General features: G+C 40.8%; 53 protein-coding genes and 1 tRNA gene (2 of these 54 running past the window's edge). 15 read left to right on the top strand and 39 right to left on the bottom strand.

What is annotated here, in order from left to right; all coding sequences use genetic code 11:
• The 4 genes from FTU02_RS08840 to FTU02_RS08825 form a co-directional block, all read left to right on the top strand.
• Positions 1–642, top strand: the 3' portion of a protein-coding gene (locus FTU02_RS08840; RefSeq protein ID WP_373684225.1) for a lipase family alpha/beta hydrolase. The gene continues 339 nt to the left of window position 1, outside the view; only the last 642 of its 981 coding nucleotides appear in the window; its start codon lies beyond the left edge, outside the window; its stop codon occupies positions 640–642.
• 368 nt (positions 643–1,010) lie between these two features.
• The gene (locus tag FTU02_RS08835) at positions 1,011–2,021 is read left to right on the top strand and encodes a triacylglycerol lipase (protein ID WP_180156776.1); all 1,011 of its coding nucleotides are present in this window, start codon (positions 1,011–1,013) and stop codon (positions 2,019–2,021) included.
• A gap of 203 nt (positions 2,022–2,224) precedes the next feature.
• Positions 2,225–3,190 (top strand): triacylglycerol lipase, encoded by a 966-nt coding sequence (locus tag FTU02_RS08830; protein WP_180156774.1) that lies wholly within the window; start codon positions 2,225–2,227, stop codon positions 3,188–3,190.
• 225 nt (positions 3,191–3,415) lie between these two features.
• Positions 3,416–4,375, top strand: coding sequence for a triacylglycerol lipase (locus tag FTU02_RS08825; protein ID WP_078192508.1), 960 nt, complete (start codon positions 3,416–3,418; stop codon positions 4,373–4,375).
• Positions 4,376–4,438: 63 nt separating this feature from the next.
• Here the strand turns inward: FTU02_RS08825 and rplS are convergent, their stop codons facing one another.
• The 12 genes from rplS to ispH all read right to left on the bottom strand — a co-directional run bounded on the left by rplS (position 4,439) and on the right by ispH (position 15,663).
• Positions 4,439–4,810 carry a 50S ribosomal protein L19 gene (rplS, locus tag FTU02_RS08820; RefSeq protein WP_078189351.1) on the bottom strand — a complete coding sequence of 124 codons (372 nt, stop codon included), beginning with the start codon at positions 4,808–4,810 and terminating at the stop codon, positions 4,439–4,441.
• A 139-nt stretch (positions 4,811–4,949) separates the two neighbouring features.
• Positions 4,950–5,690 (bottom strand): tRNA (guanosine(37)-N1)-methyltransferase TrmD, encoded by a 741-nt coding sequence (gene trmD, locus FTU02_RS08815; protein WP_180024307.1) that lies wholly within the window; start codon positions 5,688–5,690, stop codon positions 4,950–4,952.
• Positions 5,691–5,732: 42 nt separating this feature from the next.
• Entirely contained in the window at positions 5,733–6,281 is a 549-nt protein-coding gene (gene rimM / locus FTU02_RS08810) for a ribosome maturation factor RimM (RefSeq protein ID WP_180156771.1), read from the bottom strand.
• 17 nt (positions 6,282–6,298) lie between these two features.
• Complete coding sequence (gene rpsP / locus FTU02_RS08805; RefSeq protein ID WP_078189354.1) at positions 6,299–6,556, bottom strand: 30S ribosomal protein S16; 258 nt, start codon at positions 6,554–6,556, stop codon at positions 6,299–6,301.
• Between the two features lie 144 nt (positions 6,557–6,700).
• Positions 6,701–7,111 carry a type IV pilin protein gene (locus FTU02_RS08800; protein WP_180156769.1) on the bottom strand — a complete coding sequence of 137 codons (411 nt, stop codon included), beginning with the start codon at positions 7,109–7,111 and terminating at the stop codon, positions 6,701–6,703.
• Positions 7,111–7,671, bottom strand: a complete 561-nt coding sequence (locus tag FTU02_RS16465) for a pili assembly chaperone (protein WP_373684231.1) — start codon at positions 7,669–7,671, stop codon at positions 7,111–7,113. The genes FTU02_RS08800 and FTU02_RS16465 overlap by 1 nt, the downstream gene beginning before the upstream one ends.
• A 133-nt stretch (positions 7,672–7,804) precedes the next feature.
• Entirely contained in the window at positions 7,805–11,932 is a 4,128-nt protein-coding gene (locus tag FTU02_RS08790; protein ID WP_180156767.1) for a pilus assembly protein PilC, read from the bottom strand.
• A gap of 17 nt (positions 11,933–11,949) precedes the next feature.
• On the bottom strand, positions 11,950–12,636 hold the full coding sequence (locus FTU02_RS08785; protein WP_111884164.1) for a pilus assembly protein PilX: 687 nt from the start codon (positions 12,634–12,636) through the stop codon (positions 11,950–11,952).
• Positions 12,636–13,595, bottom strand: a complete 960-nt coding sequence (locus tag FTU02_RS08780) for a PilW family protein (protein ID WP_373684230.1) — start codon at positions 13,593–13,595, stop codon at positions 12,636–12,638. The genes FTU02_RS08785 and FTU02_RS08780 overlap by 1 nt, the downstream gene beginning before the upstream one ends.
• A gap of 25 nt (positions 13,596–13,620) precedes the next feature.
• Positions 13,621–14,109: a type IV pilus modification protein PilV gene (gene pilV / locus FTU02_RS08775; RefSeq protein WP_111884162.1), complete on the bottom strand. Its 489-nt coding sequence runs from the start codon at positions 14,107–14,109 to the stop codon at positions 13,621–13,623.
• A 16-nt stretch (positions 14,110–14,125) separates the two neighbouring features.
• A complete protein-coding gene (locus tag FTU02_RS08770; protein WP_180156763.1) occupies positions 14,126–14,548 on the bottom strand; it encodes a Tfp pilus assembly protein FimT/FimU in 423 nt (140 codons plus the stop codon).
• Between the two features lie 164 nt (positions 14,549–14,712).
• Entirely contained in the window at positions 14,713–15,663 is a 951-nt protein-coding gene (gene ispH, locus FTU02_RS08765) for a 4-hydroxy-3-methylbut-2-enyl diphosphate reductase (RefSeq protein WP_180156761.1), read from the bottom strand.
• A gap of 133 nt (positions 15,664–15,796) precedes the next feature.
• Here ispH and gmk point away from each other — a divergent pair, with 133 nt between their 5' ends.
• From gmk to bfr, 6 genes are all read left to right on the top strand, one after another.
• Positions 15,797–16,420 (top strand): guanylate kinase, encoded by a 624-nt coding sequence (gene gmk / locus FTU02_RS08760; RefSeq protein ID WP_078189363.1) that lies wholly within the window; start codon positions 15,797–15,799, stop codon positions 16,418–16,420.
• Between the two features lie 76 nt (positions 16,421–16,496).
• Positions 16,497–16,778 carry a DNA-directed RNA polymerase subunit omega gene (gene rpoZ / locus FTU02_RS08755; protein WP_067762989.1) on the top strand — a complete coding sequence of 94 codons (282 nt, stop codon included), beginning with the start codon at positions 16,497–16,499 and terminating at the stop codon, positions 16,776–16,778.
• A 218-nt stretch (positions 16,779–16,996) separates the two neighbouring features.
• Positions 16,997–19,102, top strand: coding sequence for a bifunctional (p)ppGpp synthetase/guanosine-3',5'-bis(diphosphate) 3'-pyrophosphohydrolase (locus FTU02_RS08750; RefSeq protein ID WP_180156759.1), 2,106 nt, complete (start codon positions 16,997–16,999; stop codon positions 19,100–19,102).
• A 54-nt stretch (positions 19,103–19,156) separates the two neighbouring features.
• Entirely contained in the window at positions 19,157–19,540 is a 384-nt protein-coding gene (locus FTU02_RS08745; RefSeq protein ID WP_078189365.1) for a RidA family protein, read from the top strand.
• A 218-nt stretch (positions 19,541–19,758) separates the two neighbouring features.
• Positions 19,759–19,953 carry a bacterioferritin-associated ferredoxin gene (locus tag FTU02_RS08740; protein WP_078192519.1) on the top strand — a complete coding sequence of 65 codons (195 nt, stop codon included), beginning with the start codon at positions 19,759–19,761 and terminating at the stop codon, positions 19,951–19,953.
• 257 nt (positions 19,954–20,210) lie between these two features.
• Positions 20,211–20,675, top strand: coding sequence for a bacterioferritin (bfr, locus tag FTU02_RS08735; protein ID WP_111884158.1), 465 nt, complete (start codon positions 20,211–20,213; stop codon positions 20,673–20,675).
• Between the two features lie 48 nt (positions 20,676–20,723).
• On the opposite strand, the gene tfpZ is transcribed toward bfr, so the two are convergent.
• The 18 genes from tfpZ to FTU02_RS08645 all read right to left on the bottom strand — a co-directional run bounded on the left by tfpZ (position 20,724) and on the right by FTU02_RS08645 (position 41,666).
• Complete coding sequence (gene tfpZ / locus FTU02_RS08730; RefSeq protein WP_180156757.1) at positions 20,724–21,458, bottom strand: TfpX/TfpZ family type IV pilin accessory protein; 735 nt, start codon at positions 21,456–21,458, stop codon at positions 20,724–20,726.
• A 42-nt stretch (positions 21,459–21,500) separates the two neighbouring features.
• Positions 21,501–21,929 (bottom strand): pilin, encoded by a 429-nt coding sequence (locus FTU02_RS08725; protein WP_180156755.1) that lies wholly within the window; start codon positions 21,927–21,929, stop codon positions 21,501–21,503.
• Positions 21,930–22,054: 125 nt separating this feature from the next.
• On the bottom strand, positions 22,055–23,242 hold the full coding sequence (locus tag FTU02_RS08720) for a serine hydrolase (protein ID WP_180156753.1): 1,188 nt from the start codon (positions 23,240–23,242) through the stop codon (positions 22,055–22,057).
• A gap of 58 nt (positions 23,243–23,300) precedes the next feature.
• Positions 23,301–23,789, bottom strand: a complete 489-nt coding sequence (locus FTU02_RS08715; protein WP_180156751.1) for a pilin — start codon at positions 23,787–23,789, stop codon at positions 23,301–23,303.
• A gap of 204 nt (positions 23,790–23,993) precedes the next feature.
• On the bottom strand, positions 23,994–24,554 hold the full coding sequence (locus FTU02_RS08710; protein WP_180156750.1) for a TPM domain-containing protein: 561 nt from the start codon (positions 24,552–24,554) through the stop codon (positions 23,994–23,996).
• On the bottom strand, positions 24,548–25,603 hold the full coding sequence (locus tag FTU02_RS08705) for a YgcG family protein (protein WP_180156748.1): 1,056 nt from the start codon (positions 25,601–25,603) through the stop codon (positions 24,548–24,550). Before FTU02_RS08705 ends, FTU02_RS08710 begins: the two co-directional genes overlap by 7 nt.
• A 29-nt stretch (positions 25,604–25,632) precedes the next feature.
• Entirely contained in the window at positions 25,633–26,223 is a 591-nt protein-coding gene (locus FTU02_RS08700; RefSeq protein ID WP_078189372.1) for a LemA family protein, read from the bottom strand.
• Between the two features lie 161 nt (positions 26,224–26,384).
• Positions 26,385–27,269, bottom strand: coding sequence for a metal-dependent hydrolase (locus tag FTU02_RS08695; protein WP_180156746.1), 885 nt, complete (start codon positions 27,267–27,269; stop codon positions 26,385–26,387).
• A gap of 241 nt (positions 27,270–27,510) precedes the next feature.
• Complete coding sequence (locus FTU02_RS08690; RefSeq protein WP_078189374.1) at positions 27,511–28,932, bottom strand: FAD-dependent oxidoreductase; 1,422 nt, start codon at positions 28,930–28,932, stop codon at positions 27,511–27,513.
• Between the two features lie 69 nt (positions 28,933–29,001).
• Positions 29,002–33,477 (bottom strand): glutamate synthase large subunit, encoded by a 4,476-nt coding sequence (gene gltB, locus FTU02_RS08685; RefSeq protein WP_180156866.1) that lies wholly within the window; start codon positions 33,475–33,477, stop codon positions 29,002–29,004.
• A 445-nt stretch (positions 33,478–33,922) separates the two neighbouring features.
• Positions 33,923–34,762 (bottom strand): hypothetical protein, encoded by an 840-nt coding sequence (locus tag FTU02_RS08680; protein WP_180156743.1) that lies wholly within the window; start codon positions 34,760–34,762, stop codon positions 33,923–33,925.
• Positions 34,763–34,769: 7 nt separating this feature from the next.
• Positions 34,770–35,852, bottom strand: coding sequence for a 3-dehydroquinate synthase (aroB, locus tag FTU02_RS08675; RefSeq protein ID WP_078192528.1), 1,083 nt, complete (start codon positions 35,850–35,852; stop codon positions 34,770–34,772).
• A gap of 14 nt (positions 35,853–35,866) precedes the next feature.
• Positions 35,867–36,412: a shikimate kinase AroK gene (gene aroK / locus FTU02_RS08670; protein WP_078189378.1), complete on the bottom strand. Its 546-nt coding sequence runs from the start codon at positions 36,410–36,412 to the stop codon at positions 35,867–35,869.
• Between the two features lie 36 nt (positions 36,413–36,448).
• The gene (gene pilQ, locus FTU02_RS08665; protein ID WP_180024373.1) at positions 36,449–38,563 is read right to left on the bottom strand and encodes a type IV pilus secretin PilQ; all 2,115 of its coding nucleotides are present in this window, start codon (positions 38,561–38,563) and stop codon (positions 36,449–36,451) included.
• A gap of 61 nt (positions 38,564–38,624) precedes the next feature.
• Positions 38,625–39,152 (bottom strand): pilus assembly protein PilP, encoded by a 528-nt coding sequence (locus FTU02_RS08660; RefSeq protein WP_111884140.1) that lies wholly within the window; start codon positions 39,150–39,152, stop codon positions 38,625–38,627.
• A complete protein-coding gene (locus FTU02_RS08655) occupies positions 39,152–39,925 on the bottom strand; it encodes a type 4a pilus biogenesis protein PilO (RefSeq protein ID WP_180156741.1) in 774 nt (257 codons plus the stop codon). Before FTU02_RS08655 ends, FTU02_RS08660 begins: the two co-directional genes overlap by 1 nt.
• Entirely contained in the window at positions 39,922–40,608 is a 687-nt protein-coding gene (locus FTU02_RS08650) for a PilN domain-containing protein (protein WP_078189382.1), read from the bottom strand. Before FTU02_RS08650 ends, FTU02_RS08655 begins: the two co-directional genes overlap by 4 nt.
• Positions 40,608–41,666, bottom strand: coding sequence for a pilus assembly protein PilM (locus FTU02_RS08645; RefSeq protein WP_078192532.1), 1,059 nt, complete (start codon positions 41,664–41,666; stop codon positions 40,608–40,610). The genes FTU02_RS08650 and FTU02_RS08645 overlap by 1 nt, the downstream gene beginning before the upstream one ends.
• Positions 41,667–41,831: 165 nt before the next feature.
• Between FTU02_RS08645 and ponA the strand changes: the two genes are divergently transcribed.
• On the top strand, positions 41,832–44,372 hold the full coding sequence (gene ponA, locus FTU02_RS08640) for a penicillin-binding protein PBP1a (protein ID WP_180156739.1): 2,541 nt from the start codon (positions 41,832–41,834) through the stop codon (positions 44,370–44,372).
• Between the two features lie 56 nt (positions 44,373–44,428).
• Here the strand turns inward: ponA and FTU02_RS08635 are convergent, their stop codons facing one another.
• The 9 genes from FTU02_RS08635 to FTU02_RS08595 all read right to left on the bottom strand — a co-directional run bounded on the left by FTU02_RS08635 (position 44,429) and on the right by FTU02_RS08595 (position 54,904).
• The gene (locus FTU02_RS08635; protein ID WP_180156737.1) at positions 44,429–45,232 is read right to left on the bottom strand and encodes a putative RNA methyltransferase; all 804 of its coding nucleotides are present in this window, start codon (positions 45,230–45,232) and stop codon (positions 44,429–44,431) included.
• A 76-nt stretch (positions 45,233–45,308) separates the two neighbouring features.
• Entirely contained in the window at positions 45,309–46,427 is a 1,119-nt protein-coding gene (gene mraY / locus FTU02_RS08630; protein WP_078189386.1) for a phospho-N-acetylmuramoyl-pentapeptide-transferase, read from the bottom strand.
• Positions 46,427–47,836 (bottom strand): UDP-N-acetylmuramoyl-tripeptide--D-alanyl-D-alanine ligase, encoded by a 1,410-nt coding sequence (gene murF / locus FTU02_RS08625; RefSeq protein ID WP_180156735.1) that lies wholly within the window; start codon positions 47,834–47,836, stop codon positions 46,427–46,429. The genes mraY and murF overlap by 1 nt, the downstream gene beginning before the upstream one ends.
• Before the next feature lie 9 nt (positions 47,837–47,845).
• Complete coding sequence (locus FTU02_RS08620) at positions 47,846–49,342, bottom strand: UDP-N-acetylmuramoyl-L-alanyl-D-glutamate--2,6-diaminopimelate ligase (RefSeq protein WP_180156733.1); 1,497 nt, start codon at positions 49,340–49,342, stop codon at positions 47,846–47,848.
• Between the two features lie 10 nt (positions 49,343–49,352).
• A complete protein-coding gene (ftsI, locus tag FTU02_RS08615) occupies positions 49,353–51,179 on the bottom strand; it encodes a penicillin-binding protein PBP3 (protein WP_180156731.1) in 1,827 nt (608 codons plus the stop codon).
• Positions 51,180–51,191: 12 nt separating this feature from the next.
• The gene (gene ftsL / locus FTU02_RS08610; protein WP_078189390.1) at positions 51,192–51,524 is read right to left on the bottom strand and encodes a cell division protein FtsL; all 333 of its coding nucleotides are present in this window, start codon (positions 51,522–51,524) and stop codon (positions 51,192–51,194) included.
• A 10-nt stretch (positions 51,525–51,534) separates the two neighbouring features.
• Entirely contained in the window at positions 51,535–52,446 is a 912-nt protein-coding gene (rsmH, locus tag FTU02_RS08605) for a 16S rRNA (cytosine(1402)-N(4))-methyltransferase RsmH (RefSeq protein ID WP_180011304.1), read from the bottom strand.
• A gap of 185 nt (positions 52,447–52,631) precedes the next feature.
• Positions 52,632–53,648: a sulfate ABC transporter substrate-binding protein gene (locus FTU02_RS08600; protein ID WP_180156729.1), complete on the bottom strand. Its 1,017-nt coding sequence runs from the start codon at positions 53,646–53,648 to the stop codon at positions 52,632–52,634.
• A gap of 248 nt (positions 53,649–53,896) precedes the next feature.
• Complete coding sequence (locus tag FTU02_RS08595; protein ID WP_180156727.1) at positions 53,897–54,904, bottom strand: sulfate ABC transporter substrate-binding protein; 1,008 nt, start codon at positions 54,902–54,904, stop codon at positions 53,897–53,899.
• Positions 54,905–55,285: 381 nt separating this feature from the next.
• On the opposite strand from FTU02_RS08595, the gene FTU02_RS08590 reads away from it, so the two are divergent.
• From FTU02_RS08590 to FTU02_RS08575, 4 genes are all read left to right on the top strand, one after another.
• Positions 55,286–55,579: a hypothetical protein gene (locus FTU02_RS08590; RefSeq protein ID WP_111884133.1), complete on the top strand. Its 294-nt coding sequence runs from the start codon at positions 55,286–55,288 to the stop codon at positions 55,577–55,579.
• A gap of 169 nt (positions 55,580–55,748) precedes the next feature.
• Positions 55,749–57,257, top strand: a complete 1,509-nt coding sequence (gltX, locus tag FTU02_RS08585; protein ID WP_168378189.1) for a glutamate--tRNA ligase — start codon at positions 55,749–55,751, stop codon at positions 57,255–57,257.
• Positions 57,258–57,348: 91 nt separating this feature from the next.
• Positions 57,349–57,424 (top strand) — tRNA-Glu (locus FTU02_RS08580).
• 154 nt (positions 57,425–57,578) lie between these two features.
• Positions 57,579–57,671 carry the beginning of a hypothetical protein gene (locus tag FTU02_RS08575; RefSeq protein ID WP_078189395.1) on the top strand. It continues 249 nt past the right edge of the window, so the window shows 93 of its 342 coding nt (coding positions 1–93); its start codon is at positions 57,579–57,581; the stop codon falls past the right edge of the window.

Genomic DNA, 57,671 nt, shown 5'->3' with positions numbered 1-57,671 from the left:
GGCCAACCCAAAGTGAACCTCATTGGTCATTCACATGGTGGACCGACAACTCGCTATATTGCAGCGATCAAACCTGAATATGTAGCTTCGGTGACTGGGGTTGCAGGCACTTATCGTGGCTCTCTAGTCGCAGATAAAATCCAAGCAAATAAAACCATTAACTCAGTCTTTGGGGTCCTTGGCGATCAACTCTTAGCACCGATTATTACTTGGGCTGAAGGCAACTCGAGTCTACCCAACAGTGTTGATGCATCACTTACCGCGATCAGTGAAAAAGGTTCTGCTGAATTTAATGCAAAATTTCCAACTGCAGCACTGGCAGCGAACTGCAACGAGTCGGGTGCCAAAGTCGACAATGGCGTGTATTACTACTCATGGACGGGTACAGCGCAAGCCACGAATGTATTAGATGTATTAGATACAGTGATTAGTCAACTTGCCCCTTTGGCCTATGGAAATCGTGACAATGACGGTTTGGTTGGCCGCTGTAGCACCCACATCGGACAAGTGATCCGTGATGACTACAATCACAACCACTTAGATGAAGTGAATATGGTCTTTGGTCTACGCAGCCTATTTTCACCTGACCCAGTTGCGCTCTACCGCCAACATGCCAATCGTTTAAAATTACAGGGACTGTAACTTCAAAAGTTGGTTCCCTTTCAGCACTGAACAGGACGTCTTTGGACGTCCTTTTTTTGTTTACAATGTTTTTATTTGTAAGTATTAAACAAACTAATTCAATAAGTTATTAAATCATAACAACTAAAATAAACGATCAAAATAAAAGACAGATGTATATAAATATACATGTCATCTGAATGCACCCCATGTCCTAAAATGACATGGAATTTCAAACCGAGCATGAAAAAATGACAAGGCATCTTTGTCTATTCAAACTCTCTAAAATCAAAGATATGGCCTGGCCAATCACAAAGATGTTGCTTAAAAACAGAGAGTATTTTCATTATTAAAAAGTAATAAAAACAACATCAGATCAAGGAACATTTATGCGATCTTTAGTAAACACGGCCAAGATGGCCTCTGTAGCTGCAGTTGCAGGCTTAGCGATGAGTATATCGGCAAGCACTCAAGCTGCGCCTAGTGTCCTCCAGGTAAAGGAAACGGCAAAATCTGACTACGCAAAAACCAAATATCCAATTTTAATGGTACATGGTTGGCTCGGTTGGTCACGTATCGGCACCGACACCATTGGACTGGATTATTGGTACCAAATCTTGCCAGATATGGCACGAAATGGCTCAACCGTATTTGCAGCGCAATTATCTCCTGCAAATACCACAGCACATCGTGGCGAGCAGTTAATTGCACAAGTTGAAGATGTTTTGGCTATTACAGGGAAGCCAAAACTTAACTTAATCGGTCACTCTCATGGCGGCCCAACTGTATTGTATGTTGCTCAAACGAAACCACAGTACATTGCGTCTATTACAGGTGTTGCAGGCACCTATCACGGCTCTAAAGTCGCAGATGATATTCAAGGCAACTCACTTTCTCGTACTGCCTTCAATATTTTAGGTGATTATATTGTCGGTCCATTGATTGCTTTGGGTCAGGCAAAACCTGAGCTTGAAATTGATTTCGATGCCTCTATGAAATCATTATCACAAACAGGTTCTGCTGCATTTAACAGTACGGTTGCAAAATCTGCTGTAGCTGACGGTGTTTTGGCATATTCAGAAAATTGCAGCAAAAACTTAAAGCAAGTCGACAGCAAAGGCATTCAGTACTATTCATGGACTGGTGTTGCGCAAACCACAAATCTACTTGATATCGATACGATCCTGATGCAACTCGGACCATTGTCTTACGGCAATAAAGACAATGACGGTATGGTTGCACGTTGTAGTGCTTATATCGGTAAAGTCATTAACGATAGCTACAAACTTAACCATACCGATTTAGCCAATATGATGTTTGGCTTAACAGGGCTATTTGCACAAGATCCTGTGGCGCTGTACCGTCAACATGCAAACCGTTTAAAACTGCAAGGACTTTAATTCTTATCGTTGAAATTTAAATGCAATAAGGGGGCTTCGGCCCTCTTATTTACTTTTATAGATCTGAAAAATTCATGATCGTTTATTTTGTTACATTTAGCGTCACAGTTAATCTCTTTCAATTTGCAACAGGTGGTCTTTATTGCTTTATTAGAAATGACAATAAATATTGTCATAAAACAATAATACATTGAGGATCGCTCATGAAATACGGATCATTTTTAGCAGGTTTAATTGCAGCTACATTCATCGGTAATGTATCTGCATCGCAAGCAACCCAAGTCACTGCCAAAGCTAGTTCCAGCTATGCAAAGACCAAATATCCAATCGTATTCAACCACGGTATGGGTGGTTTCATTACCGTTGGTACGGACTCATTTGGACTCGACTATTGGTATCAAATCCTTCCTGATCTTGCCCGAAATGGTGCAAATGTTTGGGCAACTCGCGTATCGCCTTTTAACTCTACCGAAGTGCGTGGCGAACAGCTTCTACAACAAGTTCTTGAAATCCAAGCACTCACAGGTGCGGATAAAGTGAATTTAATTGGACATAGTCATGGTGGACCAACGATTCGTTATGTTGCCGGTGTTCGCCCAGATGTCGTGGCTTCATTAACCAGTGTTGCAGGACCTCATCAAGGCTCCCCTGTTGCAGACTTAATTTTAAAAGCTGAAGGCACCGCTGTCGAAGCACCCTTGGTTGGAGCTGTGAATTTTGTCTCTAAAGCCATCGTTTGGGCGCAAGGTCTAGATCCAACGACTTATCCTCATGACGCATTGGCAGGTGGTTCAAGTTTAACGCTAGCGGGTTCTGCAAAGTATAATGCCGCATTCCCTCTGGGCTTGCCTAAATCCAATTGTGCTGATGGCAATAGCGTGGAAAAAGGCATTTACAACTATTCATTTACAGGCATTGGCCAAATCACCAATATTTTAGATTTAGACTCAGCACTAAAAGTGACCGCATTACTGATCGATGGCGGAAAAGACAATGATGGCCTCGTATCACGCTGTAGTGCCAAATTTGGTAAAACCATTCGTAATAACTACAACTGGAACCATTTAGATGAAGTCAACCAAGTGCTTGGTCTCAAAGCGTTGTTCGCACCAGATCCTGTCGACGTTTATCGTCAACATGCCAATCGTTTAAAACTTCAAGGTTTATAATTTAGTAAAGCTATATATTAAACCCTGTAAATTCAGGGTTTAATGATATTTTCATTAATCAATGTACAAAATATCTTTCATTCTGTCGATTAGTTCTCACATTTTACTTTCCTTTTCTTATAATCCTTAATGACAATAAAAATTGTCAAATAGACGCGTTTGTCTATTTCCAAACTGAACTGAATCGCAGTTTAAAAACCAAAACAAAAAGAAAGGAATGAAAAAATGAAAGGAAAATTGCTCTGCGCCACGCTCCTTGCAAGTATGGCAGTGACCCAAACGCATGCTGCATTGGGTATACAGCAAGCGACCACTAAAAAAGTCATCGACAATTATGCTGAAACACAATACCCCCTAGTGTTTGTACACGGGATGTTTGGTTTTAATCGCTTAGGCGGTGCCGTTTTTGGTCTAGATTATTGGTATCAAGTTCTCCCCGATTTGGCAAGCCACAAGGCTACGGCCTTTGCGACACAAATCTCCCCGTTGGAGTCCATTGAAGTTCGCGGTGAACAACTGTTAGACCAAGTTGAACAAGTAGTTGCCATTACTGGCAAACCCAAAGTGAATTTAATTGGTCACTCACATGGTGGCCCTACGGCTCGATATATTGCTGGCGTACGACCTGATTTGGTTGCCTCTGTCAGTACAGTCGCAGGCACTAATGACGGTTCACCTGTGGCGGATTTAGTACAGAGCGTACCGATTTTAAATGGCGTATTAGCGACTGTTATGGATGCATTAATGACCCCAGTGATTAACTTCGCCCAGCAGTCCAATCTGCCTTCAAATTTTAAAGCTTCGATCTACAGTATGTCTCAACCGGGTGTGAAAGCCTTTAATGCAAAATTTCCACTCGGTATGCCTGCAACTAAATGTGCTGATGGCCCAAGTGTTGCCAATGGCATTAGCTTCTATTCATGGACAGGTATTTCTAACACCACCAACTTACTTGATCCAGATACGATCTTTACCGCAATGGGGCCAATTGCATTTAGCGGACAACCGAACGACGGCTTAGTGAGCCAATGCAGCAGTAAATTAGGTAAAACCGTCCGTGATAATTACAAGTGGAACCATTTCGATGAAGTCAATCAAGTATTGGGCTTGAAGGGACTATTTGCACCAGACCCTGTTTCAGTCTACCGTCAACATGCCAATCGTTTGAAACTTCAAGGTTTATAACTTTCTTTCATGCATAAAAAAATGCGCCTAAAGGCGCATTTTTTTACAGCGTTGTAAAACAAATTATTTTGCTTTACGAGCTGGTAATTTTTCACGAATACGTGCAGCTTTACCAGACAATTCACGTAGGTAGTAAAGTTTAGCACGACGAACGTCACCACGACGTTTCACTTCGATACCAGCAACGATTGGTGAGTGAGTTTGGAATACACGCTCAACACCGAAACCGCTAGAAATTTTACGTACTGTGAACGCAGAGTTCAAACCACGGTTTTTCTTAGCAATTACAACACCTTCAAATGCCTGAAGACGTTCACGCTCACCTTCTTTTACTTTTACTTGAACAACTACTGTGTCACCAGGAGCAAAAGCAGGGATGTCTTGTTTCAACTGTGCATTTTCAACAGCTTGTACTAAAGGATGTTTACCGCTCATGGGGTATCTCCAATTATGCGAGTTAGAAGAGGTCTAATCATCGCTGGGGCTAGAGGCTAAAGCGCATAGACCCGATTGACTTTCCCTTTATGCTTGACCGCTTCAATGCATAAAGAGCCTAATATAAGATTTAAAAAATTTAAACCTGGGAATCTTTTAGCCATTTCTTTTGCTGCTTGGTCAATTCAACTTTTTCAACCAACTCAGGTCGGCGTTCTAAAGTGCGTTGATATCGCTGCAAAAACCGCCACTTCTCAATATTGGCATGATGTCCCGATTTTAATACTTCAGGAACATCTAAACCTTCAAAATGGTCTGGCTTGGTATATTGTGGGCAATCTAAAAGACCATCCACAAATGAGTCTTGCACATGTGATTGCTCATCAGACATTGCACCCGGAAGTCTCCGAATCACACTATCCAATAAAACCATCGCAGGAAGTTCACCACCAGATAAAACGTAATCGCCTATTGACCATTCCTGATCAACATATTGTTGGATCAAACGCTCATCTACACCTTCATAACGACCACACAATACAATCAATCCATCATATTTGACGAAATCTTGTACCGCAGGTTCATTTAAGGTTTTTCCTTGCGGCGACATATACACCACAGGGACATGAACAGCACCCGCTTGCTTGGCAAGCTCTTTGGCACGATGAATTGCTTTCGCTAATGGCTCAGCCATCATCACCATACCTGGACCACCACCAAATGGACGTTCATCCACTCTTTTGTAGTTGCCCTCAGCAAATTCGCGTGGATTGATACAATGAACTTGCACAATGTCACGTTTTGCTGCGCGCCCGCTAATACCGTAGGCTGTAATCGCTTCAAACATTTCAGGAAAAAGCGTAATGACTGCAAAAAACATCGCAGACTCCTCTATTTTCCTGCTGCGTCAATCCTTAAAGGATTAATAATCTACGCCCCAATTTACGTAGATACGACCAGCTTCGAGATCAACACGCTGTACTACATCTTTATGCCATGGAATCATTCGCTCTTCGCTATCGACACTGTCAGCAGTAGCGCGAACTACCATCACGTCGTTAGCACCTGTTTCAAACAATTCGTGGATTTGACCGAGGTTGACTTCTTGTTCATCTTCTCCAAGACCTAACACTGTTAAGCCCTTCAAATCTGACCAGTAATACTCGTCCACGCCTGCTTGAGGCAGTTGCGATTTAGAAATCCAGATATTTGCGCCAACCAAGTTATCTGCTGCGGTACGATCACTCACACCTTTTAGCGAAACAACCAAGCCTTTGCCATGTGGTTTCCAACGTTTTACATCTACTGTTTGCCAACCTGCTTTGGTATCAATGTACCAAGGGAGGTAGTCAAAAATATTGCTCATAGGTTCTGTATTGGAATAGACCCAGAGCCACCCATTTAATCCATATGCTGAACGTAGCTGTCCAATCTGAATACGATCTTCGGGAACATTCTGTGTTGGTGTCATGGGCAACCTACTACTAATTAAGCAGTAGCTGCAGCTTTCTTAGCTTCAGCAGCTAAAGAAGCAACACGTTCTGAAGGTTGAGCACCTTGTGAAACCCAGTGAGCAAAACGGTCAGCATCTAAACGAAGTTTTTCTGCTTTACCTTGAGCTGTAGGGTTGAAGAAACCGATACGTTCGATGAAACGACCGTCACGTGCATTACGGCTATCAGTCACAATGATTTGATAGAACGGACGTTTTTTAGCACCACCGCGTGCAAGACGAATAACAACCATGATAGAACCTTATAGTTTTTACGGATTATCCCTGTACCGACCATCGATACATTTCAAACCCCTTTCATAGAGGGCAATATTTTACGTGAAATTTGCCCTGAATGAAAGATCAAAAAGTGTTTATCCACAATTTTGAATTTGAGGTTATTTACCGTCCCATGGTTCACAAGCACCAGAAGTTTTTTCCCAACATTGTTTGCCTGTGCTATCTAACGTTAAGTTACCTGTACTTTTCATAGCGCTAGTACTTTTAGGGGCCGCTGTGAGTGTCCAAGTTTGATCCCCAGCATCTAAATCTATAGAGTACAGTGCATCATGGCTTGGGAAATCTACTGTAGTATTTGAACCATCTATCGTTGCGGACGAATAATTATGGTTGATGACATAATAGCTCTGCATTTTTTGTGCAATTTGCATCATTTCTGCTTGTGCATCAGCACGTTTAGTTCTCTGTACATAGTTTTGATATGAGGGATAAGCAATTGCTGCAAGAATTGCAATAATAACCACAACAATCATTAGCTCAATTAATGTAAATCCTTTCACACTCTTCATTACCATGACTCACTATTATCTTCATCACCACAGTCTACGAATGTTGTCACAACATTTTTTACTTTGGTCATACAGCGAAGGCCTGCATTAGTTAAAAGCAAATCATAATTACGTGGCTGTTTAGGCTCAGTGCCGTCTTTAGCACGTTCCACAGAAATAGCCCAACTCAATCCATTAACGCTTTCAGAATCAGTTGTTTCTGCACCTTCACTATTTTTTTCAATTGTCAAAGGTTTATGGTCAGTACCACCATCAACTAAGGTAATGATATATTTAACATCTGAGCCACTCGCCCCTAATGGCAATGATAATTTCCCTGTAGCTTTATCATAATAGCTTTCACTGGTAGAGTTTCCATCGGAATCAGTACCTTGATAACCATATAAGTATGTTGCATCAAAACCTTTATAACTAAAATTTTTAGATTTAAAGCGCTCAAGCTCTCCTGCCAGACGCAATGCTTCCTGGCGAGCGACAGCAAGATCTTTACGTTCTATATATTGACTGTAACTTGGGATCGCAATTGCTGCCACAATTGCAACAACAACAACCACGACCATCAGTTCAATTAATGTAAAACCTTTTACCTTTTTAAATTTTGCTACCGAATTTAACTGTGCATCTGAAGAAGAAACAGCCAGCTCAGTAACATACGTTCGTATTAAACTAGAAAAAAAGTTCATCTCTTTACTCCTAGCGTGTTTCATACCAACGCAATTGTCTTAAATTTGCTGTCGTACTAAACAATTGACATTCAGGTAAGTTTTTATTTGCAGTAGCATCACAATCCACACTATCCGGACGAGTTACTACTAAGCCAGTATTATTTTTATTGTTGTTATGACCCAATCCAAGGCCAGAACCTAAAATACCAGCACCTATTTTAGCTTTATTCGGCTCACCAGAGGTTGTTGTTGCAAACGGACATTTACCTGTTGGTAAGCAGAACTGATACACATAGGAATCACCTTTAACACCAGCACCACAATTACCACCAATACCCGTACCATCGCGATGGAATACGTTTACATATAGCATGCTATCCAGTGCATAAAGTTCATTCATGCCTTTATACACACCTGCCTTGTCAGAATAAGTATACTTCCAACCATCGTTATCGGAGACAGGAACACCGTCATCCATTACATCATTTAACGATTCTAAGGCTATATTATTCGTTACAAGTGTCAATTCACCATATAGTGCTGGTTTAGCAACATCTTTGTCGTAAACAACAAATACACCATCATCTGCACTAACCGTTGAACCATTCTGATTTGTACCTGCAGCACCTACTAAAGGCTTACTTCTATTCCCAGAGCTAAAAGCAACAGCGGCAATATAACCATCATTACTTTCATGAATAGAAACACTTGGCATTTCGTAGAAACGTGGGCTTGCTCCTCCAGTTTTATACTCACTAAATAAGCGAACAACACGTTTAGCAAAGTTAGCTTTTTTAGCATTTTCATCTGTACCCGTTGCAAGATTATTTAAATCAACACGGAAGCCTTGCCCTGCTAAATCCCCAAAATAAAGATTATCCACTAAACCATCATTATCACGATCGACTGCATTAATCTGACTCACAACACTGTATTTCATATTGATATTTGCGTCGCTCGCATCGGTGAATGCTTGAGCTCCTAAGGCTTTTGTAGCATTTGCACTTGTCCACCACAGTAAATCACCAGTATCTGCATCAAACATGTAAACACCAGCACCACCACCTTTGGTTGTAGTTTGATTGTAATCAGCGGCTTCATAACCTCCGTCATAACCACCACCTACAAACATCACTGGACGTTTTTCCCCCCCAAAGTTTACATAAGCCAGCGTCGGTTTAGACCAACTTTGCCCCATGTAATCTAGCGCTTCTATAGACACTGTTGAGCCAGATTTATAAATTTTTGAGTCAGTTAATTTTGGATCAATATGGAATTTCAAGCTCGGCGTATCTAAGTTAGTAAGATCCAATGCATAGTAACTGTTACCGCCCATGCGCAGACCACCATATACCCATTGTAAGCCTTTGAGTGCTAAATCTTTGTCTGTCCCACCATCACTTATTTTATCCGATGCTTGTACTGTTAATGAACCATCCTCTTTTGAAACATATTGAGTATACGCAGTCCATGGTGCATCAATCCCATAAAACAAATTAGCAGATCCGCCAGTGGTCGAATTCTCAGCTAAAAATGCATCTCGCTGTCTTTCCATCATCTCATGAGGAGCAAATGCAAATTTTTCTTTACCTGTTTTCACATCTACAATATGTAAAAGCCCTTGTGAGCTGCCAAAAAGTAAATAATCATCACGATCTGTTGTATCTAACGCGCCTGTTGCAACATCAACTTTAATTGCACCACGTTGGGTAAGCAATATTGGTGTTGAGTGCATTACTGTACCAAACTGACGAAGTTCAGCAGCAGAAGATAAACTATCTAAGGTAATCCCCGTTGCATCAGCAGCAACGTTGTAACCCAATAAATTCAACCAATAATTTTTTTGCGGATCATTAACAAAAGAAGCATTCGCACCTGTTCCAAACAATGCATTTACATTTAATTCTTTTAAAGAATTTGTTTCAGTTGCAGTATATGGCGTCGTCGAACTAATTGTCCTATTTGTAAAAATAGTGCGTCGAACATAAGTTTTATTATCAGAATTAAGTGCAGTACCTAAAGCCAATTGACCAAGCACACCACCACTCCAAAGACCATTGGCATTTGAGTTAAGTGAACCATCGTCTTTAATCAATTTAATAGTGTTGGAACTATTATACAGTTCACCATTATAGACATTGTATTTATTAAGATTACCCATCCACAAACGATATTGCGCCTGAGGCTTTGGTGTAAAAGACGCATAATAACCATAAGGTTGAATCGTTAATGGATTTAAAGCATCTTGAGGTAATGTAGGTGAACCTGTTGCAATGGGTTCAAAATCAGGTGTTACATTCGTAACGAATTTTTTAATACTATTTTTAATATCGGCTGAGTTTTCAGCATAATAAAATCCACCATCACCATAAGCTGAACTACCCCATAAGCAGGCATTTTTAGCATCTTCATTTGGCGCACTTGCACAATTATATGTGCCATCTGCATTCTTAGTTAAACCAGCAAATGAAGCACCAAAACCAACAACTGCAGTTTTAATATTCATATCAGCAGGGTTCTTTTGCGTATTTGATGTTGCAGTTCTATTACGCATTTTTTTGGCATATTCACCAATATATTCCCAACCACCAGTTTCACCAGCAAATAAATCAGACTTTAACGTCGGTGAAACTAAAACGCCTGTACCAGATGGCTTTGCCGAAAATTTATAAGTATCAGTTAATGATCGATTTAAAATTGTTCGCGCCATGTCATCTTTCGTCGAGTTTGGTGCACCATCTGTTAAGAAATAAATCCCATTCCCATCACAACTATTCGTTGAACCGCCAGCAATATAATTACTGCTATTTTTCGATTCAGGCACTGAATATGCAAAACCACCAACATTATTATCACTAGTTCCATCTAGTGAAAAAGGATTAGTACGATACGATACCAAACCATTGATACTATCTGGATACCCCCAAACAGTACCAACAACTGGTTCAATATCCATTGGTTCTGTAGGTACTTTCACCCAACCATCAAAACGCCAACCAACAGGAAGTTTTTTATACGCATCCCATAACGATGACATTCCTCCACCAACTGCGGTTCTAAAATTATTAAAGTTAACAGTACACCAGTTCTGGTTGGGAGCATTTGCCCTCGTACATGTACCATCATAAGGCTTATAAATAGTTGTACCTTGAACTGTCTTATCATTATTATTCCATTCAGGCCAGTCACTTGGACACTGTTTCACAGTTGCACCTAATGCTGTGGTTGTCCCACCCCCAGAAGTCGCACAAAGGAAATAAACCTGTTCCGAGCCTTTTTGCTTCAACATATAGCCATCATAAATATAGCTAACTTTTGTTGATGTTGTAGCAACACCTGTATTTGTCCCCATCATATAGGCAGCAGCTTCTGCATAAGCGTGTGCTGTTGGCGTACCGCTGGCTGCCTTAATTATATCTGGATAGGTTTGACTGGATATTTTTAAATTACTATTTGGAGTTCCATCTTCATTTGTTGATGTATCAATGGATTTAATTGCTGCTAAAGCTTGAGCTATTTTTATACGCTGCGCTGTTGTCAACGGAGCATTTGGCACAACAATCCGACCGGAATGACCATCGACTAATTTTGTAGGTACATTACCAATAGTCAACTCTGTTCTAGATGAAAACTGGCCTAGCCCCATAATCACACTATCAGACAATCCTGTTGTTGGACTTTCTGCCAACAGTGGTAAAATTGCATCCTTGAGGCGAGATAGTCGATCGTATTGAGTTACACCGCCACTAGTACATCCGCGAACGTAGTAAGTTATGGTAGTTGTACCAATTGTCACTGATTTTTGGATTGATGTTCTATTAGTTGCAGTATCCCTTAAATTATAGGCCCACTCCTTAAAATTGACCGCCGTGGAGTCCTTATAATCATTTTTAAATTCTTTTACATCAACTTGCGCACACAACGAGCTATCCACATCACCTGGACTACCATAGCTATTATTTTTGGGCAATACTAGAGAACTTATACCCATACTGCCCGATGTATCCAACATTAATAAAATAGAAGTTTTACCACCAGTTGTGCTGCTATAAATATCAATATCACTCGCTTGAGTTGCGACACTTTGACATAACACCAATGTCATCACCATTGATACCGAAGCCGAAAGTATATTTTTTTGATATAACTTTTTCATCACTAAACCCTCTTTCCTTACGATACCAATTTCGGCTGACCGCCAACGACATAATCAGAATGTTGCATATTGTATGGAATATTTAAATTTTCAAAACACGCCGCCACTTCAGAACTTTTCTTTTTAAAGCAAGCCTCGATTTCAGATTTAGATGCAGCAGAAAAACTTGGTAATATAGAAATTACTGTCGCACCAATATTATTGGTGCTTGATGGAACTGAACTTTGACCAATACTGGTACCTTTAGGAACACTACTAAACGGTGTTTCAGTTGTTGTATTTTTCATTAAATAAATTTGAGAAATAACAGCTGAACGCCCCATTGAAAACTGATTGGCTTTACAAAACCCACTAACACCTTGTTTAGTCGTTGAACCATCTGCTGAGATTGCACTTGCTTTAGACAGTTTAAAAAAACTACTTTCACTTGCTCTATAGCAAAAAACCAATTCATCCTTTGCATTTGCAGCAGAGTTAAAATAAGCAAACATTCCATCAAGTGCCATTTGTCTTGCAATTTGATCTGGGTTTTCAATATTAAATAATGCTGAGTCAGAATTCCCCATAAGTAGTGAATTAACTTGGCTATTTGTTGCGATTTTAAGCCCCAAAATTCCTGACTTCACCGCAATTGTTCCTATTAAAGTAATAATGACCAAAATAATTAATACTGTAATTAATGTCGCACCTTTTTGTTGATTCATTACGATGCCCCCAATGTATTACGAATAGCAACGACTTGATTTACAGCTTGGCGAAGATATTTTTTGTTTAATGCCTCATTACCTTTTAAAGTTACATTCTGTCCTGCCACTTCAAATGTCTTTTTTGTATTTAGACTTGCATCTGCCCCTATTGTTCCAGTTGAACGAGATAGCACGCCAACATCAATTGAAACCACATTTAAATAAGTACTTGTACATGACGTAGCATATTTATCAGCCTCACAAGGCTCGGCATCTAAAATATCATCCATGTCTTTTTTATAATCGTTTATGGTCATGTATCTTAAATTACCAGCCGGGTTCTTAACACCTAAACGTATTTTAAATGCATCCACTCGTTGCATAAGTTGTTGTGCATTCACGCCCAAACCGTCTATCGTTGTGCTAGTCGATTCGTAATAACCTGCATCACAATATAAAGAATAAGACGTTGGCTCTCCCGCAACTTGTTGTGGTGTTTCAGCTACAAAATAGCGTTGTACAATAATCTTTGATGACGCATCGTCAATATTATTTCCTTCACAATCTGTAATTGTTTCTTCCACTGGAACATACTGCATTGTAAATTGGTCACTATTCCCCGAAGTATTATCAGCATCTTTATCTTGTGCAGTTGCGTATTTACTTTCTAAATCACTAAAAGCAGATAAAGTGGTTGGAAGATTTTCTTTAGTAAAAATAACACCTGAACCATTAGTGATATTGTTTACGCGCTGAGAAGACAATGTATTTAGGTTTGTATGACGAATATCATGCGTAACTACAGATAAACCAAAATTCGCATTTTGTTGTAATTCGCCCATGCTATTTTGTAAATTTAAGGATCTTGAGCTGCTTAAGAAGATAGCCAATCCTGCAGCAACGATAATTAGACCCAATGCTAATGCAATCATAAGCTCTATTAAGGTAAAACCAGCATTTACTCTATTACCGTTGATCGGGTGATAAGAAGTCGTATGTCTATTAGCTTCCATAGTTATAGACCTCCATAATGATACATTGTGCATTTGGGATATATGCCGCACCGTTTGTACAGTCTGTTGCGGCCGTGCCATTTGTTGCTGTAGTACCACCCCATGCAACATATACACATTTACGAACCAATGTTGAGCCTTGGCAATTTAAAACATTCATATTCATACCTAAATCGGTAGCATGTTTACTTACTTGCGCATAGTCGTATTGAGCCATTTCTTTAGGTGTACAAAATTCTGAAGCACATTTCGTTGCCGCACTCGCATCACTTTTATATTCAAGTAGACCATCCCGATTCATACGCATTCTTTCTGCCAAATCACGGGCAATATTAGTCGCTTGAACATTCATACTGGCTTCAGTCGTTGCTGTAACCGCTCTAATCTGTAATGCAACAAAACCCAATACAGCAATACTTAGCAGTATGAGCGCGACCAACACCTCAATCAAACCAACACCTTTTTGAGAATTTATCATTATATTTTCCCTAATTTTAGGTTGGGCAACTGGTTAAAGATTTGTTGTACACAACTGTTCCACCCTTTTGTACATAAACATAAGCCTTTAATGTTGAATCACTTTTATGCGAAAAAATAAAGCACTCTGCATTATCTATTTGACCTAAGCGTTTAAATGTTAAAGACATCTCACCACTATCTTTTTGCATATGAGACGGCACCCACGTTTTATATGCATCAGCAACCGTTGTATTTACGGCTAAAATTTGTGGTTTCTGCTTAAAAATTGCTTCCGAGCGAGTTTCAGCTAACAAATCAATAAAATCACGAGTATCTGTGGTTAATTGATAATTTCGAACTAATTTAATAAACGAAGGCGCAGCCATCATGGCAATAATCGCCATAACAGCAATTGTCACCATCAGCTCTATTAACGTAAATCCATTATTTTTCTGCATACTCCCCCCAAGGCACGCCAAACTTTACCCTATTAAAAATAATATCTAATTAAATTACAAAACAAACACAAATAAGGATAAAAGGCATAAAAAAACAGATAATTGCCAAAAAGCAATTATCTGTCAATTCTTAAAAAAATTCAGAATGTTAAGTCATTAACACTTTATGCCTGAGTTACAGGAATACGTAACTCTTTTGGTAAACTAAATGTAATATTTTCTTCACGACCATCCAACTCTTGCGGAGATTTAGCCCCCCAATCTTGTAAGCGCTGAATTACCTGTTTAATTAAAATTTCAGGTGCAGAAGCTCCTGCAGTTACACCAATTTTTGTGTGCTCATTAAACCAGTCTTGCTGCAACTGATCGGCATTGTCCACCAAATAGGCATGCTTACCCATCCGTTCAGCCAATTCACGTAATCGGTTCGAATTCGAAGAGTTCGGTGAACCCACAACCAATACAACATCACATTGCTCAGCCAGATCACGTACGGCATCTTGGCGGTTTTGAGTGGCATAACAAATATCATCTTTACGCGGCCCCTGAATTTTTGGGAACTTCTGACGTAGGGCATCAATAACTTTTGCTGTGTCATCTATAGAAAGCGTTGTCTGAGTTACAAACGCTACTTTTTCAGGATGCACCACTTTTAGATCAGCAACATCTTGTTCATCTTCAACCAAATAAATCGAACCACCATTTTTAGTGTCATATTGACCCATTGTCCCTTCAACTTCTGGGTGACCTTCATGACCAATCAGAATCGCTTCCACCCCTTCACGGGCATACTTGGTCACTTCGATATGTACTTTAGTCACCAAAGGGCACGTCGCATCAAAAACTTTTAGCCCACGGCGTTCAGCTTCTTGTTGTACCGCTTTAGATACACCATGCGCACTGAAAATCACGATATTGTCATCTGGCACTTCATCCAGTTCATCCACAAATATCGCACCGCGTTGACGCAAGTCATCCACCACAAATTTATTGTGTACTACTTCGTGACGTACATAAATGGGTGGGTTAAAGCATTCCAATGCACGGTTCACAATCGCGATGGCGCGATCAACACCTGCACAGAAACCGCGTGGATTAGCTAAAACAATTTCCATAGAATCCTCAATGCCCACTCAATTTTACGGGTATCACTTGAAATAAATGTAAACAATAGACGTCTGACTATTTTGTTTGGCGCGCGTCTACTCTAAAATAGAGAAGATATTTTATCATATCAGGAAAAATATCATGTCGGGTCTCTTGTTTGTCGTTTCTGCTGCTTCGGGAACGGGCAAAACATCCCTCGTTAAAGCCCTGCTTGAACGTGTAAACAATTTACATGTCTCTGTTTCTCATACCACTCGTGGTCAGCGTCCTGGCGAATTAGACGGCGTACATTACCATTTTGCTAAAAAAGAAGATTTTCTATCTTTGGTAAATGAAGGCGGCTTCATTGAATATGCAGAAGTTTTTGGCAATTATTACGGTACTGCACAGCGCACAGTAAAAGAACAATTGGCCAAAGGTCATGACGTTTTACTTGAAATTGACTGGCAAGGTGCTGAACAGGTTCGTAAACTTTTTCCTGAATCTAGACAAATTTTTATCCTCCCTCCGAGTCAGTTCGATTTACGTCAACGTTTATCCAATCGTGGTACAGACTCTGTTGAAGTGATTGAACATCGTCTTAGCTGTGCCGTAGAAGATATGCAGCAATACGTTAATTTTGACTATGTCATTATTAATGATGACTTTAATAAAGCACTGCATGACTTAGAGTCCGTTATTATTGCCAATCGTCTTGTTTTAAAACAACAAGCTATGCGCCATGAAAAACTGATTGAGAAATTAATCACCCCTACGGAGCAGTGATTAAAACTTGAGTCTATAGACAAAGCACCTTATACTGCACAGTCTGTTAAAAATTTATATTCAAACGAGAATTCTTATGGCACGCGTAACCGTTGAAGATTGTTTAGACCATGTAGACAACCGCTTTGAGCTTGTACTAGTGGCAAGCAAACGCGCGCGTCAATTGGCACGTCAAGGTATCGAACCTACTGTTGAGTGGGACAATGACAAACCAACCGTTGTTGCTCTTCGTGAAATCGCAGCGGGTCACGTTTCTAAAGACATTTTGAAACAACGTGAACAAGACTACCAAACTTCAAGTTTAGACCTTGCACTTTCTGCAAATAACCTAAACTTAGACGGTTTTTCTTTCCAATAAGATAAACCTGACCTTAAAAGCCTAGTTTTTAACTAGGCTTTTTTTATGGATTCTCTTTAATATTTTACTCAGAACAGTTATAACATAAGCTTAAGAAGTGCAAAGCAAGCAAAAAAGATTTTCATTTTTTTAAACTAAAAAATTGACAAGTCATGCAATATGCATTTCATTAAAGTATTAATCGTTTCATTTGTAAATCAGTAGTAAAAGGGTGTTCTATGCCAGGCCCAATGGTCAGCCAAGCCAAGCAACAGTTAAATGTGATTATCGACGCTTACCTTTCAGTAAGTGATGTCGAACGCGTGCTTGAAGCTTGCGACTATGCGGATATTGCCCATGATGGCATTACACGTAAAAGTGGCGAACCCTACATCCTTCACCCAATTGCGGTGAGCTGTATTTTGGCGCATATGCGTCTTGATGCGGAAACGTTAATGGCTGCTTTACTACATGATGTCATCGAAGATACTGAATTTACCAAACAAGATATTACTGAAAAATTTGGTCTGACCGTTGCTGAACTCGTCGACGGCGTCACAAAACTCAGCCACTCTAGCGATAAAGAATATAATAAAGCCGCATCCTTCCGTAAAATTCTGCAAGCCACCCTACAAGACCCACGTGTCATTATTATTAAACTGGCGGATCGTTATCACAATATGACCACACTAGGTGCTTTACGCCCTGACAAACGTGCTCGTATTGCCCAAGAAACCTTTGAAATTTTTGTGCCTATGGCACGCCTTGTCGGTATGAATGAAATGGCCGACAACCTTGAACATTTATGTTATCAAAATCTCGACTTAGATATGTATAACAATGTTCAAGAAGCTTTATTACAAACCAAGCCGAAACGCTGCGAATACCAAACCAAGTGGGAAAATAACCTCACCGCCTTACTAGAACAACACCATATTTCAGGTCGAATTAAAAAGAAAAATAATAATATTGAATTACTTCGTCACTTTGTAAAAAACGATATCGATCTGCAAGAGCTCACCCATAGTCATGCCTTTGAAATTATTTTACAAAGCATCGCAGACTGTGACCGACTTGCAGACATCCTCAAAGAAAGCTTTAAAGTTTTAAATTACGCCGATCATATTCGTCGCCCACTCCCTGGTGGTAACCAGTCACTGATGATGCGCTTAAAAGGCGAAAAGACTATTTTATCTCTGACCATCCAAACAGAGTTGATGCGTAAAGCAGCGCGATTTGGTGTGGTCCTCGGTGAAAATGCACCACAAGCTTGTCGTTCAGCGATCCAAGCCTCCATGCAAAATTTAAACGTGTTAGTCGATGGCGCATGTGCAAAGACCACATTTAGTGAATTACTCGATTATCTACATCAAGAAAAAATTTGGGTTTATACCCCACATGGTCATTTGCATGAACTTCCTCAGGGTGCCACAGCGGTTGATTTCGCTTATTCAGCAAGCTTATTTTTGGGCAACCATGCCGTTGGTGCAAAAATTGATGGGGAAACCAAGCCCCTTTCAACACCATTACTGAGTGGTCAAGTGATTGAAATTATCACTGATGTTCTTGCAACACCAAACCCTGACTGGCTAAGCTTTATTAATACCCAAAAAGCCCGCCGCGCATTACAAAATATCCTCCGTGACCAAGACCAAGATGAACAACGTTTAGTTGGTCAGCAAGCTTTAAATCGCGCATTAAAACTCTTTAACCGTTCTGTAAGTGATTTGACATTAGCGGATTGGGAAAATGTGCTGAATTGGCGTCATTTAAATGATAAAGAACAATTATTTGAACAGATTGCCGTGGGTGACTTATTACCGCAATTGGTTGCCAATCATTTATATGCTCAAGATACCATTCAGACTTCAAACTCTGCACGCTTAATCTTGGGCACTGACGGTGTCGACGTTAAATATGCGCACTGCTGTAACCCCGTTTTAGGCGATCCAATACAAGGGCATTTATCACGTCGTGGTTTGATTGTGCACCGTTCACGTTGTCACAACTTATTGCATGAACAGCATTTACATCCTGAAAATATCATGCCTTTACACTGGACTACAGAAGACAGTGAGGACATTAGTTTTACAGCCTATTTATGCTTAAACATGCTGTTAAATGATGAACAAATTTCAGAGCTGATCTATCTATGCCGTAAAGAAAAAGTCGGTGTAGAAACTGTCCGTTCACATGAAGAAAAAACCTATGTGAATATTGTTGTACACAATCGTAAACAAATTGCCGAAATTATCCGTAATTTAAGAATGCATTTTGGCTTCCCACGCATCAGTCGTTTGGCACAAGCTGTTTCCATTGCTGAGCCTGCGAAAGTTGCCAGCTAACCTGACACCACATATGTATATGTGACGTGTCTGTGATGATAATAGGAGAAATAGATGTCCCGCCAGGTAATCCATACTGAAAATGCACCCGCTGCAATTGGTACTTACTCACAAGCCATTTTAGTGGGCGACACTTTGTATTTATCAGGTCAAATTGGCTTAGATCCATATAGCATGGAGCTGGTAGAAGGCATTGAAGCTCAAATTCGCCGTGTATTCGACAACTTAAAAGCGGTATGTGAAGCGGCAGGTGGTACGCTAGCCGACATCGCCAAGCTGAATATTTTCCTCACTGACCTTTCTAACTTCCAATTGGTAAACCAAATTATGGGCGAATATTTTGCTCAACCCTACCCTGCACGCGCAGCACTCGGTGTAGCAAGCCTACCAAAAGGTGCCCTAGTTGAAATGGATGGCGTGGTGATTATTAATCAATAAGTTAGTAAACATCGCTTAAGCCCTTCACGAAATATCACATTCCAAAAGAACAAAAATCCTCACATGGAAATCTGAGCATTACTCAGATTTCCACTTAAATGGCATTTTTTATTCAAAAACTCAATCACTTTAAAAGCAATTTTAAATGATTTTTATTGACAAACGATAATAATTATCAATAATATTACTTATCCCATTTATTTACTTGGTTTGATTTCATGTACGTTTGTTTGTGCCGTGGTATTACTGATCAAGACATTAAAGATGCAATTGCCAATGGCGCAGAAAGCTATCGTGAAGTTCGCGATATGCTCGATTTAGGCACCTGTTGTGGTCGCTGTGCTCCTGAAGCACGTATGATCATCAGTGATGAAGTTGCGCAAATTGCAGCCCGTATCGCAATTGCTGCATAAACCAATCTTTTAAATTTTCCCAACAATCATAATTATAAAACCAATGGTCCCAGACCATTACTCCTCCCCCGCTTCTGACTCTAAGCGGGTTTTTATTTATTAAAGATCTAAAAATTAGCGCCTTGTTTTGATTGTGATTTTCATTTGCTGTTCTATAAAACACTCGCTAAATTACACTTTGTTGTTTAAGATATTTCTATTCTAATATCGAATTTATATTGCTTAGTTCGAGCTTTATTGCAGTTAAGGAGTCAGACATGAAAGGCAATCGTGATGTAATTAATCAGTTAAATCAGGTGCTTTATCATCATTTAACTGCAATCAACCAATATTTTCTTCATTCACGTATGTTCAATGATTGGGGCATTGAGCAACTGGGCTCTGCGGAATACAAAGAATCTATTCGCCAAATGAAGCATGCCGATAAAATTATTGAACGTATTTTATTTTTAGAAGGTTTACCTAACTTACAACACCTAGGTAAGCTCTATATCGGTCAGCATACCGTTGAAGTTTTAAACTGCGATGTACGTAAAGTCAAAGAGAACATTGAAGCCATTCAAGCTGCGGTTAAACTAGCAGAAGAACAGTTAGATTATGTCACTCGAGATCTGGCTCAAGAAATCTTAGAAAAAGAAGAAGAATGGTTGGATTGGGCAACAACTCAGCTTGATTTGGTTGAATCTTTGGGTATAGAGAATTACATTCAGAGTCAAATTTAAACTTATTAAAAAAAAGCCCGCGGATGCGGGTTTTTTTATCTTCAAAATTTACTTCCAGGGACGAAGATCGACAATTTTAATCACTTCACCCTTCTCTTTATTAATTAAAACGACCATTGGTACACCATAAGTTTCCAAAGGGACCCATGCCGTTGCCTGTGGATATGCCTTAATTTTCTGCTGCACAACAATATCAGAATTCCACTTACTAAGCTCAGACAAAGCATGAGCTTTGGTTTTCATCTGCTCTATGACTTGTTCTAATGGAATGTAGCGCTCAGGATATTGAGCCAAAGAAATACCATTTAACATAGCACCCATTTGCTCTATTTGCTGTTCTTCAAGATTAACTGCTTGCTTTATACCTACAAACTTAGCACGGAGCCACGTCGGGGTTTGATATTGCGGTTGTATTTGCTTAGCCTGATTAGTCTTAATTTCATTACTACGCACCAGTTCAAACTTATCACTATTAAATGCAATCCATACAGGGCGTGCTTGAGCAATACTATATACTCCATAACATAATGCAGCGACTTGGATTAAAATCACTACTGCTAAATCAATTTTTAAAGTTTTCTTACCTTCTTTATAGATCAACAATCCTAGCAAAGGCCCCAAAATAACATCTATGACCAAAAGCATTAAAAAAATATGAGTCACGCCCACAGCTGCTGCAAGGGGTGAGGGATACCAAACAAAAAATACAAAACTCATGACAAGTAATGCAATAACCAAAGAAATAAATAAATGTCCGAGAAAAAATTTCAGGCGCTTAGACATGATTTTGGCTCAATTTTTTAATTCACTTAATTTACTCAAATTTCAAACACAGTCAATGGGTTTATACTTTGCATCAATACCATTCGAAGTACTACACCCCCAAGCTCCCTGAGCATTACGATTGAGATATACAAATTCTCCCTGTAAAACTGATGCGACATTTTCTAATTCACACACCAAAGCTTGATCTGCGCCACCTGTATTGTTAGGCTGATTTACCGCATATATACAAATATTGGATTGGATGCCTGAAAAAAACATATTGGGAACATTAAAGCCAGAGTCCCCGGAAGCAGAGCTATTATTTATAATAAGTTCATATTGAGGCTTTGCACCGTTCAACTCAGCAATAGCAGATGTAATTTGGGATTTTGCAACATAGTTTTGATACATAGGAATAGCAACAGCGGCAAGCACACCAATGATTGCGACTACAATCATTAGCTCAATAAGCGTAAAACCTTTTGACATTTTATGACTCAAAAAACAGAATCCTTCTTCCAAGCAAAAAATGTGCCATAATTTTATTAATTAATATCAAAAACTTAAGATTAAAAAACTAACCACTACAGCAAAAAAGTCAGTTAATAACTATTTTAGTCAGAATTTAATATTTTATAAAAATATTTTTCCAAAAGATTTTTATCATATAAAGTAGCACTATTACCAATCCAAACAACAACTTCATTCTTTGAGGTTACTATAGCTAAAGAGGTTACAGCAGGTAATCCACCATTTCTAAAGTACATCACAGGCTGATTTAGGCTTTGGCGATATTGCCACATGGCATAACCATTACATGATTTAAATTCATTTAAATTACAACTACTTAAAGATTTATCACTAATAGATAAAATATTATAAGGTTTTGAATCCAACATTTTTCTTATTAAAATTGCTAGCTGCTTTGCACTTCCTGATAAACCAGCAGATGAAGATAATGCTTGAAAGTCAAACTTATTATCATCAGATTCCATCCAGAAATTATTATTTCTAAAATCATACTTAACCTCATCTGGATAATAATATCCATCTGCAAATTTAATATTTTTTTCATTGAGTAAATAATGTTCTTGAATATATTTTCTATAACTTTGCTTTCCTTTACGCTCTAGTACAGCACCCAATAAACAAAAGTTACGATTATCATATGCATAACGCCGATTAGGGTCAAAATCTAATTTTAAGTTTTTAAGCTCTTTTAAATTATAAGGACACCATGGTTTTTTTTTCAATGAAAATACGATATCCTCACTACGCATACGATCAAAACCTGAACGATGTTCCAGTAAATTCTCAATAGTGATTAGCTGTATACGCAAATCTTTAATATTTTCTTTTTTTAATTCAGGAAAAAAATTAAGCAAAGGAGTATTTAATTGAATTTTATCTTGATTTACTAACTGTAATACTGCATCACTAGTAACAAGTTTAGTTAAACTTGCATAACGAAATCTAGTATTTTCAGAAATACGATCTGAGCGAAATACACCACCTTTCCATCCACTATTGCATATATGAATTTTATCATTATTATCGATATATACCAACTGATTAGATAAACTACCCTGATTAACCAATATATAATTAATTGTATTTTTCATCCATTGAGGTACATCTTTCGAACAGTCAATACTCTTTTTAGTTAATTCTCTCTCAAATATATATGATATTTTATATAATGGTGTTTTATCAATAAAAATCAAGTAACTAAATAAAAAAACAATTACGAATATTAATAAAATAATAATGTATTCTATTTTTTTTAATTTTTTTAAAAACATAAATAAGTACCTAAAAACAAAAGAAACCCGGGTTCGGGTTTCTTTTATCAAGTATCTACTATTCTTCTGTTTCGTCCTGCTCTGGAGTATCATCACCTAGCTCAGTTGCACAACCTGCTGGACGGAATTTCTCAGCCACATCTGTAGAACAACCCCACGCACCATTCTCAGTTCGAGCCCATTGAACTTTGCTACCGTTAAGAATAGATGCAGCACTTTTACCGTCACCAGCTTTAAATGTACCAACAATACTAGCTGTACTAGCAGTGAGATCAATATCTACTGCAATGCCTGTAGGCGCACTAGTTACCGCAGCGCCTAATAAATTAGAGGCAGTTGCTCCTAACTCGCAGGCAGTATCTTTACCTTCTAAAATACAATTTTCAACAGCCGTTTTTATACCACCTAATTCAGACATCACTCGGCTAACTTGAGATTTAGCGATATAGTTTTGGTATTGCGGAATCGCAATTGCAGCAAGAATACCGATAATTGCAACAACGATCATTAATTCGATAAGAGTAAAACCCTTTTGAACTGATTTCATAACATTCTCCACAAATGTTTTTTAATTTAATTATTTAATAAAGCTATGTAGCTTGTTTTATAAATAGCACAGAGCGTGCCAAGATTTATTATAGTGAAAATGACAGAAAAAACAGCACTTTAAAAAAATATTTTTATTTTTTGTAATCATTACGTCTCTTTTTGTGTTTAAAAGTGACGATTTGTGTCACTTTATCACCGTTTTTTAGCGCAAAATAATGGGCTCATTTTCGATTTCATTAGCTTTATCTACAGACTTCCCTGCATAAAAGTGATCCATCACTTCACCAATCTCTTTTACACCAACCGTCAAAGCTATTCGGTATTGTTTATTTTGCATGCTTTGGATAATTCGCGCACAAATATCCTGCCACACTTGGGCATCGGTTGCCTGCCTCATCCCGCGATCAATCACAATTTCCACCTGACGTTCACATAAGTTTAAATAAAGCAAAACACCACTATTAAATTCTGTATCCCACACACCCAGTTCAGAAAAGAGCTGTTCAGCACGTGCACGGGTATTTTGATAGTAGGCTTGATTAGAAGGAATATGCCCTTCGATCACCACCTGTATTTCGCCCACATGGCCATGCTCAGCTTCTGTCACCGCTTGCGCAATGGCCTGCTGATCTTGCTTATTAAAAAACCGGTTTGCTGCAGGCATATAAAAGAAGTGCTTCAACCAGCGTTTAAAACTTGGTTGCTGTATTTCCTGTGTTTTAGGACAGGTGACAATTTCTGTTGTTTCTGTTTTCGTTACCATGAACCTGATGCTCCCCCACCGCCAAAACCACCACCGCCTCCGCTATAGCCTCCACCACCTCCACTACGGCCTCCACTGCCCCCACCACCAGCAAGGAACATTTGAAAAATGGTTTGAGCAATAGCAGTGCTGAGTAGAAAGAAAATTGCTCCACCCATCAACAGACTAGTGAGTAGACCTGCACCATTGACCAAACCCGCAACAGTACCTGCAACAGCAGCAGTTGACGCACTTAAGCGCTTACCCACAATAAAGGATGCAAAAATACCAATCACCAAAATGATGAGAACCGTTGTAAACGTTTTCTCTTTGGCTTGTTGCTCGTGTAAGGCTTGTTCCTGACGTTCTTTTAACTCTTGGGCTGCTTGAGCGGCAACTTCAGGGTCTTGATTTAAAATTTGGGTTATTTCCGTTAAGCCAGCATCAATGCCTTGAGCATACTGAGCTTGCTTAAAATACGGCGTGATTTGATTTCGAATAATGCGACTAACGATGATATCGGGCATGATTCCTTCCAGCCCATAACCCGTCAGGATTTGAATTCTGTGATCATTCACAGCAATCGCCATCAATATCCCATTGTCACGTTTTGCTGAACCGAGTTGCCATTTTTCTGCAACACGCATGGCGTAATCAAAAATATCTTCTTGACCTGTGGTTGGCACAATCACGACGCCAATTTGTGCCTTGCCTTGTTCGTGTAACTGTAGAATTTTCTGGCTAATGGCTTGTTTTTCAGCAGCGGAAAGTAAGTTTGCCTGATCAACAACAGGTTCATTGAGCGTCGGCAAGCCACGAATCGACTCGCCATCTGCCATATCATTGGCGATATTCGGCTGCTGAATTTTGATTTCAGGCTGTGCTGTTGTTTCTTTTTGTGTAGCTGACTGCTGATCTTTTAATATTTTACCGACAACAACTGTTTCAGCATCTACATCTGTAGCGGTGGCAGTTTCTGCATGTGTGAAACCCACCACACACAATAAGCATGCTAAAACCATGCGCTGCAGCCACAACAAACCTGTATGTTTTAGCTCAAAATCCACCATCAGCCCACCTCACAATGCAGTGATGCCAATTAATTAAAATCAACTTTTGGTGCAGTTTGTGCACTTTGCTCTGCGCTAAAGTTAGGTTTAGTATCCATGCCAATGACTTTAGCCGTCATCACTTGCGGGAACTGGCGTGCATAGCCGTTAAAGTCTTGTACCGTAGTAATGTAGCGATTACGTGCGACAGCAATTCGGTTTTCAGTGCCTTCAAGCTGTACCTGTAAATCACGGAATTGCTCATTGGCTTTTAAGTCTGGATAATTCTCAGATACAGCAATCAAACGCGACAATGCACTAGTCATTTGCGCCTGAGCTTCTTGGTATTTTTGGAACAATGCTGGATCTTCTAAAACTTCTTTATCCACTTTTAGACCTGCTACATTGGCACGTGCCTGTGTTACTTCCGTCAACACTTGCTCTTCATGTTTTGCATAGCCTTTTACGACATTCACTAAATTCGGCACCAAGTCTGCACGGCGTTGATATTGGTTTTGCACCTCAGACCATGCTGCTGTAACGGCCTCGTCTTTGACTTGTAATGTGTTATAGCCACAACCACTCAGGGTCAACGTACTGACTAATGCGATTGCGAGCATGCTTTTTTTCATTGAATTCATAACCCTTAACCTCAAGTATTTATTTGTAATTGTTTAAATAAATTCATTCTAACCTTATTTTTCGAATGAATTATGTATTTTCTTTGTGATTAAACTGATCTACTCCTAAAATATTCAGCATGAAAAAAGCCCATTATTCGGGCTTTTTTTATCATGTTAGATTAACTATACAGTTGCGGTGTAATTTCAGTCTGAAAACTTTCCATTTGATATTCATCAGCAAGGCGTTCTTTCCAATATTTCACGATCTGACTGTAATCAATTTCGCTCGGATGGAATTCTGCTTTGTAATATGACAAATATTCAGGCGCTAGTTGAATAAACATTTTTGCCAATAAATACGCCCCGAAAATATTTCCGCCCAGCTTTGGCAAACTTTTTTTCTTATCCTGCATAAATAGCTTAGTTGCAGAATAAAACGTGAGACTAGCAAAACCTGTTGTCACACTGCGCATAATCATGCGACGTATTTTGTCATCACCATAGACATGTTGATATACATCGAATGCCACTGCGCGATGCTCAATCTCTTCAATCGCATGCCAAACCCAAAGTTTCACAGCATCATCATCTAAAGTACTGAGCACTTCAGGATGTCTTAAAATATAGCCACCGAGCAACGCGGTAAAATGTTCAAATGCGCAGGTGATTGCAAGTTGAATCTTTGGATGTAAGTTTTTTACATAGCTGTCTTTACGTGCCAGCCATGCTTGGAAACGATCTAAATTATAGGTTTCACTGCGCCAAGCATCGTTAAATTCAGCATGGGCTTTGGAATGCATCGCTTCTTGCCCAATGAATGCTGCGATCTCAGCTTGTAATTTTTCATCACTGACTTTATCGCGTACATTGCGCACGCTATGCACAAAGAATTGCTCACCAATGGGAAAGGTCGATGACAATGCCGTCAACAAATGCGACATCACCGGTGAGTTGGCAAAATAATGCCGGCGAATCGCTTTAGGATTGAATTGTGCTCGACGTACCGTAATGCCAATGGCTTTAGGACGATTTAGATATGTTTTTTGTGTCGTCACTTGCGTCATGGTCGCTTCCTAAGATTTAGATCATGATCGCAGTATGTAATTCCTAAGCTCTTTCACACATGGCAAAATGTGCTAGCACATTTGCATAATTCACCATTCTAAAGCGCTGTCTGACAACTTTTCAGCGTATTTATCTGCAAAATCTATTCACGTGTCATTTGAGGTAAATTCCAAAAAATAAAAAACCCGCCGAAGCGAGTTTTTTTGAATAAATCCAATGCAATCACTGGCATGTCATGACTTAAACATCTAAGTAATCAAGAATACCTTCTGCAGCTTGGCGACCTTCCCAGATTGCGGTTACCACAAGGTCAGATCCCCGGACCATATCACCGCCGGCAAAAATTTTCGGATTCGATGTTTGAAATTTAAATTCTTGCTGTTCAGCAGCAATGACGCGACCTGAACCATCCATACTAATGTTTGATGTAGTAAACCAATCTGCGGGGCTGGTACGGAAACCAAAGGCTAGCAATACTGCATCTGCTGGTAAAATTTCTTCTGAACCCGGAACTGGTTCAGGGCTACGACGACCGCGACTATCAGGTGCGCCAAGCTGTGTAGTCACAACTTTAACACCCGTCACTTTGCCATTTTCACCCACAATTTCAATTGGCTGGCGATTAAATTGGAAATCCACACCTTCTTCACGTGCATTTTTCACTTCACGACGTGAACCCGGCATGTTTTCTTCATCACGACGGTAGGCACAGACAACGGACTCGGCACCTTGACGGATCGAGGTACGGTTACAGTCCATCGCGGTATCACCACCACCGAGCACGATCACTTTTTTGCCTTCCATGCTGATGTATTCAGATGGATCTTTTTCCCAACCTTGCGTACGGTTGACATTGGCAATCAAGAAATCAAGTGCATCATGAACACCAACAAGGTCTTCACCCGCGAAACCGCCCTTCATGTAAGTATAGGTTCCCATACCCATGAATACAGCGTCGTAATCAGCCAATAGCTGATCAATGGTCACATCTGTACCAATTTCAGTATTTAGACGGAATTCAACACCCATGCCCGAGAAAATCTCACGGCGACGTTTCATCACATCTTTTTCCATTTTGAATTCTGGAATACCAAATGTCAGCAAACCACCAATTTCAGGGCGTTTGTCGAATACAACTGGCTTCACACCATTACGTACAAGAATATCAGCACAGCCAAGGCCAGCAGGACCTGCACCAATAATCGCAACTTTCTTGTCTGTCCACTTAACGTGTGACATATCTGGACGCCAGCCCAATGCAAATGCCGTATCGTTAATGTATTTTTCAGCATTACCAATGGTGACTGCACCAAAGCCGTCATTTAGCGTACACGCGCCTTCACATAAACGGTCTTGCGGGCACACACGACCACAAACTTCAGGCAAGGTGTTGGTTTGATGACACAATTCTGCCGCTTGGAAAATGCGACCTTCTGCAATCAATTTTAACCAGTTTGGAATGTAGTTATGTACAGGACATTTCCATTCACAATACGGGTTACCGCAACCTAAGCAGCGGTGCGTTTGGTTTTTTGCAACTTCAGCTGTAAACGGTTTATAGATTTCCACAAATTCTGCTTTGCGGACAACTAGATCTTTTTTCTCTGGATCTTGGCGTGCTACATCCAGGAACTGAAAGTCATTATTTAGGCGCTCTGCCATGTCTCTCTCCGTGGGTAGGTGTAAGCATGTTTGGACTTACACCTGCCTATCAAATCTGCAGTAGTGGAATTATTGTGGATCAGCTTGAGTTGTTTTCAACAAAGTCTGCAAATTAGCAGCTTTTGGTTTCACAAGCCAGAATTTGCGGCTATAGAAGTCAAACTCGTTGCGGATCTTATACGCCCAAGCACTACCTGTTTCTTTAATATGTTCATCTAAGATACGGCACAAGAACTCTTTGTGTTCTTCCATCGATTCTGTAGAGATACGGTTCAATTCAATCAGTTCGTGGTTGTAATGGTCAACAAAGTCATTGTCGAGGTCGAGCACATAAGCGAAACCGCCTGTCATACCCGCACCAAAGTTATGACCCACTTTACCCAATACAGTCACGATACCACCCGTCATGTATTCACAGCAGTGGTCGCCTGCACCTTCAATCACGGCAAACGCACCTGAGTTACGTACAGCAAAACGCTCACCTGCTGTACCTGCAGCAAACAATTTACCGCCTGTTGCACCATACAAACAGGTGTTACCAATAATCGCAGTATTTTGCGTTTGGAACGGTGAACCTTTAGGCGGGAAGATCGAGATACGACCACCAGCCATACCTTTACCCACGTAGTCATTCGCATCGCCTTCTAGGCTGATATGTAACCCACCTGCGTTCCAAACACCCAATGACTGACCTGCAGTCCCTGTTAATTTAACTCTAACAGGATGCGCTTCCATGCTGAGGTTGCCATAACGTTTTGCAATCTCACCCGAAATACGCGCGCCAATTGAACGGTCACAGTTACCAATAGTAAAACCATATTCACCGCCTGTGCCTGCTTCAATCGCTGGCAGCATTTCAGCTACCATTTTCTCAGCCAATAAACCTTTATCGAATGGTGCATTACCTTGTACTTCACAGTACTGTGCTTTGCCTTCAGCCGCAGGATGCGATTGGAGTAATGCGCTCAAATCAAGGTGTGCATGTTTTTCAGTTTCACCTGGAAGCATTTCCAGTAAATCTGTACGGCCAATCAAATCTTTCAGACTTGCAACGCCTAGCGCTGCTAACCATTCACGTGTTTCTTCCGCAATAAAGTGGAAGAAGTTGATCAGCATTTCAGGCTCACCGATATAGTGTTCCTGACGTAAATGATCTTGTTGTGTTGCAACACCGGTCGCACAGTTGTTTAAATGGCAAATACGTAGGTATTTACAACCCAATGCGATCATCGGTGTAGAACCGAAACCAAAACTTTCAGCTCCTAGAATCGCAGCTTTCACAACATCTAGACCCGTTTTCAAGCCGCCATCAGTTTGTACACGGACTTTACCACGCAGGTCATTCACACGAAGCGCCTGATGCGCCTCAGATAGACCAAGCTCCCATGGAGAACCTGCATGGTGAATTGAAGAAAGTGGAGAAGCCGCTGTACCACCGTCATAACCAGAAATGGTAATGAAGTCTGCGTAAGCTTTCGCTACACCTGCCGCAATCGTACCAACACCTGGCTCAGAAACCAGCTTAACTGACACCATCGCCTGTGGGTTAACCTGTTTTAAATCGAAAATTAACTGTGATAAATCTTCGATTGAGTAGATGTCGTGATGCGGTGGCGGAGAAATTAATGTCACACCCGGTACTGAGTAACGTAAACGTGCAATTAAGCCATTCACTTTACCGCCCGGCAACTGACCACCTTCACCTGGTTTTGCACCTTGTGCCACTTTAATTTGAAGGACTTCTGCAGAAGTTAGATATGCAGGGGTCACACCAAAACGGCCAGATGCAATTTGTTTGATTTTCGAGTTACGAATGGTACCGTAACGCGCAGGGTCTTCACCGCCCTCACCAGAGTTTGAACGACCACCAATGGTATTCATAGCGATTGCAATAGCTTCGTGCGCTTCAGGTGATAATGCACCTAAAGACATCCCAGCCGAGTCAAAACGCGGCAGAATTTCTTCTACGGATTCAACTTGATCAAGCGCAATTGAATTATCAGTTTTAAGTTTGAATAAGTCACGAATCGTCGCGATTGGACGGTTATTCACTAGCTCTGCGTATTCTTTAAAGTCCGCATAATTACCAGAACGCACAGATTTATGCAGCGCATTGATCACATCTGGGTTAAATGCGTGATATTCCTTACCGAATACAAATTTCAGCATACCGCCTTGATCGATTGGCTTACGTGATTTCCACGCCAAATCTGCCAATTTTTTCAAGTCATTTTCTAGATCAGAGAATGTTGCGCCTTTAATACGGCTCGGTACGCCAGTAAAGCATTTTGCAACCACTTCATCAGAGAGGCCGACCGCTTCAAACAACTGACCGCCACGGTAAGAGGCAACAGTAGAAATACCCATCTTAGAAAGGACTTTTAATAAGCCTTTCTCAATGCCTTTACGGAAGTTCGCTTGCGCATGGATTGGGTCACCCAACAACTCGCCTTTCGCGATCAAGTCATTGATCACGTCATAAGCTAGGTACGGATAAATCGCAGTCGCACCGAAACCAAGAATCACCGCAAACTGATGCGCATCACGCGCCAAACCAGTTTCGACAATGATGTTGGCATCTGTACGCAGACCCACATTGATTAAATAGTGGTGAACCGCACCAGTTGCCATCAATGCATTTGCAGGTAAAAAACCTTGACGGATTTTCTTATCAGACAATACAAGTAATGTTTTTCCATCGCGAATCGCTTGTGCAGATTCTTCACAAATACGCGCGATAGCAGCTTCTAAGCCTTCATCTTCTGCATAGTTCAGGTCGATATCTGCAATCTCGTAACCTTTACGACCAAGGGTACGGATTTGATGCATTTTCGAATTTGATAGTACTGGGCTTGAAATGATCAGACGATCTGCATGCTCTGGACCTTGTTCAAATACATTTTGTTCACGGCCGAGGCATGTCTCTAACGACATTACGATCGATTCACGTAATGGATCGATTGGCGGATTCGTAACCTGAGCGAACTGCTGACGGAAGTAGTCAGACACATGGCGCACCTGACGAGACAATACTGCCATTGGCGTATCATCACCCATTGAGCCCACGGCTTCCTGACCACTTTCAGCGATTGGACGAAGCAATTGGTCACGTTCTTCAAATGTCACCATGAACATTTTTTGTGAAGCTTTCAGGTCATCACCTTTTAAGCCTTGATCACATAAATATTCTTCCAGCTCTGGACTGCCTTGTACACGTACTGAGTTTTCACGTAACCACTGACGGTACGGACGCATACGTTTGAGGTGATTACTCACATCTTGAGTATCGAGCATTTTGCCGGTAAAGGTATCAATCACCAAAATTTGACCCGGACCGACACGGCCTTTAGACACAACGTCTTCTGGTTCATAACCCCAAACACCAATTTCTGACGCCAAGGTGATGTAACCATTTTTGGTAATTACCCAACGTGCTGGACGTAAACCATTACGGTCAAGCATACAAATCGCATGACGACCATCTTGAATTACTAGACCTGCTGGACCATCCCATGCTTCCATATGTTTCGAGTTGAATTCGTAGAATGCACGTAAGTCCGCATCTAAAGTTTCAACGTTTTGCCACGCTGGTGGAACCAACATACGTAGCGCACGGAACAAGTCCATACCGCCACCAACAAGGATTTCCAGCATATTGTCTAAACTTGAAGAGTCCGAGCCTGTACGGTTTACGATTGGATTCAGCTCAGTTAAACCCGGCAGCAATGGGTTTTCAAATTTTGGTGTACGTGCCATCGCCCAGTTACGGTTGGCGGTAATGGTATTGATCTCACCATTGTGTGCTAAGTAACGGAACGGCTGAGCCAATGGCCAACGAGGCAAGGTATTAGTTGAGAAACGCTGATGGAACACAACAATGTGTGACTTTAAACGCTCATCAGCAAGATCGGTATAGAAATCAGCAATGGCTGCTGGCATCATCAAACCTTTATAGCTGATCACAGTTGAGCATAAAGTGGTTACATAGAAGTATGGGTCAGCAGTCAGCTGTTGTTCTGCACGACGACGTGCCATCACCAACTTACGGTTGAATTCAACCTCTGAAACACCCATTGGGCAATTCACGATAATTTGTTCAAATGCAGGCAATGACTGCATCGCGATTGAACCCAATGCATCGTTATTGGTTGGCACAACACGCCAAGCGATGACTTTACAACCTTCGTCTTCGATTTCTTTGGTTAAAATTTGTTTTGCATGTGCGGCTAATGCAGGGTCTAGGTTTAGAAATACCGTACCCACAGCAAAGATTTCACTCAATGTAATGTCACTGAGTTTTTTCGCTTCTTCACGGAAAAATTCTTTTGGCATAGCAAGGAGTAGACCACAGCCGTCACCGGTTTTACCATCTGCGGCAATACCACCACGGTGGGTCATACAACTTAAACTATGCATTGCGGTTTTGACGAGATCATGGCTTGCATCACCCTGCATATGGGCGATTAAACCGAAACCACAGTTATCTTTAAACTCATCCGGTTGGTATAAACCTTGAGCGGGAGCTACAGTATTAGGCGATGGCATGTGCATAGCGTACCCTTCTTTTCTTTACAGCTCTTTCGAGCACTTAACAAACTATTTTCTTGTTGCGATTCGTCTTAACTTACTCACATGAATTGTTCTGTCGAGCAAAATTATTTCTTATTCACACCCTTAAGATAAACCGAATTCATCTTAGATGCATGAATAAAAGTCAAATTTTCTGCTTTTGCAGTTCAGATCAGGGATAACGACTGGATTAATGACTTCGCACTTTTATCGAATCATTTTCGCGCCAAAACAGGGAGAAAAGTTCAATTTACGCACCAATTAAGCAATTTACATGCCAACTTGATGCATTTTCTCCTAAGATGGCTGATTACAAACATTTTTTAGTTATAACAAATAATTTAAATTGTTCTTTTATAATTTTATGCACTTTTTCTGTGCAGTTTAGACTTTTCCTAAGACATCTTGCGCTATTTTAGAACTAATTGAATGGATCGGTTACTTCTTGCTCTACCGGTGTAGGTTTTGGACGTGGTGCATCTACACTACTTTGTGATTTTTGCACATCAATCACATTCCCTTCAGCATCACGGCGAGTCACCGTAGTACTTGTTGTTGCATTAGCTGGAGTTGTTACCGTCGCTGCAGCCGCTGCTTTTCGTGCTGCGATTTGAGCTTCATCAATTTTCGGTAAAGGCACAGACTTTAATTTAACAGCATATAACTTTTGACTCGACGACATTTCTTCCGCGCCTAAGTCATTCACATATGCTTGATATTGTTTCAATTCCACAACCTTAGGTTTAATTGATGCAGGCAAAGCAATATTGAGGCTCGACATTGCAGTTTTCGCATCATTTTGAGACGAATATGGTCCTGTTAAAATGACGTATTGCTCAGGATGGTCTTCACCAGAAAGACGTAGATAAATAAATTTTTGACGCTCAGGCTGCTTGCGTAAAAAGCTTTTTAAAATATCTTCTTCAGAAACCCTAAATAATTCAATACCATAAAGCTTGGCAGAATCATTGATAAATTTAGTGCCGCGGAATTCTGGTTCATGTTGAGCTGTAGCAACTACGCGTGTCGTCATATCAAGCGGACGCACTTCGTCATTTAATGCACCAAGATGGGACATTGCTGCCACTTTCTCTGGCTGAATTTGTAAATCGACTTCGGTTTCCGCTTGTTTTTCAACTTCAACCAATTCTTTGGTATCTGTAATCGCCCAAAAAACCAATGCAGCGAACAGACACACAGCTCCACCCACCAACCATGTGTAGTGATGAACTTTTTGCCATTGAGACTGCCGCGCTGCCATGATGTACCTACTCTGCCTGATTTGCCAAAATTGCCTGTTTCATTAATTCGACATCAAACTCTTTGGTGATGATGGCCTGACCTAATGATTTCAGTAAAATAAGTCGTAATTGCCCATTCAATACTTTTTTATCATGGGACATATACGCCAAAAATTCCTCTAGCGGAATTTTAGGACAAACTATCGGTAATTGTGCACGTAAAATGATTTTTTTTGTACGCTCTAAATCTTCAACTGTGATCCAGCCCATACGATGGGACAAATCTGCAGCCATCACCATCCCTGTTGCAACGGCTTCGCCATGTAACCATTCACCATACCCCAAGTACGATTCAATTGCATGGCCAAAGGTATGACCCAAGTTTAATAACGCACGCTCACCTTGTTCTTTTTCATCATTGGCCACAATACGCGCTTTATGGGCACATGAACGATAAACCGCTTCAGCCAACAAAGTTGCATCACCTGCAACTAAAGCATCCATATGCTGTTCAAGCCAAGTTAAGAATTCAACATCACCCAACAACGCATATTTGATCACTTCAGCCAAACCTGCAGAAAGTTCACGCGCTGGCAAAGTTTTTAATTGCGCCATATCCGCAAGAACCACTTGGGGTTGCTGAAAGGCACCAATCATGTTTTTACCTAGTGGATGGTTAATCCCTGTTTTGCCACCAACACTTGAATCCACTTGAGAAAGTAAAGTCGTCGGCACTTGAATAAAATATACACCACGTTGATAGCATGCAGAGGCAAAACCGGTCATATCTCCAATAACACCACCACCTAATGCCAAAACCGTACAATCGCGGTTAAAGCCTGCTTCAAGCAAGGCATCAAAAATTAAATTCAAATGGTCTAAATTTTTATACTTTTCACCATCAGGCAAAATACATGTCGCAACAGTTTTCCCTAATGCCTCAATTGCTTCTACATAATGTTTTAAATAGAGCGGTGCAACTGTGGTATTAGAGACAATCATCACTTGTTTACCCTGAACATAAGGCTCAAGTAAAGTTTGTGGATTAAGGTCACTCCCAATAAAAATAGGGTAGCGACGATCACCGAGTTCAACATGTAAGGTTTGCATGAATTTAACCTTTTCTAACGAGATATATTTTGTGAAACAATTAAATTAAAAATTTTTTGCGCAAGATCTCTCGCAGCACCTTGATTGGTTTCAATAATATAGTGCGCGACTTCACGATAAAGAGGATCACGGGCTGCCAATAAATCTCGTAGCTTTTGCTCTGGATTTTCCACTTGAAGAAGTGGGCGATTTTTGTCGCGGTAGGTTCGTTGTAACTGAATTTCCACCGGAGTATATAGATAAACAACAATACCACGTTGTTTTAAAAATTCACGATTTGGGGGCTGAGTCACAGCACCACCGCCAGTCGCCAAGACCAGTTGTTTCTTTGCAGTTAACTCATCAATGACATTCGTTTCACGACTTCTAAAGCCTTTTTCCCCTTCCTTTTCAAAAATCCAAGGAATGGTCGCACCTGTTTTACGTTCAATTTCATGATCACTGTCTAGAAATTCACGTCCTAACAATTCTGCTAAATGTCGCCCTACGGTTGTTTTTCCTGCCCCCATTGGCCCTACCAAATAGATATTTGGTAGGGTTTCAAACTCTTTGCTTGGCAAGGAGTCACCTATTTCTTTTGTTAAATTGAAAATATATTAATGATTTCTCGTAACACTGTCATTAACAATTCGCGGAGTAACAAAAATCAGTAACTCATTTTTTGCATCGCTTTTCATATCTTTACGGAATAAGCGACCCACATAAGGAATATCACCTAAGAACGGTACTTTAGTTTGCTTACTTTGTGTTTCCTGATTAAAAATACCGCCGAGCACAACAGTTTCACCATTGTTGACTAAGACATCTGTATTAATTTCATTTTTATTCAGGATAATTTCACCATTTTGTGCATATCCTGCTGGTGAGTCGCTCTTGATATTCAGCTTCATTTGCACTTTACCATCTGGAGTAATGCTAGGCGTGACATCCAAACTTAATAAAGCTTCTTTAAACTCGGTAGAAGAAGTTGCATTTGAACCTGTACCCGTTGTGGTTTGATACGGAATTTCTTGACCTGATGCAACTTTGGCGGGTTGTTTATCCGCTGTCAGTACTTTTGGTGTAGAAATGACTTCACCATAACCATCCGCTTGTAAAGCAGAAAGCTCTAAATCCAACATAAAATCAGAAAGACTAATTAAGCCGAACGCAATTCGACTGGCACCTGCAGTAGTCACCCCTAAGTCCACGTTTAAATTACTTGGACGTTGAATCGTATATTTACCATCATCATCCGGTGTTTTTAAGTCCCAAAGCGTAGTATCACTACCACCCACCAATAAATGGTCATTTTGGTTAATCCCTTGAGACAAGAGACCCCATTTCACACCCATTTCTTTGGTAAAGTCGGTAGAAGCTTTTACAATACGTGCTTCGACCATGACCTGCTTGACTGATACATCAAGCAAATCCACCATCTTACGAATCTGATCAATGTTTTGCGCGGTATCATTAATAATCAGTGTATTTGTACGCGTATCTGCAGAAATCGTTCCGCGTGGACTTAACAAATTACCCCGATCATCATCAGCATTATTACTATTATTTGACGAACCGCTATTACCCGCAGTTTTAGACTGCGTAATCAGCTTCTCTATCTCAGCAGCTTTTGCATAGCTTAACGTTAAATATTCAGTCTGTAATGGTGCCAACTTCATACTTTGACGTAAGGCTTTTGCTTCTTCTTCTTCCGCTTTAATCAACTCAGATACAGGCGCAATCCAAATCACATTACCATTACGACGTTTGTCCAAATTCTTGGTTTTCAATACGATATCTAGTGCTTGATCCCAAGGCACATCTTTTAAGCGAAGTGTAATATTTCCTTGAACCGTATCAGCAGCAACCATATTGATTTCAGTGAAATCAGCCAAAAGTTGCAGCACACGACGTACTTCAATATCTTGGAAGTCTAATGAAATCTTCTTACCGGTATAATGATTGGCAGCTTTAGGACGTAATGGATTCTTATCTTCCGGACGTTTCAAACTTACCGTTAATTTATTATCAGTTTGGTACGCCATATATTCATAGCTGCCCGTCGACTGAATGGTAATCACACCATTACCGCCATCATTATGTGCATCCACCGTTGCAACAGGTGTTGCAAAATCATTGACATTTAAACGGCGAGTCAAATGTGCAGGTACTTTATTGCCTAAAGTACGGATCACCACTTTACTGCCTTGCTGTTGAACATCAACGGGAGTATTTCCACCCAGTAAATCAACAACAACTTGACCTTCACCATTAGAACCACGGTGGAAACCAATATTTGAGATGCCCTGTTGCTGACGTTGTGCTACAGGCTGTACATAATTTGCAGCTTGTGCAGAGTTGATTTTTAAAATAAAGGTATTACCTTCAACACGCGTGGTAAAAGCACCAGCATTGGCTAAATTCACAGTTAAGCGCGCACGTTGTGCATCCGAACTCACATCCACAGTGCTCGCTTCAGCCGTTGCAACAGGAATTGAACTTTGTTTTAAATTTTGCTGTGCTTTATCAAAGTCTAAAACTAGTCGTGATGGTTGATCGAGTTGATAAGCTTGTGGTTGCGGCGGCAAGCCATTAAACATCACGCGAATTTCAGTCCCTTGACCTGGAATTTGCATTGGTACCACATTGGTTACACTCACCTGAGCATTGGCAACTTGCATCATCGCCATTGCAACAGCCCCCATCGAAAACTGACGAAACACATGATTCATTGTATTGCCATCCCCAAAAATAAAATCTTGTACACTATTCTTCATTTTTATTCCTTTAAGCTTAAGGTGCTGGTCCAATTAATATGAGACTTCTAGGACGCTCTACATATCCTTCTCGCCCATCCGGAATAATCTCAATCAAATCAATTTGAGTCGGGGTAATATTTACCACTCGACCATGATTGAGCCCCATATAACTTCCACGTTGAATACGCTCAACTTCACCATCAGGTGTCTGAATCAAGGCTAATATTTGCCCAGATTGGTTACGCATACTACCCTTCATATTCAGGGTTTCGAGTGCATAACTCTCCAAAGGTTGAGGCTGACGACTCAAGTTTGGATAAACACGCTTGCCTGCCATGATTTTAAGTTCTGCTGCCAAGGAACTTGGCAAGAACGGACTTTTTAAAGAGTGCGCCGCATAATTAAAAGTTTCGACAGGTACAAAATCTGGCGCAGGTTCAATCGCTAGTGGAGCTTGATTGCGTATATTTGCCATCTCTTGATTGACCACATCAATACGTGATTCACAACCTGCTAAAAAGAAAACAGCAAGAGAAGCAAATGTAAACTTAGTTATTTTCATTACTTAGCCCTCTTACTTTTCTTTGAATTATTCATAGATTTATTTTTACTATCCTGAGCGCCTTTCCCATCCGTGCTATTTGCCCCAACATTAGATGACTGTTCAGCATTCCCTTCATAACGATATGTTTTTGCAGAAATCACATAGTCAATTTTTGGGATATCTGAGTTCTTTTCTTTATTTTCAGTTGCTGTAATCGTTAAATTATGCAAAGTCACAATCCGTGAAAGCCCCGCAATACCACTTACAAATGAACCAAAGGCGTGGTAATCACCTGTTGCCTCAATATGAATCGGCTGTTCCGTAAAGAACTCTTGCTTCACTTCAGGCTCAAGACGAATAATTTTAAATTTCAATCCAGAATTCACGCCTGTTAAGTTGATATCTTCAACCAAACCTGGAATTTCAGTTTCTTTCGGCAATTGTTCTAACTGTTGATTAAAACGTGCTTCCATATCTTGTAACTGCAATTGATATTGTTGCAAATTACGTAGTTTTGAATCTTTTTCACGAAACTCATTTAACAAATTTTGTTCTTGTGCATTGGCACTTGAAATAGCTTCAATCTTGCCTTTAATCGCCAAGAAATAGCCCAAAATTGCCACAAGGATAATGATAAAAACCCAACATGTAATTTTGACTGAAATTGGCCAACTACCATAGTTATTCGGATCTAGCGTATTGAACTGCTGTACAAACTTATCAAAAGTCATTTTCTTTTTCGGAATGACCACAGCATCTTGATTCAATTGTTCAAATTCATCACGACTCATTTTGCAGCCTCCGGAGTTGGTGTTGCTGCAGTTTGTGCGTCAGATGTTTGCGCCGATGAAGCTGACTGTCCTGCATTTGCTGCTGGATCATTAATGGTCGGCTGCGCAATTTGCTCCAAATCAGCAGTCACAGTAAATGCACCATAAGATTCTTCTACGCGAGGAACCACTGACGTCGGCGCTTTGTCTTTTTTCTCTTCCGCCACGAGGAATGAGCTCATGAAGGCATTACGATACCAAGGTGATGCTTCCAAATTACGCAGTAGATCTGCAACAGTGTTTGGACTTTCCGCACGCCCTTCGATCATAAATTTATCGCCATTACGTTCAAATTTTGTGATGTACATATTGGCAGGTGTCACACGAACCAATTCATCTACAAGATGTACAGCGATTGGACGTTGACCTTGTAAGCCTTGAATCAACTTCATTCGTTCAATAATGGCATTACGCTGTTCTTGTAAACCATCCAAAGACTTTAATTGAACATCTAAGTTTTGGTTATGACTGATAATCAATTGGTTCGCTTGTTCTTGATCTTTTAATTTGTGATCAAAGTACAACCATGTTAAACCAACCCCAATTACCCCAATTAAGAAAGCCCCAATACAAAGTGCAATAAATTCTTTTTTTCGTTTCTCTCTTAGCTCATCACGCCAAGGGAGCAAGTTAATTTTTGCCATTAATCAAAACTCCTCAATGCTAGACCGCATGCCACCATGAGTGATGAGGCATCATTTTCAATTTTTTTAATATCAATTTGAGGTGAAAAACCCATTTGTAAGAATGGATTGGCAATCGTGACGCGGTAACCCAATTTTTGTTGAAGTAATTTTGCAAGCCCCGGAATATTGGCATTCCCCCCTGCCAATAAAATATGGTCAATTTCGTTGAACTGTGAAGATGAGAAAAAGAACTGTAAAGAACGTGCTGCTTGTTGAACGACAGCTTCTAAGAAGGGTTCTAAGACTTCGATATCATAATCATCTGGCAAGGCACGTGTTTTTTTCGCTCGACCTGCTTCCTCGAAAGACAATGCATAGCGATTTTGAATTTCCTGTGTCAATTGTTTGCCACCAAACACTTGCTCACGGGTATAAATCACTTTGTTATTCTGCATGACAGATAAGGTCGTCATACTATGACCAATATCTAAAATACCCACGGTATTCACACCCATTGGCAAAGTATCTGAGAAAACTTTAAATGCATTTTCAATTGCAAAGCTTTCTACATCACCAATTTTTGGTGTAAGACCAGCAAGCTGAATGACTTCCGCACGCGCTTCAACATTTTCAATACGCGTAGCGACAAGCAAAACATTGACACGATTTGGGTTGGACAGACGATCTGGCAAGACCTCAAAATCAAGGCTCGCTTCATCAAGTGGGAACGGAATATATTGCTCAGCATCATCACGAATCTGAATTTCACGTTCATCATCGTTCATATCTGCGTCCATTTCGATGATTTTTGTAATCACCATCGACGTTGGAACCGCCAAAGCTGCATTAGTGGTCTGCGTATTGGCCAAATTAATTGCGCGCTCTAAACAGTCACCGACAGCTTCCGGATTCAATATGTTCTTTTCAACAACACTTCCTTCTGGTAATGGCACCAAAGCATAGCTTTCTACCCAATACCGCCCACTCTTTACAGAAAGTTCCAAAACCTTAACAGAAGTCGAACTAATATCTACTCCTATTAACCCCTTATTTGGCTTACGATATAACCTGAGCACAATATAATTCCTATTATTTTTTTATCCCCAAAAAAATTAACCCACTAATTAGCATTGGTCTATAATTTTATACAGATACAATAACTCATCTAACAATCCGTATATCGAAAGGATATACTGACCACCAATTAGTTTGCCATTAGCTCTTATTAAAACTTACTTGTTATGAAAAAGCTATCTTGTTCAGGCCTTGTTCATCCATTTTTTTTGGCCATTATTATTGTTTTGGTCGCAATTCCAATGGGTTTCTATGGCATGTATCTCTATATTGCCCCGTCTTTGCCTGAAATGTCCATCTTAAAAAAGGCTCCATTATTAAAACCATTGCAAGTTTATAGTGCTGATAATGAGCTGATTGCAGAATATGGTGGCAAACTTTCGGTTCCTGTAGAGTACGACCAAATCCCGTCTCATTTCATTCATGGCTTTTTAGCTGCGGAAGATTCTTCATTCTTTGAACACAGCGGAATTAGTTTCAAAGGATTGGGGCGTGCCGTCAGTGAAAGTATTACAGGCTCAGATGTGCAAACGGGTGGTTCAACCATCACCATGCAGGTTGCAAAAAACTATTATCTGACTCCAGAGCGTACTTTAAAACGTAAACTAACCGAAGTTTTCCTTGCTCGAAAAATTGAACAAAATCTAAGTAAGGAAGAAATTTTAACGCTGTATGTTAACAAAATCTTTTTGGGCAAAAATGCATACGGGATCGCAGCAGCTGCAAAAATTTATTATAACAAGAGCTTGCAAGATTTGAGCTTGGCTCAAATGGCAATGATTTCAGGCCTCCCCAAAGCACCATCAAAATATAATCCTGTAGCCAATCCAAAACGTGCTTTAGAGCGTCGTAATTGGATTTTAGGACGTATGTTGCAATTGGGTTATATCAATCAATCGGAATATCAAGAAGCAATTGCTGAACCAATTAATCTCGATATGCCTGACCGCGGAGTTAGCAACAAATTCCCCTATGTCGGGGAAATGGTTCGCTCTGAGCTCGTAGAAAAGTTTGGCGAACAAGCGACAGATTCTGGCTATAAAGTCTATACCACCATCAACAGCCAACGCCAAGCCTATGCTGAGCAAGCTGTGCAAGATGGTCTTGAAGCTTACGATAGACGACATGGTTGGCGTGGTGCAGAAGCACATGATGAGCCATTAAAAAACTTTATTCCATATGCTAACACTTATCCTGCTGAAGTCACTAAAGTCAACAACACCAGCATCGAAGTGTTGATGCAAGACGGCAGTAGTGTGACTGTTCCATGGTCAGGTCTGTCTTGGGCACGTCCCTATCGCAATGCCAATAGTGTAGGCAATGCGCCAAGCAAAGCCTCACAAATTGTTAAAGTAAAAGATATTATTCGCCTACGTCCGAATGCTGATAAAAGCTCATGGGCTTTGGTGCAAATTCCAAAAGCGCAAGGTCAATTAATCGCACTCAACCCCAATAATGGTGGCATTGAAGCCATTGTCGGTGGTTATAATTTTTATCAATCTAAATTTAACCGTGCTCTACAAGGCTGGCGTCAGCCGGGTTCAACCATTAAACCCTTTGTTTATGCTTTAGCACTTGAACGCGGTATGACTCCATACTCCATGGTCAATGACAATCCAATTACGATTGGCAAATGGACGCCTAAAAACTCTGACGGTCGGTATTTAGGGATGATACCTCTACGCCGTGCCCTATATTTATCACGTAACACGGTCTCTGTTCGCTTATTACAAGTCGTTGGGATTGAACGTACTCGCCAACTATTTATGGATTTTGGCTTACAAGAAAACCAAATTCCACGTAACTACACCATTGCTTTAGGTACCCCACAGGTGTTGCCGATTCAAATGGCGACAGGTTATGCGACATTTGCCAACGGTGGATATCGTATTCAACCGCACTTTATTAGCCGTATTGAAGATGCTTATGGCAAAGTGATTTATCAAGCCAATCCTGAATATGCATGTATTCAATGTATCAATCAAAAAGACGAAGTTGAATCAGCAGATCCGACCACGCCGGATGATGAAGTGATTGAAGTCACTAATCAGGATAATAAACCTGCAGAATCGAAAATTTCAGATACTGAAGCAGCAAACTATAAACAAGCTCAGCGAATTTTGAAGTCAAGTTCGGCCTTTGATATGGCGAACATCTTGCGTGACGTGATCCAACACGGTACAGGTCGTGCGGCATTAAAAATTGGTCGCGGTGATTTAGGTGGTAAAACCGGTACAACCAATGATGCAAAAGACGCGTGGTTTGCTGGATTTAATGGAAAATTGGTCACTGTGGCTTGGGTCGGTTTTGACCAACCCTCTACTTTAGGTCGCCGTGAATATGGGGGTGTTGCAGCATTGCCGATTTGGTCAGATTTTATGGCGAAATCACTTAAAGGTACACCTGAAGCTTGGGTGCGTTTAGACACCCATGCCAAGAATCCAATCAATCGCAATTCAGCTAAAGCGACTCAAGGTCAACCTGAACAAGATCGTGCAGCAACGCCGCCGATGGCTCAACCGCTGTATCGTCCTGCTCCTGTTGTACCAAAAACACAGGCTACGCAAAATGATTTTGAAGATCTTCCAGGGGCTGCTGAAACCAATCTTGCACCTACTCGAACTGCGCCACCACCAATGCAGCCTAAACCACAAGGTACAGAGCATAAAACTGACGCACTTGATCATCTCATCGATCAAGTTCAGTAAATAAGCTGCATAAAAAAAGCCCTCAAACGAGGGCTTTTTTTATCACTTCCAATGCATTATTTCTTTTTAAAGAGATAAATTTGATACTGCGCTTGCAACTCAAATTGTTCATTTTTTTCTAGAGCTTCTCGACGCTCAACTTTGACTTTATAGGCATAAGGTGTCATTGCAATTAAGTTTTTGAGATCCTGCTGAGAAAGTGACATTTTCGCCTGTACTACTTGCTCACTTTCCAATTCAAAGTCAGCAGCTAGTTGTTCCACAAATTTATGCGGTTCATGGGGTTTTACTTCTTCAAATAAGGCTTCACGCATTGCATAAAGATGCTCTGGCGCAGGTGTAACCACCATCAAGTGCCCCTCAGGCTTTAACACACGAAGGATTTCTTCTTTAGGAATAGGACTAAATAAACTCGTACACAAGTCAATTGAGTGATCTAACACAGGCAAGGTCGCCCCTGTCCCTACCACCCAAGTCACCTCTTTATTCAGTTTAGCGGCGACTTGCACTGCATTTTTAGCGATATCGACACCCACACACTGTAATACTTCAGCTTGCATCGCATTGGTGTAATAGCCTTCACCACAGCCAATATCCAACAAGTTTTCAACACGTAACTTTTGAATCAAAGCCACTACTGCCTGTTGCAAAGGTGCATAGTGACCTGCACTTAAAAATGCTCGACGCGCCTGTACAGATTCAGGCGTATCACCCGGGTTTTTACTGTGTTTATGCTGAACCACATGTAAATTGACATAGCCTTGTTTTGCAACATCATAGCTATGATTATTTTCACAGCGCCATGTCCGCTCTGTGAGTTTCAATGCTTCACGGCATACAGGACACATCAACAGGTTCATCATTTACTCCACTAGATTTTGAAATAAAAAAACCGGCATCTGTGGGAGCAAATGCCGGCTTCGTTTATTTATTTGCTTAACGTAATTTTAAAGTCATTAGACCCAAAACTACCAGCATAATTGTGATAATCCAAAAACGAATCACCACCTGAGTTTCACGCCATCCCTTTTTCTCATAGTGATGGTGCAGCGGTGCCATTAAGAATACACGCTTGTTCCGCATACGCAGCGAGCCAATTTGCAAGAAGACAGAAATAGCTTCAACCACGAAGACACCGCCCATAATGGCAAAAACGATTTCTTGACGAACCATGACTGCGATCGTACCGAGCATCGCACCTAGAGATAAAGCACCAACATCACCCATAAAGACTTGAGCAGGATGCGCATTAAACCATAAGAATGCTAAGCCAGCACCGATCATTGCTGCACAGATCACGACAAGTTCAGATGCGTATTTCACATAAGGAATATGTAAATAATCGGCAAAACGAACATCACCAGCCAGATAAGCAAATACACCTAAACCTGCGGCAACCAAAACGATCGGCATAATCGCCAGACCGTCCAAACCATCGGTTAAGTTCACCGCATTAGATGCGCCGTTAATCACCAAATAAGTAAAGACAATAAAGCCAATACCGAGTGGAATAATAGACAATGGAATGCTAATTTCTTTAAAGAATGGAATCAGCAGATCCAACATATTTGAGGTATGTACTGGGTTTGCTTGCTGTGTCGCAATCACATAAAGTGCAATACCGGCGCCTAACGATGCCACAGAAGTCCAAAAGAATTTCTTCTTCGCAGGTAGACCGGCATTGTCTTTATAACGGATTTTAATCCAGTCATCGGCCCAGCCAACAGCACCAAAGATCACCATCACGCCAAGTACAATCCATACATAAGGGTTTGAAAGATCGGCCCAAAGTAAGGTTGAAATCCCAATAGACAGTAAAATCAACACACCACCCATAGTCGGTGTGCCCATTTTTTTGGCATGATTTTCAGGTGCAAATGAACTGACTGCCTGACCATATTTGAGAGCTTGCAATTTGCGGATCATCACAGGTCCAAGCAACAGACCAATGGCCAATGCCGTTAAGACACTGAGTAGCGAACGAAGCGTTAAATAACGAACAACCTGAAACGAGCTGTGATAACCCGCAAGCTGCTCAAATAACCATAACAGCATTAAAGTTTCTCCATCAATTCAGCCATCAAAGTTTCCATGTGGGTATAACGAGAACCTTTAAACAGGAAACTCATGGACTGAGGCTGATGTGTTTTGACTAGACTAATTAATAACGGTAAAGCCTGTTCTTGAGTAAGAAAGGCCTGTAATTTTTTACCATATTGTGTACTGCGCGCGCCTTCTTGCACAGCAGGTGAAAACTCACCGACAGCAACGACAAATTGAAGACCAGAGTGTGAGACAAGATCACGTCCCAACATGTAGTGCTGCTGTGCAGCAGATGAACCTAACTCACCAATATCCCCAATGACCATGACTTTGATGCCATCTTGCTGCGCAAGTACATCAGCAGCAGCACGCATTGAGGTTGGATTTGCATTGTAAGTATCATCAATAAACAAATAATCTTTATGTTGAATAAAGTTTAGACGGCCTTTGGCACCTGTCGCATGTTCAAGCCCCACAACGATATCATCTAAACTCACACCAATCGACAACGCGAAAGCTGCGGCTGCAGTGGCATTTTGCACATTATGTTCACCAGCAAATGGCAGTTGAACAGTACGTGCACCTTGTGGCGTATTTAAGATAAAACGTGAAGATTGAGCCTGAAGCTCCGTCTCAGTCGCAAAGACATCCCCGCCCTGACCAAAACTCATTACTTGCTCAGTTTGCACCGCTTGACGAATGGCATCTGTAAAATCATCTGCCGCAGGAACAATCGAAGTTCCTGTTTTCGCTATATGTGCATAAATTTCAGACTTGGCACGACAAATGCCATCACGCCCACCAAATTCACCCATATGAGCAGTGCCAATATTTAAAATACCGGCAACCTGAGGCTGTACCAAATTTGAGGTGTAATCAATTTCACCCTTATGACTGGCACCAAGCTCCATCACGGCATACTGATGTTCTGGACGCAACTCAAGTAACATCATCGGTACGCCAAGGTCATTATTTAAATTACCGCGCGTAATTAATGTTGGTGCAAGACGAGAAAGGATACTCCCGAGCATCTCTTTAGTCGTAGTTTTACCACTGCTTCCTGTCAAGGCAATGACTTTTAAAGCTGGGTTTTGGGCACGACGAAATGCACCCAAATGTCCAAGCGCCAAACGTGTATCTGCAACCACCAACTGATAAATATCCACATCGACAGGATGACTAACGATGGCAATTTCACAACCCTTTTCAGCCACTTGAGCAAGGAAGTCATGCGCGTCAAAGCGCTCACCTTTCAGGGCAAGAAAAGCGTCACCTTGCTCTGCATGACGTGAGTCGGTCAAAATTCGTTTTACAGAACCTGTCGGCGCTTGATTGTTATGCCAGTGACCTTGTGTCGCTTGAACCAACTGTTCGGCAGTCCATGGTTCTAACGGAACCGTACTGGTCGTTGAAGTATGCATATCTGTTTCCTATTGCGCTGGATAAGCCGAGTCAGTGTTGTGATGCTGTGAATCAATCGCTGATTTCACTTCCACCACATCATCAAACCAATGTCGAACACCATCAATTTCTTGATAGTTTTCATGGCCTTTACCAGCAATCACCACAATATCACCCGCTTGCGCATGGTTGACTGCGAATTTAATCGCTTCACGGCGGTCATGGATTTCATGGACAGTTTTTCCAGTAAAATCAATACCAGCCTTCATATCTGCAAAAATTTGTTCTGGGTTTTCAGTACGTGGATTATCCGAGGTAATCAACGCAACATCTGCATGGTTTAATGCCGCTTGTGTCATCAATGGACGCTTACCACGGTCACGATCACCACCACAGCCAAACACCGCCCATAACTGTTGCGATACATGACGTTTTAAGGTCTGTAACACTTGAACTAAAGCATCTGGTGTATGTGCATAATCCACCACGAACAGGCGTTCATCATCACGAATCACTTGCATACGACCCGGTGCACCTTTTAACTCGGGCGCAGTTGCGATCAAGGCAGATAAGTCAAAACCCGCTTGCTCCGCTGAAATTAAGCTCGCCACAATATTTTCAATATTGAAGTGTCCCAATAATGGACTTTGCACCACAAATTCAGCTTGAGCAGTACGCAATTTAAATTGTGCGCCCGTTAAGCTGAATTGAATATCCGTCACTTGATAATCCGCAGCCTGACGCGTTGAATAAGTCAAAATTTTAGGCTGAGCCGGGTTTTGGCGTGCGGCATTCAGCATCACTTCTGCATGTTCATCATCGAGATTGATGACTGCAACTTTGAGCGATGGAAACTGAAACAAACGTGATTTCGCTTCAGCATAGGCTTCAAGGGTTTTATGATAATCCAAATGGTCACGACTTAAATTGCTATAAGCGGCAATTTCAATTGCACAGCCATTTAATCGACCTTGTTCTAAGCCATGCGAACTTGCCTCAATGGCAGCAAACTCTGCACCTTCAAGTGCATAGGTATGCAACGCATTTTGCATATGTAACGCATCTAAAGTGGTGTGAGAAGAGGCTTCTAAATTCGGTAAAATTCCGTTACCAGTGGTTCCCATCACTGCACATTTTTTGCCTTGCAGCATGAGTAATTCAGCGATTAAACGAGAGATCGTGGTTTTACCGTTAGTACCCGTCACTGCCAAAATTCGTGCAGCTTGAACCGGTTGAGTCGCCTGTAAATATTGCTTTTGCCACTGCCCCATCAATTGACGCACATCCGCGATCACGACACTTTGATCCAAGCCCAAATCAGTTTCTGAAATGACTGCCAACGCGCCATTCTCTAACGCTGCACGTGCAAATTGTGCTGTTTTTTCAGGTTGCGAAAAAGAAGTCAGGGCAATAAATATTTGCCCTGCTGTAACTTTGCGACTATCCAGATTGAAGCCCTGAAAGGATTGCAACATCCATTCTGCGGGCTGTTCAACGGTGTATAGATCTTGAAACGTAATTTTCATTCATCACCTATTACTGGATCTTAGGAGTGTCTAAAGGTTTATCTAATGGTACGTTCATTAAACGTAAAGATTCTTGCATTACACGAGCGAAAACGGGTGCAGCCACCAGACCACCGTAATACTGACCTGTCGGGTTTTCCACTACAACAATCATGGCCAAACGTGGATCACTCACTGGTGCAACACCGGCAAAGAGTGCTCGATATTCTGAAGTCGAATAGCCTTTACGGTCTGCACGTAATTTATGTGCTGTACCAGTTTTACCCGCCACGCGATAACCCGGAATATTGGCTTGACGTGCCGTACCACCCGGCAAGGTCACTGCTTCCATCATTAAAAGTACTTGATCAGCAATTTTAGGGTCAACCATCTGCTCACCTTTCGGCTTTTCCTCAAGCTTGTACAAGCTCAGTGGCATTTTGACGCCCTTGTTGGCAATCATGGCATATGCATCAGCCAGTTGGAGCACTGTAGCGTTCAAACCATAACCATAAGCCATGGTCGCTACTTCTGACACATTCCATTTACTCTTCGGCAAAATCAGACCAGCACTTTCACCGGGGAATTTCACCGCTGAACGTTGACCAAAGCCAAGACGTTGATAGAACGTTGGTAATGTTTCATAAGGGAGAGATAAAGCGATTTTTGCCACACCGACGTTAGACGATTTTTGAATAATGCCGCCCAAAGTCAGAGGGCCATAGTTATGCGTATCTCGGATAGTATGATTCCCTACACGCATAGAACCCGGTGTGGTATTTACCACCGTATTTGCCGTGTATTTACCGCTTTCCAATGCCATTGCCACGGTCATTGGCTTCATGGTTGAACCTGGCTCAAAGGAGTCAATCGCACCACGGTTACGCATGGCATCTTTATTTAAGACACCTTTTTTATCATTCGGGTTGTACGACGGCCAAGAGGTCATCGCTAAAATTTCACCTGTTTTGACATCCACGGCAATCGCGGTTGCAGAACGTGCGTTATTGGCTACGCCGGCTGCAGTCAACTCACGATACATAATGTATTGCAAACGTGAATCAATACTCAGCGTGATATTTTCACCCGACTCAACCTCTTTCACGATCTCAGGGTCTTTAACGCGGTTGCCTTTTTTATCTCGGACAATTTGCTGCGCACCATCTACACCTGCAAGACGTTCATTCAATTGCATCTCTAAACCTTCGATGCCCATACCCTCACTATTGGTTAAACCAATAATTTGTGAGTTTGGCTGAGGCTGTGGATAGTAGCGCTTATAGTTTTTCTCGGTATATACCCCCTGAAAGTCACGTTTCATGATCAATTCAGCTTGTTGTGGTGGCACTTCTTTCTTTAAAACTAAATAACGTGAACGTGGACGCTCATTCATTTTGCGTCTCAATTCAGCACGATCCATCCCTACAGCATCAGCGAGTTCATCTAAATTCAGATTTTTATCTGGTAATTGACGTTTTAACTTACGATTGTTTGGATCTTTAGCCAATTCGGCCGTAATTTCTTCAAAGAGTTTTTTATTGTCAAAATAATCACGTGGATCGATCACGATTTTCATGATCGGAGTACTAATGGCTAAAGGAACACCGTGACGGTCATAGATTACACCGCGCATGGCTTTTAAGGTTTCAGTTCTTAAAATTTTGGCATTGGCTTTATTTTGTAAAAAGTCTTTGTTGATGATTTGTACATAAAAAGCCCGCCCGACCAATGCAATAAAGCACAGTAAAACCACTGCCCACATCAAGTGATAGCGCCACATCTCCACCGAAATGGCTGTACGACCAGTAACAGACTGCTGTTTTTTACGTGGAATTTGTTTGTTTCTCTTTTCAACCATGTGACCGGCAGCCTATTTTTTCTGTTCAGGAGTTTGTGGCAATGAAATAACAACGGTTTGTGCAATAGGAGGCGAATACATCCGTAATTGGGTAACTGCACGTGTCCCAATTTGGGCTGTTGCACCAAAAGTTTGTTGTTCGATCAGCAAACGTCCCCATTCTGCATTGAGGTCATCCCTTTCACGCATATAGGTACTCAATTGACGATAATCTTGGCGATATTCAAAGACTTGAAACACCACCATAATCGCACTCACAAAAACCAAGAGCAATAAAATGCCGTATGTAATGATTTTCTTCGACTGCGATTGATCAGAGTTTTTTTCGATTGCTTCGGTTTTCATTCTTTGCCTTTTAAGCTAAACGCTCTGCCACACGAAGCCAAGCACTACGAGATCGTGGATTGGCTTTAACTTCTTCTTCACTTGCTTTAATTCGTGACACTTTTTTTAAGCGGCGGGTATCTTCGCGTTTTTGTGGCAAACCCCAGCCTGTGTCTTCTGCAAGTGTAGATTCTTTTTGAATAAATTGTTTAATTAAACGATCCTCTAAAGAGTGGAAACTGATCACTGCCAGAGTGCCTTCAGGTTTCAGCATCTCCACCGCTTGAGGTAAGAAAATATCAATATCGTCGAGTTCTTTGTTAATAGCAATACGAATTGCTTGGAAAGTTCGTGTCGCTGCATGTTTATTTTTTTCCCATTTAGGGTGGGCAACTTTCACGATTTCGGCCAATTGAGCTGTGGTTTCAATATACCCTGCCGCTTTAATCGCTTTGGCAATACGGCGGCTATAACGCTCTTCACCATATTTAAAAATAATATTGGCCAAATCTTCTTCTTCAATATCAACCAACCACTCTGCGGCTGTTGGACCTTGTGAATTGTCCATACGCATATCGAGTGGGCCATCTTTCATAAAGCTAAAGCCACGCTCTGCTTGGTCTAGCTGCGGAGATGACACCCCTAAATCCGCCATAATACCGTCTACCAAGTCGATACCACGACTACGCAGTTCCTCTTTTAAATCGGCAAAACTAGCGTGAATGATTTTAAAACGCGCATCTTCTTGTTCTAATTCTGCTGCAACTGCCAACGCTTGCGGGTCTTTATCAAAGGCATAAACACGTGCGTTTTCATCTAATTTAGACAGTAATAAACGCGTATGACCACCACGCCCAAATGTGCCATCTACGAAAATTCCTGTATTGCGATCTGCCAGTAAAGCATCAACAGTTTCATGAAGTAATACAGAAATATGCGACATAAGGGTTCGTTCAACACAGCTAAAAATGTAACTGCACATTATTACCTTGTTTTAGCAAAGCTCCAAACGTCTTTTTGTACAGAAATATTACTTTCTATAGAGAAAACCGTTTTTATTTTTTGCCATCCATTAAAAAACCTCCCGAAGGAGGTCTTTGAACATCTCAAATCCTAGATTTCGATGTATTAGCGCTTGTTATTGTAGATCTGATCGAAGATCGCACCATTCACAAAATGTGTTTGTTGTGCTTTTGCCCAGCCACCAAAGACTTCATCAATAGTAAAAGTTTTTAAAGGTGGGAACTGAGTTTTATATTTTGCTAAAACTGCTGCATTACGTGGACGATAGAAATGACGAGCTGCCATCTCTTGACCTAATGGAGAATAAAGATAATTGATATAGCCTTGAGCTAACCATTTATTACCATTTTTATCGACAGTTTTGTCTACGATTGCCACTGAAGGCTCAGTCAAAATCGACATCGATGGATATACGATATCAAATTTGTTTTTACCCAAAGTTTTTTGCGTAACTAAAGCTTCGTTTTCCCAAGTCAATAACACATCACCGATGCCTCGTTCAGCAAAAGTAGTCATCGATGCACGTGCCGCAGAGTCCATCACTTTTACGTTATGGTACATCTTACCCACGAAATCTTTGGCTTTCGCTTCATTACCACCCGGCTGTTTCAAAGCATAACCCCAAGCTGACAAGTAAACCCAACGTGGGAGACCGCCAGTTTTCGGGTTCGGGGTAATAATTTGTACGCCCGGCTTGGTTAAATCAGACCAATCTTTAATATGTTTCGGGTTGCCCTTACGCACCATGAAGACAATCGTTGACGTATATGGCGCTGAGTTATGTGGAAACTCTTTTTGCCATCCCGGCTGAATCTGTCCAGACTTCACAATTTCTTCGATGTCATTGGCCAAGGCCAAAGTCACGACATCACCTTTTAAACCGTCAACCACAGAACGGGCTTGTTTACCTGAGCCACCGTGTGATTGTTTAAATGCGACCGTTTTACCCGTACGCTCTTTCCAATATGCACCAAATGACTTATTAAATTCGTCATAAAATTCACGCGTTGCATCATAAGAAACGTTTAAAAATTCACGATCAGCGGCCTGAGCAGACGCTGAGAAAGCAACACCAGTGACAAGCAACGCAGCACTGAGCCACGCCTTAAATTGAGTTTTCATAACAGCCAGCATAAAGTTATATTCAATACTGCTAAATATATGAAATAAAGTCATAAATCGCAATTGCAGCAAGTTTAGACCCTTTACTAGATACAGCTAACGCAGCGAATTTAATTGTTTGTTTTTCATATTAAAATACACAAAAACAATCTACTTATTCCCTATATATAGATTTTTATGCATTACATATGCAAAAAACGGATAACCCCAATTATCCGTTTTTACACCAATCAACTTTATTTGCAGACTTACTCTTTATTCTTTTCACTATAGATTTGATCGAAAATCGCACCATTCACAAAATGTGTCTTTTGCGCTTTTGCCCAACCTCCAAACACTTTATCAATGGTAAAGGTTTGAACTTTCGGGAATTGAGCAGCGTATTTTGCTGTGGCTTTTGCATCGCGAGGGCGGAAGAAATATTTACCTGCCAGCTCTTGGCCCTTAGGTGAATATAGATAGTTTAAATAACCCTTCGCCAAATTTCGATTACCATTTTTGTCGACGGTTTTATCTACTACAGCCATTGAAGGTTCAGCTAAAATCGAAATAGACGGATAAACAATGTCATATTTATCTTTGCCTAGGCCCTGAGTCGCTAATAGTGCCTCATTTTCCCAAGATAGTAAGACATCTCCAATGCCACGCTCAGCAAAGGTCGTGAGCGAACCACGTGCACCAGAATCCAATACTTTGACATTGCTATAGAGTTTTTTCACCAATTCTTTGGCTTTGGCCTCATTTCCACCCGGTTGTTTTAAAGCATATCCCCAAGCTGATAAATAGATCCAACGCGGTGCCCCACCTGTTTTTGGATTTGGCGTAATAATTTCAACACCCGGTTTGGTCAGGTCATTCCAATCTTTAATTTTTTTCGGGTTGCCCTTACGCACCAAAAATACGATAGTTGAGGTATACGGTGCAGAATTATGTGGAAATTGTTTTTGCCAATTTTTATTGATTTGTCCAGTCGCCACAATTTTATCAATATCATTGGCCAATGCCAAAGTGACAACGTCTGCTTGTAAACCCGTTGCTACTGCACGAGCTTGTTTGCCAGAACCACCATGTGATTGTTTAAAGTTAATCTCTTGTCCTGTACGTTTTTTCCAATATTGTCCAAATTCTTGGTTATATTCCTGATAAAACTCACGTGTTGGGTCATATGAGACATTTAAGAAATCTTTTGCGGCATACACCTGTACCGCCACTCCACCCAACAAAGCGAAAATGCCCGATGCTATTATTTTTTTCATCTGCTCAAACTCAAATTGATCTTGAGAGCACTATATAAATCAAAAATAACTTTAACAATCAGCTATCTATAATATAAATTCAAATCTATTTCTGTTTTAAAGATATCTAAAAATAACGTATTTAAAGCTTTAATTCTGCTAATACAGCAACAATCAGAAGCAATCTCCATGCTATCTTCATAGTTGTTTGCTAAAACATCCGAAAATCTGGAGAAAACAGTCTATTTAGGTAATCCCAGTACAGACTTTTTTAGTTTTTTTGTAAAAATTGTGACGTAGTTCTACTTTTTAATTACGAAAGATGGTTAAATCGTAGTCTAAATATTAAAACTATTTTGCAAATAAAAAGTTCCATCACCAAAACTAGGGGGAGATTTGGACATGAAATTTTCATACGCACTATGCCTAGGCTTAAGTTTAAGCGTTACTGCACAGACTGCTTTGTGTGCTGCAACCAGCACCGCATCGAATAACAAACTTACGATGCCTGCTGAACGTACCTCATTGATCGAAAAAGCGATTAATCAGCAAAAATCTGAAGGTAAAGGCCGTACAGACGATAATTTAAAAGTACTTACGTCTATTAAAGCAGCACCGACTCAAAGTTTCTTTGCATCACAAAACCAAAGTTTTTCTCGTTTTGTTCAAGCCATTTTTTCTGGTAGCAACTCATAACGACATCAGCATACTGATGCTGTCCAAGCTATTGTTTTAGACGAGTTCCCCTACTGTCGTCTAAAAAATACTAAAAAACGCCTGATCATTCAATGTTGAATTAAGCATTAAGTGATCAGGCTTTTTCGTTATAATAGATCCCAATTTACATTCTGATTAAAAGCTGATTATGACTGTTCGTACTCGTATCGCACCTTCTCCTACTGGTTTCCCGCATGTTGGGACTGCTTATATTGCATTGTTTAACTTATGTTTTGCGAAGCAACATGGCGGTGAATTTATTCTTCGTATTGAAGATACAGACCAACTGCGCTCTACCCCAGAATCTGAGAAAATGATTTTAGATTCATTGCGTTGGTTAGGTTTGAACTGGTCAGAAGGTCCAGATGTAGGTGGCCCTCATGCGCCATACCGTCAATCTGAACGTATGGACATTTATAAACAATATGCTTTGGAACTGGTTGAAAAAGGCCATGCATTCTACTGCTTCGCAACAGCAGAAGAACTCGATCAAATGCGTGCGGAACAACAAGCACGTGGTGAATCACCGCGTTATGACGGTCGTGGCTTAAAACACACTGCAGAAGAAGTGGCACAGCGTTTGGCTGCTGGTGAACCGCATGTCATTCGTATGAAAGTGCCTGAAGAAGGGATTTGTAAATTTAACGACTTACTTCGTGGTGAAGTCGAAATTCCTTGGGCGCAAGTCGACATGCAAATTCTACTGAAAACCGATGGTTTACCGACGTATCACTTGGCAAACGTGGTTGATGACCATTTAATGGAAATCACTCACGTGATTCGTGGTGAAGAATGGATTCCATCTGCGCCTAAACACCAATTATTGTACAAATATTTTGGTTGGGACATGCCTGTACTTTGCCACATGCCGCTGTTACGTAACCCAGATAAATCAAAACTGTCTAAACGTAAAAACCCAACGTCAATTAACTACTACAAAGACATCGGCGTTTTACCTGAAGCATTATTGAACTATTTAGGCCGTATGGGCTGGTCAATGCCGGATGAAAGTGAAAAATTCACTTTGGCTGAAATGATTGAACACTTTGACATTCAACGTGTATCACTAGGCGGTCCAATCTTTGATGTTGAAAAGCTAAACTGGTTAAATGGTCAATGGATTAAAGGTTTAACACCGGGTCAATTGCTCGATACCCTACTGGCTTGGAAATCAGATCGTAATACCTTGGAAGAAATTGCGGCTGCGATTCAACCGCGTATTAATTTATTGTCTGAAGCAGTGAATTGGGCAGGTTTTTATTTTAACCAATTCCCAACACTCAGCAAAGAACAGTTTGAAAGCAAAAAATTGACCGAAGAACAAGTTCGTCAAAGCCTTCAATTTGCCATTTGGCGTCTAGAAAGCATGTTCACTTGGAACAATGACACCGTCAGCCAAACTTTGATGGATTTGGCGAACCAAATGGACATTAAACTTCGTGATTTCATGCCAACCTTCTTTATTGCTATTGCTGGTTCGACATCTTCGACACCGGTTATGCAATCGATGGTAACCATTGGTCCTGATTTAACCTTTGCTCGCTTACGTCATGCACTTGAAATTGTGGGCGGCCCGAGTAAAAAAGAAACAAAAGCATGGGAAAAACTCAATGAAAGCTTAAAACTGCCGAAAAATGATGCAGTTGATGAAGCTTAATTGATTTTTTAGTTGACGGATGGGCGTTATCCCCCTAATATAGCGCCCATACCGAGAGATGGTGTCAACCAACTCTAAGTTGCCTCAAATTGTCCCTATCGTCTAGAGGCCTAGGACATCGCCCTTTCACGGCGGTAACCGGGGTTCGAATCCCCGTAGGGACGCCATATTCAAGGTGATGCAAATCATCTTATAAAAAACCCAAGCATTATGACTTGGGTTTTTTATTGCCTAAATTTTATCTGATTTAAATTTACGGTATTTTTGCTTTCTGCGTCATTCTGATTAAAATAAACCATAGATTAAAATTATGGAGTTGCAATGCAATACCGTTGCCCTAAATGTCAAAGCCCTAAAATTATGCCTCTTGCGCAAGCAGGCCAGCCTGTTGCTCGTCCTGTCGTGCCTAAAAGC

Source organism: Acinetobacter sp. YH12045 (assembly GCF_013419925.1).
Taxonomy (GTDB): Bacteria; Pseudomonadota; Gammaproteobacteria; order Pseudomonadales; family Moraxellaceae; genus Acinetobacter; species Acinetobacter amyesii.
This window is presented reverse-complemented; position numbering and strand designations above follow the sequence as displayed.

What these genes read in the sequence shown, in the direction of transcription:
- FTU02_RS08745 (WP_078189365.1), top strand. Translation starts at nt 19,157, where the DNA reads ATGTCCCGCCAGGTAATCCATACTGAAAATGCACCCGCTGCAATTGGT.
- FTU02_RS08705 (WP_180156748.1), bottom strand. Translation starts at nt 25,603, where the DNA reads ATGGTGGATTTTGAGCTAAAACATACAGGTTTGTTGTGGCTGCAGCGC.
- tfpZ (WP_180156757.1), bottom strand. Translation starts at nt 21,458, where the DNA reads ATGTCTAAGCGCCTGAAATTTTTTCTCGGACATTTATTTATTTCTTTG.
- FTU02_RS08690 (WP_078189374.1), bottom strand. Translation starts at nt 28,932, where the DNA reads ATGGCAGAGCGCCTAAATAATGACTTTCAGTTCCTGGATGTAGCACGC.
- bfr (WP_111884158.1), top strand. Translation starts at nt 20,211, where the DNA reads ATGAAAGGCAATCGTGATGTAATTAATCAGTTAAATCAGGTGCTTTAT.
- rimM (WP_180156771.1), bottom strand. Translation starts at nt 6,281, where the DNA reads ATGACACCAACACAGAATGTTCCCGAAGATCGTATTCAGATTGGACAG.
- FTU02_RS08740 (WP_078192519.1), top strand. Translation starts at nt 19,759, where the DNA reads ATGTACGTTTGTTTGTGCCGTGGTATTACTGATCAAGACATTAAAGAT.
- FTU02_RS08635 (WP_180156737.1), bottom strand. Translation starts at nt 45,232, where the DNA reads ATGAACCTGTTGATGTGTCCTGTATGCCGTGAAGCATTGAAACTCACA.
- aroB (WP_078192528.1), bottom strand. Translation starts at nt 35,852, where the DNA reads ATGCAAACCTTACATGTTGAACTCGGTGATCGTCGCTACCCTATTTTT.
- FTU02_RS08700 (WP_078189372.1), bottom strand. Translation starts at nt 26,223, where the DNA reads ATGAATTCAATGAAAAAAAGCATGCTCGCAATCGCATTAGTCAGTACG.
- rplS (WP_078189351.1), bottom strand. Translation starts at nt 4,810, where the DNA reads ATGAGCGGTAAACATCCTTTAGTACAAGCTGTTGAAAATGCACAGTTG.
- FTU02_RS08715 (WP_180156751.1), bottom strand. Translation starts at nt 23,789, where the DNA reads ATGAAATCAGTTCAAAAGGGTTTTACTCTTATCGAATTAATGATCGTT.
- gltX (WP_168378189.1), top strand. Translation starts at nt 55,749, where the DNA reads ATGACTGTTCGTACTCGTATCGCACCTTCTCCTACTGGTTTCCCGCAT.
- FTU02_RS08720 (WP_180156753.1), bottom strand. Translation starts at nt 23,242, where the DNA reads ATGTTTTTAAAAAAATTAAAAAAAATAGAATACATTATTATTTTATTA.
- FTU02_RS08680 (WP_180156743.1), bottom strand. Translation starts at nt 34,762, where the DNA reads ATGGCAGCGCGGCAGTCTCAATGGCAAAAAGTTCATCACTACACATGG.
- gmk (WP_078189363.1), top strand. Translation starts at nt 15,797, where the DNA reads ATGTCGGGTCTCTTGTTTGTCGTTTCTGCTGCTTCGGGAACGGGCAAA.
- trmD (WP_180024307.1), bottom strand. Translation starts at nt 5,690, where the DNA reads ATGTTTTTTGCAGTCATTACGCTTTTTCCTGAAATGTTTGAAGCGATT.
- FTU02_RS08835 (WP_180156776.1), top strand. Translation starts at nt 1,011, where the DNA reads ATGCGATCTTTAGTAAACACGGCCAAGATGGCCTCTGTAGCTGCAGTT.
- FTU02_RS08725 (WP_180156755.1), bottom strand. Translation starts at nt 21,929, where the DNA reads ATGTCAAAAGGTTTTACGCTTATTGAGCTAATGATTGTAGTCGCAATC.
- FTU02_RS08595 (WP_180156727.1), bottom strand. Translation starts at nt 54,904, where the DNA reads ATGAAAAAAATAATAGCATCGGGCATTTTCGCTTTGTTGGGTGGAGTG.
- FTU02_RS16465 (WP_373684231.1), bottom strand. Translation starts at nt 7,671, where the DNA reads ATGGTCGTGGTTGTTGTTGTTGCAATTGTGGCAGCAATTGCGATCCCA.
- FTU02_RS08790 (WP_180156767.1), bottom strand. Translation starts at nt 11,932, where the DNA reads ATGAAAAAGTTATATCAAAAAAATATACTTTCGGCTTCGGTATCAATG.
- ispH (WP_180156761.1), bottom strand. Translation starts at nt 15,663, where the DNA reads ATGGAAATTGTTTTAGCTAATCCACGCGGTTTCTGTGCAGGTGTTGAT.
- FTU02_RS08650 (WP_078189382.1), bottom strand. Translation starts at nt 40,608, where the DNA reads ATGGCAAAAATTAACTTGCTCCCTTGGCGTGATGAGCTAAGAGAGAAA.
- FTU02_RS08830 (WP_180156774.1), top strand. Translation starts at nt 2,225, where the DNA reads ATGAAATACGGATCATTTTTAGCAGGTTTAATTGCAGCTACATTCATC.
- pilV (WP_111884162.1), bottom strand. Translation starts at nt 14,109, where the DNA reads ATGATAAATTCTCAAAAAGGTGTTGGTTTGATTGAGGTGTTGGTCGCG.
- rpoZ (WP_067762989.1), top strand. Translation starts at nt 16,497, where the DNA reads ATGGCACGCGTAACCGTTGAAGATTGTTTAGACCATGTAGACAACCGC.
- FTU02_RS08785 (WP_111884164.1), bottom strand. Translation starts at nt 12,636, where the DNA reads ATGAATCAACAAAAAGGTGCGACATTAATTACAGTATTAATTATTTTG.
- FTU02_RS08800 (WP_180156769.1), bottom strand. Translation starts at nt 7,111, where the DNA reads ATGAAGAGTGTGAAAGGATTTACATTAATTGAGCTAATGATTGTTGTG.
- FTU02_RS08590 (WP_111884133.1), top strand. Translation starts at nt 55,286, where the DNA reads ATGAAATTTTCATACGCACTATGCCTAGGCTTAAGTTTAAGCGTTACT.
- ftsI (WP_180156731.1), bottom strand. Translation starts at nt 51,179, where the DNA reads ATGGTTGAAAAGAGAAACAAACAAATTCCACGTAAAAAACAGCAGTCT.
- FTU02_RS08620 (WP_180156733.1), bottom strand. Translation starts at nt 49,342, where the DNA reads ATGAAAATTACGTTTCAAGATCTATACACCGTTGAACAGCCCGCAGAA.
- ftsL (WP_078189390.1), bottom strand. Translation starts at nt 51,524, where the DNA reads ATGAAAACCGAAGCAATCGAAAAAAACTCTGATCAATCGCAGTCGAAG.
- FTU02_RS08825 (WP_078192508.1), top strand. Translation starts at nt 3,416, where the DNA reads ATGAAAGGAAAATTGCTCTGCGCCACGCTCCTTGCAAGTATGGCAGTG.
- gltB (WP_180156866.1), bottom strand. Translation starts at nt 33,477, where the DNA reads ATGCCATCGCCTAATACTGTAGCTCCCGCTCAAGGTTTATACCAACCG.
- FTU02_RS08660 (WP_111884140.1), bottom strand. Translation starts at nt 39,152, where the DNA reads ATGAAAATAACTAAGTTTACATTTGCTTCTCTTGCTGTTTTCTTTTTA.
- FTU02_RS08750 (WP_180156759.1), top strand. Translation starts at nt 16,997, where the DNA reads ATGCCAGGCCCAATGGTCAGCCAAGCCAAGCAACAGTTAAATGTGATT.
- FTU02_RS08710 (WP_180156750.1), bottom strand. Translation starts at nt 24,554, where the DNA reads ATGGTAACGAAAACAGAAACAACAGAAATTGTCACCTGTCCTAAAACA.
- FTU02_RS08770 (WP_180156763.1), bottom strand. Translation starts at nt 14,548, where the DNA reads ATGCAGAAAAATAATGGATTTACGTTAATAGAGCTGATGGTGACAATT.
- FTU02_RS08655 (WP_180156741.1), bottom strand. Translation starts at nt 39,925, where the DNA reads ATGAGTCGTGATGAATTTGAACAATTGAATCAAGATGCTGTGGTCATT.
- FTU02_RS08695 (WP_180156746.1), bottom strand. Translation starts at nt 27,269, where the DNA reads ATGACGCAAGTGACGACACAAAAAACATATCTAAATCGTCCTAAAGCC.
- ponA (WP_180156739.1), top strand. Translation starts at nt 41,832, where the DNA reads ATGAAAAAGCTATCTTGTTCAGGCCTTGTTCATCCATTTTTTTTGGCC.
- rpsP (WP_078189354.1), bottom strand. Translation starts at nt 6,556, where the DNA reads ATGGTTGTTATTCGTCTTGCACGCGGTGGTGCTAAAAAACGTCCGTTC.
- rsmH (WP_180011304.1), bottom strand. Translation starts at nt 52,446, where the DNA reads ATGTCGCATATTTCTGTATTACTTCATGAAACTGTTGATGCTTTACTG.
- murF (WP_180156735.1), bottom strand. Translation starts at nt 47,836, where the DNA reads ATGCATACTTCAACGACCAGTACGGTTCCGTTAGAACCATGGACTGCC.
- mraY (WP_078189386.1), bottom strand. Translation starts at nt 46,427, where the DNA reads ATGCTGTTATGGTTATTTGAGCAGCTTGCGGGTTATCACAGCTCGTTT.
- pilQ (WP_180024373.1), bottom strand. Translation starts at nt 38,563, where the DNA reads ATGAATCATGTGTTTCGTCAGTTTTCGATGGGGGCTGTTGCAATGGCG.
- FTU02_RS08600 (WP_180156729.1), bottom strand. Translation starts at nt 53,648, where the DNA reads ATGAAAACTCAATTTAAGGCGTGGCTCAGTGCTGCGTTGCTTGTCACT.